This window comes from Paenibacillus mobilis, from assembly GCF_058267595.1.
Genome location: NZ_JBZCMS010000007.1, coordinates 288099 through 344312 on the forward strand (window position 1 = coordinate 288099; position 56214 = coordinate 344312).

The 56214-nt window shown below is 52.5% G+C and carries 43 protein-coding genes and 1 rRNA gene (1 of these 44 cut by a window edge); 34 read left to right on the forward strand and 10 right to left on the reverse strand.

What is annotated here, in order from left to right:
* A protein-coding gene (locus AC3ZPD_RS15215) for an MDR family MFS transporter (protein WP_490985120.1) crosses the window boundary here: on the forward strand, positions 1–1256 show its 3' portion. 349 nt of this gene lie to the left of the window's left edge; only the last 1256 of its 1605 coding nucleotides appear in the window; the start codon falls outside the window, past its left edge; its stop codon occupies positions 1254–1256.
* A gap of 148 nt (positions 1257–1404) precedes the next feature.
* Here AC3ZPD_RS15215 and AC3ZPD_RS15220 read toward each other — a convergent pair whose 3' ends face one another.
* On the reverse strand, positions 1405–2166 hold the full coding sequence (locus tag AC3ZPD_RS15220) for a hypothetical protein (RefSeq protein WP_490985121.1): 762 nt from the start codon (positions 2164–2166) through the stop codon (positions 1405–1407).
* A gap of 155 nt (positions 2167–2321) precedes the next feature.
* On the opposite strand from AC3ZPD_RS15220, the gene AC3ZPD_RS15225 reads away from it, so the two are divergent.
* Entirely contained in the window at positions 2322–3050 is a 729-nt protein-coding gene (locus AC3ZPD_RS15225; RefSeq protein ID WP_490985122.1) for a response regulator transcription factor, read from the forward strand.
* The gene (locus AC3ZPD_RS15230) at positions 3047–4525 is read left to right on the forward strand and encodes a sensor histidine kinase (protein WP_490985123.1); all 1479 of its coding nucleotides are present in this window, start codon (positions 3047–3049) and stop codon (positions 4523–4525) included. Before AC3ZPD_RS15225 ends, AC3ZPD_RS15230 begins: the two co-directional genes overlap by 4 nt.
* 162 nt (positions 4526–4687) lie before the next feature.
* Here the strand turns inward: AC3ZPD_RS15230 and AC3ZPD_RS15235 are convergent, their stop codons facing one another.
* Together AC3ZPD_RS15235 and AC3ZPD_RS15240 are read right to left on the reverse strand one after the other, a co-directional pair.
* Complete coding sequence (locus tag AC3ZPD_RS15235; RefSeq protein WP_490985124.1) at positions 4688–5902, reverse strand: LLM class flavin-dependent oxidoreductase; 1215 nt, start codon at positions 5900–5902, stop codon at positions 4688–4690.
* Between the two features lie 215 nt (positions 5903–6117).
* Entirely contained in the window at positions 6118–7536 is a 1419-nt protein-coding gene (locus AC3ZPD_RS15240) for a VanW family protein (RefSeq protein WP_490985125.1), read from the reverse strand.
* A 245-nt stretch (positions 7537–7781) separates the two neighbouring features.
* Here AC3ZPD_RS15240 and ftsE point away from each other — a divergent pair, with 245 nt between their 5' ends.
* From ftsE to AC3ZPD_RS15265, 5 genes are all read left to right on the forward strand, one after another.
* Positions 7782–8468, forward strand: a complete 687-nt coding sequence (gene ftsE, locus AC3ZPD_RS15245; RefSeq protein ID WP_490985126.1) for a cell division ATP-binding protein FtsE — start codon at positions 7782–7784, stop codon at positions 8466–8468.
* Entirely contained in the window at positions 8458–9378 is a 921-nt protein-coding gene (gene ftsX / locus AC3ZPD_RS15250) for a permease-like cell division protein FtsX (RefSeq protein WP_490985127.1), read from the forward strand. The genes ftsE and ftsX overlap by 11 nt, the downstream gene beginning before the upstream one ends.
* Before the next feature lie 48 nt (positions 9379–9426).
* A complete protein-coding gene (locus AC3ZPD_RS15255; protein ID WP_490985128.1) occupies positions 9427–10695 on the forward strand; it encodes a murein hydrolase activator EnvC family protein in 1269 nt (422 codons plus the stop codon).
* Positions 10696–10884: 189 nt separating this feature from the next.
* Positions 10885–12369 carry a S41 family peptidase gene (locus tag AC3ZPD_RS15260; RefSeq protein ID WP_490985129.1) on the forward strand — a complete coding sequence of 495 codons (1485 nt, stop codon included), beginning with the start codon at positions 10885–10887 and terminating at the stop codon, positions 12367–12369.
* A 93-nt stretch (positions 12370–12462) separates the two neighbouring features.
* On the forward strand, positions 12463–13776 hold the full coding sequence (locus AC3ZPD_RS15265; protein WP_490985130.1) for a PDZ domain-containing protein: 1314 nt from the start codon (positions 12463–12465) through the stop codon (positions 13774–13776).
* A gap of 193 nt (positions 13777–13969) precedes the next feature.
* Here the strand turns inward: AC3ZPD_RS15265 and AC3ZPD_RS15270 are convergent, their stop codons facing one another.
* Positions 13970–15166, reverse strand: coding sequence for a GNAT family N-acetyltransferase (locus AC3ZPD_RS15270; protein WP_490985131.1), 1197 nt, complete (start codon positions 15164–15166; stop codon positions 13970–13972).
* A 211-nt stretch (positions 15167–15377) separates the two neighbouring features.
* On the opposite strand from AC3ZPD_RS15270, the gene AC3ZPD_RS15275 reads away from it, so the two are divergent.
* Complete coding sequence (locus tag AC3ZPD_RS15275) at positions 15378–16007, forward strand: nitroreductase family protein (RefSeq protein WP_490985132.1); 630 nt, start codon at positions 15378–15380, stop codon at positions 16005–16007.
* Positions 16008–16103: 96 nt separating this feature from the next.
* Here the strand turns inward: AC3ZPD_RS15275 and AC3ZPD_RS15280 are convergent, their stop codons facing one another.
* Complete coding sequence (locus tag AC3ZPD_RS15280; protein ID WP_490985133.1) at positions 16104–16916, reverse strand: flagellar motor protein MotB; 813 nt, start codon at positions 16914–16916, stop codon at positions 16104–16106.
* Positions 16913–17716, reverse strand: coding sequence for a flagellar motor protein (locus AC3ZPD_RS15285; protein ID WP_490985134.1), 804 nt, complete (start codon positions 17714–17716; stop codon positions 16913–16915). Before AC3ZPD_RS15285 ends, AC3ZPD_RS15280 begins: the two co-directional genes overlap by 4 nt.
* A gap of 389 nt (positions 17717–18105) precedes the next feature.
* Between AC3ZPD_RS15285 and uvrB the strand changes: the two genes are divergently transcribed.
* From uvrB to AC3ZPD_RS15345, 12 genes are all read left to right on the forward strand, one after another.
* The gene (gene uvrB, locus AC3ZPD_RS15290; protein WP_490985135.1) at positions 18106–20100 is read left to right on the forward strand and encodes an excinuclease ABC subunit UvrB; all 1995 of its coding nucleotides are present in this window, start codon (positions 18106–18108) and stop codon (positions 20098–20100) included.
* A gap of 16 nt (positions 20101–20116) precedes the next feature.
* Complete coding sequence (uvrA, locus tag AC3ZPD_RS15295) at positions 20117–22978, forward strand: excinuclease ABC subunit UvrA (protein WP_490985136.1); 2862 nt, start codon at positions 20117–20119, stop codon at positions 22976–22978.
* A gap of 524 nt (positions 22979–23502) precedes the next feature.
* Positions 23503–24672 (forward strand): S1C family serine protease, encoded by a 1170-nt coding sequence (locus AC3ZPD_RS15300; protein WP_490985137.1) that lies wholly within the window; start codon positions 23503–23505, stop codon positions 24670–24672.
* Positions 24673–24758: 86 nt separating this feature from the next.
* Positions 24759–26804 carry a stalk domain-containing protein gene (locus AC3ZPD_RS15305; protein WP_490985138.1) on the forward strand — a complete coding sequence of 682 codons (2046 nt, stop codon included), beginning with the start codon at positions 24759–24761 and terminating at the stop codon, positions 26802–26804.
* Positions 26805–27061: 257 nt separating this feature from the next.
* Positions 27062–27682, forward strand: coding sequence for a deoxynucleoside kinase (locus tag AC3ZPD_RS15310; RefSeq protein ID WP_490985139.1), 621 nt, complete (start codon positions 27062–27064; stop codon positions 27680–27682).
* Complete coding sequence (locus AC3ZPD_RS15315) at positions 27683–28348, forward strand: deoxynucleoside kinase (RefSeq protein WP_490985140.1); 666 nt, start codon at positions 27683–27685, stop codon at positions 28346–28348.
* A 156-nt stretch (positions 28349–28504) separates the two neighbouring features.
* Positions 28505–30307: a sensor histidine kinase gene (locus AC3ZPD_RS15320; RefSeq protein ID WP_490985175.1), complete on the forward strand. Its 1803-nt coding sequence runs from the start codon at positions 28505–28507 to the stop codon at positions 30305–30307.
* A complete protein-coding gene (locus tag AC3ZPD_RS15325) occupies positions 30304–31362 on the forward strand; it encodes a response regulator transcription factor (protein WP_490985141.1) in 1059 nt (352 codons plus the stop codon). The genes AC3ZPD_RS15320 and AC3ZPD_RS15325 overlap by 4 nt, the downstream gene beginning before the upstream one ends.
* A gap of 162 nt (positions 31363–31524) precedes the next feature.
* Positions 31525–32817: an ABC transporter substrate-binding protein gene (locus AC3ZPD_RS15330; protein WP_490985176.1), complete on the forward strand. Its 1293-nt coding sequence runs from the start codon at positions 31525–31527 to the stop codon at positions 32815–32817.
* A 120-nt stretch (positions 32818–32937) separates the two neighbouring features.
* On the forward strand, positions 32938–33819 hold the full coding sequence (locus tag AC3ZPD_RS15335; protein ID WP_490985142.1) for a carbohydrate ABC transporter permease: 882 nt from the start codon (positions 32938–32940) through the stop codon (positions 33817–33819).
* Positions 33816–34640, forward strand: a complete 825-nt coding sequence (locus AC3ZPD_RS15340) for a carbohydrate ABC transporter permease (RefSeq protein WP_490985143.1) — start codon at positions 33816–33818, stop codon at positions 34638–34640. The genes AC3ZPD_RS15335 and AC3ZPD_RS15340 overlap by 4 nt, the downstream gene beginning before the upstream one ends.
* A 30-nt stretch (positions 34641–34670) precedes the next feature.
* Positions 34671–36698, forward strand: coding sequence for a beta-galactosidase (locus AC3ZPD_RS15345; RefSeq protein ID WP_490985144.1), 2028 nt, complete (start codon positions 34671–34673; stop codon positions 36696–36698).
* Positions 36699–36881: 183 nt separating this feature from the next.
* On the opposite strand, the gene AC3ZPD_RS15350 is transcribed toward AC3ZPD_RS15345, so the two are convergent.
* From AC3ZPD_RS15350 to AC3ZPD_RS15360, 3 genes are all read right to left on the reverse strand, one after another.
* Positions 36882–36995 carry a putative holin-like toxin gene (locus tag AC3ZPD_RS15350; RefSeq protein ID WP_148466899.1) on the reverse strand — a complete coding sequence of 38 codons (114 nt, stop codon included), beginning with the start codon at positions 36993–36995 and terminating at the stop codon, positions 36882–36884.
* Between the two features lie 277 nt (positions 36996–37272).
* Complete coding sequence (locus tag AC3ZPD_RS15355) at positions 37273–37392, reverse strand: putative holin-like toxin (RefSeq protein ID WP_490985145.1); 120 nt, start codon at positions 37390–37392, stop codon at positions 37273–37275.
* A gap of 272 nt (positions 37393–37664) precedes the next feature.
* Entirely contained in the window at positions 37665–37784 is a 120-nt protein-coding gene (locus AC3ZPD_RS15360; RefSeq protein WP_490985146.1) for a putative holin-like toxin, read from the reverse strand.
* 357 nt (positions 37785–38141) lie between these two features.
* Here AC3ZPD_RS15360 and AC3ZPD_RS15365 point away from each other — a divergent pair, with 357 nt between their 5' ends.
* The 12 genes from AC3ZPD_RS15365 to ligA all read left to right on the forward strand — a co-directional run bounded on the left by AC3ZPD_RS15365 (position 38142) and on the right by ligA (position 54323).
* Positions 38142–40649 (forward strand): U32 family peptidase, encoded by a 2508-nt coding sequence (locus AC3ZPD_RS15365; protein WP_490985147.1) that lies wholly within the window; start codon positions 38142–38144, stop codon positions 40647–40649.
* 271 nt (positions 40650–40920) lie between these two features.
* A complete protein-coding gene (locus AC3ZPD_RS15370) occupies positions 40921–42312 on the forward strand; it encodes a helix-turn-helix transcriptional regulator (RefSeq protein WP_490985148.1) in 1392 nt (463 codons plus the stop codon).
* A gap of 441 nt (positions 42313–42753) precedes the next feature.
* A complete protein-coding gene (rfbC, locus tag AC3ZPD_RS15375; RefSeq protein ID WP_490985149.1) occupies positions 42754–43302 on the forward strand; it encodes a dTDP-4-dehydrorhamnose 3,5-epimerase in 549 nt (182 codons plus the stop codon).
* Positions 43303–43332: 30 nt separating this feature from the next.
* A complete protein-coding gene (rfbB, locus tag AC3ZPD_RS15380; protein WP_490985150.1) occupies positions 43333–44355 on the forward strand; it encodes a dTDP-glucose 4,6-dehydratase in 1023 nt (340 codons plus the stop codon).
* The gene (rfbD, locus tag AC3ZPD_RS15385) at positions 44352–45221 is read left to right on the forward strand and encodes a dTDP-4-dehydrorhamnose reductase (protein ID WP_490985151.1); all 870 of its coding nucleotides are present in this window, start codon (positions 44352–44354) and stop codon (positions 45219–45221) included. The genes rfbB and rfbD overlap by 4 nt, the downstream gene beginning before the upstream one ends.
* Positions 45222–45532: 311 nt before the next feature.
* Complete coding sequence (locus tag AC3ZPD_RS15390) at positions 45533–45718, forward strand: hypothetical protein (RefSeq protein ID WP_490985152.1); 186 nt, start codon at positions 45533–45535, stop codon at positions 45716–45718.
* A gap of 232 nt (positions 45719–45950) precedes the next feature.
* Positions 45951–46706 (forward strand): YybI family spore inner coat protein, encoded by a 756-nt coding sequence (locus tag AC3ZPD_RS15395; RefSeq protein ID WP_490985153.1) that lies wholly within the window; start codon positions 45951–45953, stop codon positions 46704–46706.
* 158 nt (positions 46707–46864) lie between these two features.
* Positions 46865–47743: a UTP--glucose-1-phosphate uridylyltransferase GalU gene (galU, locus tag AC3ZPD_RS15400; RefSeq protein ID WP_490985154.1), complete on the forward strand. Its 879-nt coding sequence runs from the start codon at positions 46865–46867 to the stop codon at positions 47741–47743.
* An 89-nt stretch (positions 47744–47832) separates the two neighbouring features.
* Complete coding sequence (locus AC3ZPD_RS15405) at positions 47833–48729, forward strand: phosphatidylinositol-specific phospholipase C/glycerophosphodiester phosphodiesterase family protein (protein ID WP_490985155.1); 897 nt, start codon at positions 47833–47835, stop codon at positions 48727–48729.
* 187 nt (positions 48730–48916) lie between these two features.
* On the forward strand, positions 48917–49624 hold the full coding sequence (gene pcrB / locus AC3ZPD_RS15410) for a heptaprenylglyceryl phosphate synthase (RefSeq protein ID WP_490985177.1): 708 nt from the start codon (positions 48917–48919) through the stop codon (positions 49622–49624).
* 53 nt (positions 49625–49677) lie between these two features.
* Positions 49678–52068 (forward strand): DNA helicase PcrA, encoded by a 2391-nt coding sequence (gene pcrA, locus AC3ZPD_RS15415; protein ID WP_490985156.1) that lies wholly within the window; start codon positions 49678–49680, stop codon positions 52066–52068.
* A gap of 242 nt (positions 52069–52310) precedes the next feature.
* On the forward strand, positions 52311–54323 hold the full coding sequence (gene ligA, locus AC3ZPD_RS15420) for an NAD-dependent DNA ligase LigA (RefSeq protein WP_490985157.1): 2013 nt from the start codon (positions 52311–52313) through the stop codon (positions 54321–54323).
* 120 nt (positions 54324–54443) lie between these two features.
* Here ligA and AC3ZPD_RS15425 read toward each other — a convergent pair whose 3' ends face one another.
* The gene (locus AC3ZPD_RS15425) at positions 54444–55682 is read right to left on the reverse strand and encodes a molybdopterin-dependent oxidoreductase (RefSeq protein WP_490985158.1); all 1239 of its coding nucleotides are present in this window, start codon (positions 55680–55682) and stop codon (positions 54444–54446) included.
* A gap of 452 nt (positions 55683–56134) precedes the next feature.
* On the opposite strand from AC3ZPD_RS15425, the gene AC3ZPD_RS15430 reads away from it, so the two are divergent.
* A 16S ribosomal RNA gene (locus AC3ZPD_RS15430) occupies positions 56135–56214 on the forward strand; the annotation flags it as partial.

Consider the following 56214-nt stretch of genomic DNA (forward strand, 5'->3'; position numbering starts at 1 on the left):
TCGCGTTCACCATCATGTTTGACGCCGTTCCGGCGGAATCGAGAGGCAAGCTGGGCGGCTTGTTTGGCGCGGTATTCGGCTTGTCCAGCATTTTTGGTCCGCTGATTGGGGCTTATTTGACCGAATATGCGGCCTGGGAGTGGGTGTTCTACATCAATCTCCCGTTAGGTTTGATTGCGTTTGTATTTATCGCTTTCTTCTATAAGGAGTCGCATCAGCATCAGCGGCAGCAGATCGACTGGGCCGGCGCGGCCAGCCTGATCGGCGGCGTCGTGTGCCTGATGTTTGCCATGGAGCTTGGCGGCAAAACCTATGCCTGGGATTCGTGGCAGATCCTGCTTCTGTTTGCGGGATTCGTGGCGCTGACAATCTTGTTCCTGGTTGCTGAACGGAGCGCTCGCGAACCTATTATTTCGTTCGGCATGTTCCGGAAGCAGGTGTATTGGTCCAGCAACGTAATCGCGATATTCAGCGGGGCGGCTTTTATCACGGCATCGGTTTATATTCCGATTTTTATCCAGGGTGTGCTTGGCGGTAAAGCGACCAATTCCGGTCTTGTGCTGCTGCCGATGATGCTGGGTTCGGTCGTGACGGCCTCTATGGGCGGTTTTCTGATGACTAAGCTGAAATACCGGACGATTATGCTGCCGACGCTGGCGCTGCTGGTCATCGGGCTGGCGCTGCTGACGACCTTGGGCGAAGGATCCAACATGTGGACCGTTCGCGCCTTTATGGTGCTGGTCGGCCTTGGCATCGGAGCTTCCTTCTCTGTGCTCAGCAATGCGGCGATGTTTTCCGTACCGGCGAGAGAGCGGGGCACCGCGAGCTCTACGCTGAACTTCCTGCGTTCCCTGGGTATGACACTGGGCATCACCGTGTTTGGCATTATTCAAAGCCATTTGTTCAGCCGGAAAATGGAGGCCTTGGCCGGCTCGGCCGCTGACGCGGCGGGCAGCGGAGCAGGGACCGATGCGGCAGGTTCGGCGGCCGGAGCTGCGGGAAGCGCCGGCGGCGGAATGCCGCCGGGGCTCGATCTGAACGACCCGCATGCGCTGCTTTCTCCGGAAACGCGGAGCCAGATTCCGCACCAGCTGCTGGAAAGCATCACAAGCGCTTTGTCTTCCTCGATCGTGCATACCTTCGCCTGGGCAGTTCTCCCGGCAGGGCTCGCCCTGATTGCGGCCTTGTTTATGGGCCGCGACAAGCTGGAGCCGGAACAGGACCAGGACCAGGGAGAATACACGGCGATGCATTAACGGCAATTAGCCGAACAAAAGCTGAAAAGGGCCTCGTCCTCCACGAAAGCGTGGAAGATGAGGCCCTTTATCATTTTCCGGGGTTTACACAAAGCCTGCTCCCTCGGCTGCTAATCTAACCTTTTCTATATCTCTATTATTCTATTGGTTATTTCGATTCCTGCATTTGTTTAAGCTGGGTTTCATACGCTGTATACAGTTTAGACAGGGCCGCTTTAATCGAATCGGCATCTTTGGAATCTACGGCTTTAGCCAAGTCGAATTGTCTTTGAAGGAAGGAATCGGCTGCAGGCGTAACTTCTGTTAATCCGCCGGTCATAGAATTTGAATCTTGAGTTCCAGCAGGTTTGGTAACGGCACCGGCAAATTGGGAAGCATCAATTTTGACGCCTGGAACTGGAGTAGCTGTGCCTGATTGAACGTCCACGCTGCTGAAGTCGAAGTCGCCTTCAACAGGGACAAGCGTAAGACTTTCATCCGGTGCGGCTGTCGTAGACTTGGTAATGCCCGAAAGTTTGGAAGCATCGATTTTGACGCCTGGAACCGGAGTAGCTTTTCCTGGTTGAACATCAATGCTGCTGAGGTCGACACCTGGAACAGGAACTACGGTCAGGTCTTGGCTTGCTGAAGATTTTGCGATCAGGCTTGCTGTATTTTCAGAAATTACCGCATTGTATTCATTCAGGAGTTTCTCCCAGGCTGCGGCTGTCTCTGGCGCGTATTGTTTGGCGACAGCCAAAGGATCCTGCAGCTTTACAGCCAGATGACCAGGTGCGGTGACGGCGGCCTTGACAGGCTTTACGTCAGATACGGAGGCTGCATTCGCAATGGCAGCGGCGCTGCCAAGGGCGGATACCATCAAAGCGGACAAGGCGATTTTTTTGAATACGATTTTCTTTTTGTTGTTCATGTTTGAACACTCCTTTGGTTTGGTTTGGCCTTACACGTTTAAAGATACCGCCCAGCTATGGCGGGAGATTGGTGAAATTGTGGAAAAACAATGGCACGTGCCGCAATTCGGAACGCTGTTGGTATAATGAAGCTGTGGAGAGGAGAGTCAGACCTATGGGACCTTTGGAGGATTATTACATCGCCGTCGTTGACGATGATCAACATATACGAAACCTTGTCGAAGCTTATTTAATCAAAGAAAACTTCCGGACGATCGGGTTGTCTTCAGCGGAGGAAGCGTGGACGCTTTGGCGGACGGATCCTCCTGATCTGTGGGTGCTCGACATCATGCTGCCGGAGATGGACGGCTATGAATTGTGCCGGCGTATCCGCCAGGAAGGCGATGTGCCCATCATTATTATCTCGGCCAAGGACCGCGAAGTGGACAAAATTTTGGGGCTTGAGCTGGGCAGCGACGATTACCTTGTGAAGCCGTTTAGCCCAAGAGAGCTTGTGGCCCGGGTAAAAAGACATTTGCAGCGTTCCTATAAGCAACGTCCGCCCGGACATGGACAGATTCCCGATGCGGGTTCACCGCAAGCCTTTCTCCAGATCGGCCCGCTGCAGCTTTATCCGGATGAGCGGCGCGCTTTTTGGGACAAGAAGGAGGCAGACTTGACCTTTAAAGAGTTCGCCTTGCTGCAGGTGTTCGCCCAGCATCCGAATCGTGCTTTTACCCGGGAAGAGCTGCTCGTTCTGGTCTGGGGCGATGATTATTTCGGCAGCGATCGGGCCGTTGACCACCTGATTAAAAGACTGCGCAAAAAACTGGAACAGCTGCCGATCGAGGCGGTCTGGGGACATGGCTACCGCCTGCGCGCGGAGGAAGGGGACAAACTATGAAGCTGGTTCATCAAATTAACTTAGCGTTTGGCCTTTTGCTTGTCGTTGTGCTGGGAGCAACGGCCGTTATTATTCATTTTGTGCTTCTGGATCACCTGATTAACGCACAGAAGCAGGATATGAAAACAATCGGAGCAAGCGTCGCCGGGACTCTTCAAAATCAGGCGGTTTCGGGTCTAGTTACGAAACCTGGGACCCTTACAGCAGGATCAAAATTGCAGGTAACGGGCGTGCCGCTTGCAGCCGGCGTGCAGGCCATTGTCTCGGATACCGAAGGCAACGTGTTGTCGGGGACGCTTCCCGAAGCTTCAACGGTTACAAAGTCTGGTGAAGTAATGCCTATTGCGACCCTGCAGCCCGCCCCTGTTTCGATTGACAGCCAAAAGCTGCAGGCGCTGCAGACCGGTAAAGACAGCAGTTACATTGTAGATGTCAGCGCGATCCCTCAAGGAACCTTGACGCTGGTTACTCCGGTAAGCAAAGTGAATTCGCTTGAACGAACCTTGTTCGGGCGGCTGCTCATTGTGCTCGGCGTTGGCGTAGGGCTTGTCCTGATGCTCAGCTTGGTGATTACCCGAAAACTGATCCGCCCTCTCATGAAGCTGCGCGAAGAGCTGAAGAAGGTAAAGGAACGCCGTTTCGCAGATGTGCGCAAGGTAAAAGCGGGAGGGGAGATTGGAGCGGTCGCTCAAGTGGTGTATGAGCTGGCGGGCGAGCTGGACCGGTACATCCGGGTGCAAAAGCAATTTTTTCAGAATGCCTCCCATGAGCTGAAGACTCCTTTAATGTCCATTTCGGGGTATACGGAAGGGATTCGGGACGGCGTTTTCGAAGGGGAAAATATGCGCAAAGGCCTCGACATCATCCTCAGCGAAAGCAGCCGCTTGACCCGAATCGTGTCCGAAATGACGCTGCTGGCGAAGCTGGATAGTGAAGAGGATATTTTTCACCCTGCTCCTGTCGGGATCAAAGAACTGCTGGATGAGACCGTTGAACGCGTCAATCCGCTCTTGTCTTCGAAGGGGTTAACGCTGGAGATCATGTACGACGAAAGGGAGGCCGAGCAGCTATTCGTATGGGCCGACCAGGATAAACTGCTGCAAGCGTTTCTGAATGTGACCATGAACGCCACCCGGCATGCGGCCGGAAGGATCGCAATCGATGTGAAGGGCGAGGAAGACAGCGTGGTTGTAACCGTATCCGATGACGGGCAGGGCATTTCCGAAGAGCTGCTTCCGCATTTATTTCACAGATTCGTTAAAGGGAAAAACGGGGAAAACGGGTTGGGGCTTGCCATCTCCCGGGCGATCGTGGAACGCTGCGGCGGCCATATCGAAGCCGGCAATCTGAAAGAAGGGGGGGCGGTTTTTTCATTCCGGCTTCCCCTCTTGGATCCGGCTGTCCAGCCCTGGGGCGGCGTCCCAAACCTTCCTCAACCGGGACGGGCGGAGGACGATTATTCGGCCATAAGCTGACGTAAAATTTTGATCGGGATCGTCAGTCGGGGAGCAATCCGTTTCCATCCTTCTGATTTCCAATACAAAAAGCCACAGTCTCGAAGGTCAAGACTGTGGCTTTTTGATTTAACTGAGGCTTTTTGATTTATATGTTTGTTCAGCCTATAAGAAGCTTCTGATTTACGGCTTTCCGGCCGGAGACACGGGTAGACGCAGTCCGGCCTGCTCCAGCAAAGGAATGACGGCTTCTCCGAAATAGGCCAGCTCAGGCTCGTAGTCGTAAAAAGTGATCTGAATGCCGTCGATGCCCGTAGCATGGAGCTGCTGAAGCTGCTCGGCTACCTCCTCCGGCGAACCGATGATGTGCAGATGCCCGCCGACGGCACGGCCTCTGGCCGTATGCTCCAGCCACGACTGGCTGTCTCCGGCCGTGTGGCGCGCCGTGAAATTGCGGATGGACTCCAGGTCGGCATGGTCCATGATGGACTGGTAATAAGCGAAAGCTTCTTCACGGGTCGGACGTACGATAATCGTCGGGTTTATGATGACTCGCACCTCGCGGCCCCGAGCCGCGGCCGCATCCTTGACCTTGGCGACATGGGCGGGCAGCTTCGGCAGCGCGTCCGCCAGCTTTTCCCCCGCAGGGCTGGAAACAAACACGATGTCCGAATAGCGGGAGGCGTAATCGAAACCGGCCGGCGATCCCGAGGCCGTCGCAAGTACAGGGCGTCCGTAGCGAGGACGCGGGGAGACGTAAGCATTTTCCAGGGAATAAAATTCCCCGCTGTAAGTCAAATTGTCTTCCCCCGCCCATAAAGCGTTGCAGATTTGGGTGAACTCGGCCGATTGGGCATAACGAAGGTCATGATTACCCCGGCTGGTTCCGAACATGGCGGGTTCGTTCTCCGCATACCCGGTGACGATATTGGCGCCGAACCTGCCGTTCGAGATGTGATCGGCCGTCGCCAGAAATTTTGCAAGATGCATCGGATGCCATGGCCCGTAGAGAACATGAATCGTGCCCATGAGCAGAATCCGCTTGGTCACTGACGCGAGAGCAACAGCGGAAATGAAAGGATCAAGGAAATTTTCCCGGTAATGCGTCTCGCCTCCGAAACCGCCTTTGGGAAGCCATTGCGACAAGCCGAAGGCGATGTCGAAGCCGAGGTCCTCCGCCTGCTGCGTCAGCCGCGCATTATACTCAAAGGACCAGTCGGTTCCTCTCGGAAGCGTGGATTGGGACCAGCCGCCGGTTTGCAAAGGTAAAAAAAGACCAAGCATCAGCGGTTGGGCGAAGGCTTGGGACAACGGGCTGTCCTGGAAATGCTGCGGCTCCTTTGGGGTCGGAAGCAATTCTTTAGGCAAAACGTCTGATGGTTGGGATATGCCGCTCATTATGCATCTACTCCTAACTGAGGTTCCATTCTGAAATCTGATGCCGAAAACAAATAGTCCGAATTTCGGAAAACCAATTCCGATATTTAATCCGATATATACGATCATTATAATGTGATTTTTGTCAAAATCAAGCGAGAAATGAAAGAATTCCGGTTTATAAAAGAGGAAATGGCAGAGGCAGCGGTTCCTCCGAAGCTGCCGGAAACCAGAAATCAATGATTGACTCCATCCTCAATAATGTTCGGTTCAGGAGGCGTCTGCCCGGCCCCCGGGTCGGTGGCGGCGGTATGCACGGCTACGAGCGACGGCTGCGCCGGGTAAGTATCCCGAGAGATCCGTTCTTCTTTGCCGGCTTTCCCTGCCGTCCATTTGGTGCGATAGGTCTCCACGATATAGCCGGGAGTTCCCTGCTTGAGCGTTTGGCGGAGTCCGGCGGGCAAAGCGGGGTTGCTGACGTACCGGATGCCCGGATTCAGCACCTTTACGATTTGGGAGCGAATCGTGTAATGGACATTGCTTGGCAGGTTGCCGAACAGCTTGACGGTCATGCTGCCGCTGCCCGATTTCGCGCTGATCAGCAGGTAGCCGGAGGTGTTATTTTTAAACTTAAAGTTGATATAGCCGGTGGAAAAAGTAGCGTCCTGTCCTTTGGGCAGATAACCGACCGGTTTGGAGTGATTGCGCCGCTCCACGATTTCAAGGCCGGCCCGGATGACGGCCCCGTACAAGGTGCCGGAAACCTGGCAAATGCCGCCCCCGACGCCCGGAGTCAGGCGTCCCTGGACAATGACCGGGGCTTCGCAGAAGCCGTATTGGCTTTCAGCCCGCCGTACGACCTCGGCGTAGTCGAAGACCTCGCCCGGCGCAAGCAGCATGCCGTCAATAACTTTGGCCGCGGCATCGACGTTGTGAAGCCTGCCGGATGAACCGGACAGCCTTGTAGTGAACTGAGAGACACGGCGGTCAACGCCCTGCGCTTTCAGGCTGGCGACGGTGACTGGCGGAGACGCCATAGCCAGCGGGAGCTCGACCTGTGCGGTTTCATGATCCGGATTGGCGTCAAATACGCGGGGCACTTTATTTAGCAGGGCTTTCCCCAAAAGGTCCCATTGAATGCGAAGAGCTTGTACCTCCGGAATATATCCGATCTGGTCCCCCGGTTTTATAACCCGCTGGGCATTTTTCATGGCTCCGAACTGCCGTGTTTCCCATTCCTCGTTCAGCGATTTCTTTAAGACCGCTTCGTTAAATTGGATGACGGGGGCCCAATTTTTCCCGAAGGTATAGCGGTATTTGACCCTCTCCCACAAATTGCCCTCCTGCAATCCTTTCAGCGCCTGAAGCAAAGCCTTTGACTGCATGCTGATGCCGGCCCGGGCCCAGGTCGCTTTGATGGAGAGCTTTGGATCCCGGCTGACAAGCATGACGGGCTGACGAAGCAGCGACTGCGTCTCGCGGGCAAGCACGGCGGAAACCTGGTTGACCTCCATGCCCCCGATCGGCAGCCCGCCCGCCGTAACGCCGCGCGGTACCGTAGTTTGTCCGGCATACCAGAACAGGGCCCCCCAAACGGCCGCGGCGGCCAGCAGAAGGGAAGCGGGCATATAAATTAGCAGTTTTCTGTTCTTCATAAACGGTTTGTCCCTCTCTTCTGATAAAGGGTTTGTACACTTATTTTTTATGTATATGCGGAAGAAAGAAGGAAAAGCAGGAAAAATTTTGGTACTCAAAAGGTAACAAATTTGTTACAATAAAAAACAGGCTGATGAATTTGCTCGTGTTTTAAAGGAATTGACGGGATTGTGTCGAAGTATAACCACAGCTGTTGCCATTTTGCGATTTGTATTTATATCAACAAGATTTAGGAAGTGATGCAGTGATTGAAATGCAGGACGTCTGGAAGACTTATCCGAACGGTGCCCATGCCCTTCAGGGGATATCCGTCAAGATCGACCGGAATGAATTTGTTTATATTGTTGGTCCCTCCGGTGCGGGGAAATCGACATTCATGAAGCTTATCTATAGAGAAGAAGTACCCACCAAAGGCCAAATTTCGGTAAGCGGATTTAATATCGGCAAGCTGAAGCCACGCAAAATCCCTTATGTCCGCCGCAACATCGGCGTTATTTTTCAGGATTTCCGGCTTCTGCCCAAGCTGACGGCTTACGAGAATGTGGCCTTTGCGCTTGAAGTCATTGAAGCGCCGAAGAAGATCATCCGCAAACGGGTGCTGGAAGTGCTGGATCTGGTCGGTCTGAAAAACAAAGCGAATCGCCTGCCGGCGCAGCTTTCCGGCGGTGAGCAGCAGCGCGTGGCGATCGCGCGCGCCATCGTGAACAATCCAACCGTCATCATTGCGGACGAGCCTACCGGCAACCTGGATCCCGAAACGTCCTGGGAGATCATGCAGCTCCTGGACGAGATCAATTTCCGCGGCACGACCATCGTGATGGCTACGCACAACAAAGATATCGTAAATACGATGCGCAAGCGGGTTATCGCCATCGAACACGGCAACATCGTGCGCGACCAGCCGAGAGGAGAATACGGATATGACTTTTAGAACCTTCTTGCGGCATTTGCGGGAGGGGATGAAGAACGTATTCCGCAACGGCTGGATGTCCGTAGCCTCCATTACGTCTATCATCGTTTCCTTATTTATACTCGGCGTATTTGTCCTGCTGGTGATCAACGTCAACTCTTTTGCGGACGATGCGGACAGCCAGGTCCAGATCAGCGCCTTTCTGAATACCGGCGTGAAAGACGCGACGAGGGAGCAGCTGCAGACCACTATTGAAAGCATGCCTGAAGTCAGCAAAGTGACTTTCGTGGACAAAGCTCAGGGCCTGAAGGATCTCCGGTCGAAACTGGGCGCAGACGGCGATGATTTGCTGGAAGGTTATACGGAGGACACCAACCCGATTCCCGACACGCTCAAAGTGGAGGTTGTCGAGCCTTCGACGGTTTCTTTTGTAGCGAACAAAATTGAAGATTTGAACAAGCAGTACAGCGAAGGCGATCAGCCGATTTATAAAGTCCGGTATGGTAAAGGAACGGTAGAGAAGCTCTTTAAAGTAACCCGACTGGTCCGGAATATCGGCATTGCGTTTGTGGCCGGCCTGGCGCTTATGGCCATGTTCCTGATCTCCAATACCATCCGGGTCACCATTTTGGCTCGGCGCAGGGAGATCAGCATTATGAAGCTTGTCGGGGCAACGAACTATTTTATTCGATGGCCATTTTTTGTCGAAGGCGCTTTGATCGGGCTCGTCGGCTCGCTCGTTACCGTGGCCCTGCTTTACGTCGGTTATCACACGCTGGAGAATGCAATCGGCTTTGACGTTACTCTGAGTTTCAAGCTGGTTCCCCTGCAGCAGTTTTTCTACCCGTTAGGCGGGTTAATCATTTTGCTCGGCGTTCTGATCGGCGTCTGGGGAAGTACCATGTCGATTCGTAAATTCTTAAAAGTGTAATTGCAGTCGCCGGAAAGTCAAACTGATACAGAAACGGAGAAGTGGATATTGAAAAAGTGGATTTCTGTCGTTGCCGTTATCGTTTTGGCCATAGGGCTTGTACAGCCAACCTCAAGTTTCGCCGCAAAAAAAACCATCGATCAGATCGATCAGGAGCTTAAAACGCTTAAAGAGCAGGCCAAACAGGCGCAGGCGAAGCAGGATCAGGCCGAGAAAGACGGCCAGGTTGCGCAGCACTACGTCAATAAAAATACAAATTACTTAAACGATTTGCTTGCCCAGATCAAAACGGTAAGCGATGAGCTGACAAGCATCTCCAAAGATATCAGCGATTCGGAGGAGCAGCTGCGCAAAACGGCCAAGGAGCTTGATGATACGGAGCAGCGGATTCAGGAGCGCAGCAAGCTGTTGGATAACCGGGTCCGTCTGATGTATACGGACGGCGCCGTTTCTTACCTGGACGTCGTGTTGTCTTCGACGAGCTTTTCCGATTTTCTTGACCGGATCGACTCCCTGACGGCGATTGCCAACCAGGACAAGCAGCTGCTAGAGGAGCATAAGAAGGACAAGGAACTGGTCCTGAAGGAGCAGAAAGAGCTGGAAGCGGGATATGCCAAAACGAAAAAGCTTTACGCCGAAGCGGAATCCCGCAAACAGGTTCTGGCCGATAAAGAAGACGAGAAGCAGCAGCTGATTGCCAAATACAGCGATCAGGTGGAAGAAAGCGACGATATCAGCGATGAGCAGGACAAGCTGCTCGTTGAACTCGTAACCAAGCAGGCTGCTTTGGAGAAGGAGAAAAACAAGCTTCGCGCCGATCAGATTTATACGTACAAGAAACAGCAGGCAGCGAAGGCAGCCGCGGCTAAAGCGGCCGCTTCCAAAACCTCGTCGTCTTCCTCGGAAAGCTCGTACACTACAGGCGACGGTTCGCTGGGCCTTCCGGTTGGACATGCCCGCATCTCCTCGCCGTTTGGTTACCGGATCCATCCGATTACCGGGGTGAAGAAGCTGCATGCCGGCGTGGACTTCGCCGTGCCGATCGGAACGGACGTCCATGCGGCTGAAGGCGGCGTAGTCGTGCTGGCGGAATGGTACAGCGGTTACGGCAATGCCGTCATCATCGACCATGGCAACAATACGTGGACCGTATATGGTCATCTGAGCAAGTTTAAAGTAGAAAAAGGGGATACGGTCAAACGGGGCGACGTGATTGCCGAATCCGGCAATACGGGACAATCGACAGGCCCGCACCTTCATTTCGAAGTTCGCGTCAACGGAGAGCCGACCGATCCGATGCCTTTTGTGGCCTATTAAGGAATGCCGCTTCCTTTCCGTAAATATTTCGGACAAGCGGAACATATAATATAATAGAGTGGATAATTGTGGACGGATGTTTCTCCAAAGGTTTCAGGGAGGGGCATCCGTTTCTGAACAATCGGTGATCATGAACCGGTCCTTCCGGTACAGGATACAGCTGAACAACGAAAAGGCGGTGCATGATTGATGTTCAAGAAGCAGACGGTGATTCTGCTGATGCTAGTAACGCTGCTCGGCAGCAGCGTGCTGACCCTGCTGTTTACCGGCCAGCTGAATTTTACGGCGAGCGGCAGCGCGGCCTCGACCGCAGGCCTGCTAACCAATCTTTCTTCAGGCCAGTCCGGCAGCAGCAAAGCTGATATTGCCAAGGTGGAAACGGCACTGAAGCTGGTTAAACAGAATTACTACCAGGACGTCGACACGGACAAGCTGGTAGACGGGGCGATCCAGGGGATGATGGACGCGCTGGACGATCCTTTTTCCTCATATATGAGCAAAGAGACGGCCCAAGAATTCAATTCGCAGATTCAGGGCTCCTTCTCCGGCATTGGGGCGGAGGTTTCGCTGGATAACGGCAACGTGGTCGTCGTATCCCCGATAAAAGGTTCTCCGGCGGAGAGGGCCGGCATCCGGGCCAAAGATATTTTGCTGTCGGTGAACGGAGAGTCGCTGGAAGGGTTAAGCCTGAACGAAGCGGTGGCTAAAATCCGCGGTCCGAAAGGCAGCAGTGTGGAGATCAAGGTCCAGCGGAGCGGGACGGCCGAGCCGATGGTTTTTAATATTAAACGGGACGATATTGCGCTTGAAACGGTAAACGCCAAGATGACCGACGATAAGATCGGCTTGATCGAAGTGACCGAATTCTCCATGAATACGGCGGACCGGTTTAAGACAGAGCTGACCAAACTGGAAAGCCAAGGCATGAAAGGGCTGATCATCGACGTTCGGAACAACCCGGGCGGCGTTTTGTCGGTTGTGGTCGACATGGCCGAACAGCTGGTGCCGAAAGGGAAAGTGATCGTGCAGGTCGAGAACAAAGCGGGCCAGCGGGAGAAAACCATCTCAACCGGCTCCAGTACAGGGAAATCTTATCCGGTGGTCGTGCTGACCAATAAAGGCAGCGCCAGCGCTTCGGAAATTTTGGCGGGTGCGCTGAAAGAATCGGCCGGGGCCAAGCTGATCGGCGAAACGACTTACGGCAAAGGCACGGTGCAGCAAAGTTACGACAATGAATTCGGCGACGGCAGCCTGATCAAAATTACGATGGCCAAATGGCTGACGCCTAATGCCGAATGGATCCACAAGAAGGGAATCAAGCCGGATATCGCGGTTGACCAGCCGGCGTATTTCTCGGTGGCTCCCATCAATAAAGATGCGGCGTTAAGCTATGACAGCAACGGCGACGACGTAAAAAGCGCGCAAACGATGCTGATGGGCCTCGGCTACAAGCCGGGACGCGACGACGGTTACTTCAGCCAGGAGACGGTAGCGGCGGTCAAGCAGTTCCAGGTCGACCATAAGCTGACCGAAAGCGGCAGCATCGACAAACAGACTGCCGAACAGCTGGAGGCCGCTCTGGTGACGAAAATCGCCGATCCGGCCAACGATGCGCAGCTCAATCGCGCCTATGCGGAAATCCGGAAGGAAATCGGGGCGCCCGCGTCGAAATAAATAGATCAAGCTGGGAAGGCTGGAAGCAGCCTTCTCTTTTTTTAAGCCTGGCCTCTTTGTTTTTATGCAGCAAGCTGAAGGAGAGTGATCGCTTTGGATCTTCTTATGGAATGGTTGTCAAACTTGGCTAAAGCCGGAGCCGAGCTGCTCCTGCAGCCTTTTTATTATATTTCGATTATTATGATCGCGCTGCAGTACCGCAGACAGGTGCTGCTGGAGCGGAAATTGTTCCATGTCCGGTTAAACCGCTGGGGGCTCCAAACGTGGAGGACATTCCTCGGGGGACTGCTTGCCGGCATAGGCGTGTCCATCGTGTCTTTATTTCTGGGCATGAACCTCAGCCTGGAAGGAGTGCTGCTCATCTGGGGCGCTTCGATCCTGCTGATGCTGTTTAAGGTCCGTTATCTTTGTTTGGCTTATGCCGCGGGTCTGCTTGGCGTCATTCAGTTTGTGGTCAACCTGTTTCCCGAAGGGACGGGGACAGGCTTCGGAGCCGAAGTCCTCGGGGCCATCCGCGATTTGAATGTGCCGGCGCTGCTGGCCCTGGCGGGTCTGCTGCATATTGCCGAAGCCCTGTTGGTTCGCTGGCAGGGAGCGTCGTTTGCGGGACCTTTATTTTATGAGGGGAAAAGGGGCCGCCCGGTCGGCGGTTACCAAATGCAAAGCCTTTGGCCGATTCCGCTATTCCTGCTGATTCCCGCCCATACGGCGGGCAGCGTGCTGCCATGGACGCCGATTTTTGGCGGGGAAGGCTGGCAGGAAGGTTTTGCGCTTGCCGGTCTGCCGGTCATGATCGGCTTCTCCGAAATGACGACCAGCCTGCTGCCGAAAGCGAAGGTCAAGCTGACGTCAAGCCGCCTGCTGTTTTATGGCCTCGTGGTGCTTGGGGCGGCGCTGCTCGCCCGCTGGTTCGGCGGGTTTACGCTGGTTGCGGCGCTGCTGGCTTTTGCGCTGCACGAGGGGCTGATCTGGTACAGCCGGTTCGAGGAACAGAACCGGAGCCCGTTTTTTGTCCATCCGCAGCGGGGGCTTAACGTGCTGGCGGTTATACCGGAAAGCCCGGCGGCCGAACTCGGCATTGCCGCGGGCGAAACGATCGTTCGTGTGAACGGGGCGTCCGTGAACACGAAAGAGGAACTGCATGAAGCGCTGCGCATGAACCCGGCGTTTTGCAAGCTTGAGGTGCTGAATCTCGCCGGGGAAGTCAAATTCGTGCAGCGCGCGATTTATGCCGGCGAGCACCACCAGCTTGGCGTGGTGCTCGCGCCGGACGAAGACGCCCCGGCCGTGGTGCGGCCAGGGGCGGTGTCGGTGCTCGGGCTGCTGTCGCCGAAGCGCAGCGCCGAGGCGCGCAGCGACCGGAGCCGCGGAGCCGGGCGCGGGCAGGAGGAGCCGGCCAAGCTGTAGGCCGGCTCGGGTTTGGCCGCTGGGCGGATAAGGCGGCAGCGAAACGCCGCATCCGCGCAGCGGCAAGCCATGGGCTGCAGGGCATAGCCTGCAGCCGGAAGGCGCTGGCGGCTGTGCACGCCAGCGTAAACAAACCGGCCGGGCTCAACTCCCGCCCTTGCGGAGTTGAGCCCGGTTTTGTTTTGCCTGCCGGCTAAATATAATAAAGCCCGGCAGTATACGGAAATGGAAGCGGGAATACGCCTTCCAGCAGCTCTTCAATTTCGGCCGGGAGGACCAAAGCCTCCTGACCGGCAGAGTGTTGGAACAGCAAGGCGTGGAACTGCTCCATCGTCAGCTCCGCCGCCGTTTTGCCGTCGAGCAGCAGCGTGACGGCCGGTTCCTGCGATCCCTCCATGGTTGGGGCCGACGTGGCCGTTTCGGCAACGGTCAGCCGGGCAGCGCCCGGATTTTTTGCCGTAACAAGCGGAAGGAGCTGCTGCCAGAGGACGGAGGGATCCAAAATTTTAACCGTTCCCTCATTAAATCCTGCTTCTGAAGGGAAGCCGCTGCGGTCCAGCTCCTGGATCAGTCCGGTACGGTGGAGGCTGACAGGAAATTCAAGCGACTCCAGTCCGCCGCGGGCCATCGCTTCCAGGCAGATGGCGGCAATAGCCGCTGGTTCTCCGGCAGCTTCAATAACCTTAGGCGCGGAAGCCACATGGTCGCCGTACGGGACGCCGATGATGGCAAATGCGGCGGCTTCGCCATTTTCCCGGGCGGCTATCCAGGTTTGATGGGAAAGCTTGTAGCAGCTGGCCAGCGATTCGGCCTGCATCAGCCTGGACAGGTCATACAGGCTCAGGTCGTAATGGCTTTCTTCCCGGTCGTGGAGAACCGACATGGCGAGCAGGTCTTTAGCTTCCGCAGATCTGACTTGATAGGCCGCCGCGGGGCTTTTTTCCAAATTCAAAATCGGTAAAACCTCAGTAGACGGCTTTAATACATATTTTCTGGTGCCGCCGAATAAACGGCAGCCTGCGCGCAGATACAAGGAACGGTCGCCGGATACGAGCATCAGCGAAGCGCCGGCGTTTCTCATATGGCGGATGGCCCGGTCCAGCAGCTGGCTGGCATAGCCCTTTCCGCGGGCATCGGGATGCGTGCAGACGGAGCCGATGGAGTAGACTGCCAGTTTGGCGTCACTTGTCGTAATAGTAACCGGCACGATGCCCATAAATGCGGCTAACCGTCCCTCCTCATAAACCCCGATGGATTCCGGAGCCTCTGCGGCAAAAATATAAGGGAACGCCGCCCCCATCGATTTCTGCTCCCCGTCCCGAAAAACCAAATCCGAAAGCCCGACGGCTTCCTCAAGCTCGTGGGTGTTCAGCACCCGAATGTCAGCCATAACCTTTCCTCCTGTTCGGACAATAAAAATGAGTGTGATAAAAGAATGCGTCCGGCGGTGATTCGCCGAAGGTTTATCCTTATCCTTTTCTTTTCTACTTTTACTATGAAGAAACCGCTTTACTTTTTCAAGTGTTCAATACTATAATTTAGTAAGATACTTATTTTTAGAAATTGGAAGTTATCATTCATACATAAAGAGGAGAGAGAATATGAGTACCTTCGATGATTTGGTGAAATCCCGCCGTTCCGCCATGAAATTTCAGACCGATGTTGAAATCAGCCAGCAGGAGCTTTCAGAGATGTTCCGGATGACCAGCTTCGCCCCTTCCTGTTATAACCTGCAGCATACGCATTACGTGGCTGTAACCGACCCGGAATTGAAACTTCAACTGAAAGAAGCGGCGTACGGGCAGCATAAAGTAGTGATGTCTTCGGCTGCGATTATTGTGCTCGGCGATATGGAGGCGCATAAGAAAGGCGAAGAAATTTACGGCGGCATGTTGAGTCTGGGCATGCTCAGCAAGATCGACTATGATCTGATGATGCAAATGGTAGAAGATCTTTATAAAGGATCCGGCGATGGTTTTGCCCATGACGAAGCGATCCGTAATGCCTCGCTATCGGCTATGCTGTTTATGCTGACCGCCAAGGACCGGGGCTGGGACACCTGCCCGATGATCGGTTTTGATCCGGTTAAAGTGAAAGAGGTTCTGAATATCCCGGATCATTTGCTGCCGGTGCTGATGATTACGCTGGGGAAAGAGGATACGTCCAAACAGCGTCCGCGCGGTTACCGCAAGCCGGTAAACGAGTTTGTCACCTTCGGCAAATTCAGCTAAGCAAAAATAGAGGCTGTCCGAAGTCGCATGACGACCCGGGACAGCCTTATTTTTATGGAAGCTTTGTATGAACCTTCTTCTTCCGAAAAATTCCTCTCACTGCTGCAGCTGGCGCAGCACCGTAATTTCCACGCGGCGGTTTTTCTGGCGTCCGGCTGCGGTGGAGTTGTCGGCGGCGGGGTGAGTGTCCCCGTAACCTGCGTATTGGAAGTTGTCCGGATTGAGATGCATCGTATCCAGAAAATATCGCAGCACCGACAGGGCGCGCGCACCCGACAGCTCCCAGTTGTCTTTATACTGGGACGAATGAAGGATCGGCTGGTTGTCGGTGTGCCCTTCGATGCTGATTACCGTATCCAGCTTGCTGAACAGGGTACCTAGCCGGGACAGCGTTTTTTCCGAACCAGGCTTCAAGGCGGCTTTGCCGGTATCAAACAGAAACTGGTCGCTTAGCGTTATGGCAATTCCCTGCGGCTTGTCGGCTACAAAAATCTGATTGTCCAGATGGTTCTCCTGCACGTACTGCTGGATCATCTTCATCAGATTGGCCAGCTGCTCCTCCTGCTTGCGGAAGGCGAGCTCCCGGTCCGACAACGTCGTTTCTCCGGCGCCGGGAGCGGCGGATGCGGAAGGCGCCGGGCTTGCGGCCGGATGGTCGCTGGCGTTCGGAATATCCGAACCGGTCAAGCCGGGGTTGCCCTCCAGCACCGATTTGCCGCCGCTGCTGTTGTTAAAGGTCAGCTGCAGAGACTGCGTAACGTTTTTATATTTTTCCGTGTCGAGCCGGCTCATCGCATACATAATGACGAAAAAGATCAACAGCAGCGTAATCAGGTCGGCGTAAGTAATCATCCACCGGTCTTTGCCGTCTCCGCCGCTGCCGCGTTTCCGGTTCCCGCGCTGTCTCATAAGCTCTCCTCGGCCTCCTGATTCCGCCGCCGTTTATAAGGTCTGTCCGCTTCGCGCGGCCCCGCCGCAAACGATTCAAGCTTTTTGCGGAGCAGCAGCGGATGGTCGCCGTTTTGCAGGGAGAGAACGCCCAGCGTGATCATCTCCATGCGCTGCACTTCTTCCTCGCTGCGGGACTTGATTTTGGAGGCAATCGGCAGAAAAATCAGGTTGGCGCTGGCTACGCCGTATAACGTGGCGGTAAAAGCCAAAGCGATCGACGGGCCGAGGTTCGTCGGCTCCTGCAGGCTGCCCAGCACATGGATGAGGCCCATGACCGTGCCGATGATGCCCATGGTCGGCGCATATCCGCCGGCGGCTTCGAAGATTTTGGCGAAACCTTCCCAGCGGCTTTCGTGGGCGTCGATTTCCAGCTCCATAATTTCCTTGACGATCGGCTGGTCCGTTCCGTCCACCACCAGCTGGATGCCTTCGCGCAAATAAGGGTCAGGATGGGCTTCGCCCTGGCGCTCCAGAGCAAGCACGCCGCTGCGCCGGACGGTGGAAGCCATATTGGAAATATCTTCAATCAGCGATTCCGAGTCATGCCGGCTTGAGAAAAAGGCGAACGCCAGCGCTTTGGGAATCGTCTTCAGCTTGGCCGGAGAAAAGCTGACCATAACGGCGGCGGCGGTGCCCCCGAATACGATCAGCGCAGCGGTCATCTGCAGAAGGCCGCCCATATGGCCTCCTTCCCATAAAAACCCCCCCACTACGGCGGCAAGTCCGAACAATATGCCTATAATCGTTATTAAATCCATGCTTAGTGATCACTCCTCATTGTTGGCGGGATAAACCGCTTATCCAAGCAGCGTATTGCCTGGACTTTCCGTTTGCATCCATTCCATGAAACAGTTATAATACATGGGAACACGCATTCTTATAGGATGACAGATATAGATTCGGGTATATAATGGTGAATGCAGAAACGGAGTTGCCTTCTTACACTTTATCGGCGAAGGTTACCCGTTTTTGTTGCATACGCATGTCTTGAGAAAACATTAATCCGCTTGATTTGTTTTTCATGGACAAAGGATGAATGTTTCATTATTTATTTATACCCTTGGCGGATGATATCGAATGATGCAGAAAGTTGACATACAGAAACAATCATAGTTTTCATTTTAGACGATAAGGGTGATGTTGGACAATGAGTGAAATTGTTGTCAGTAACCAGAAATTTGAGCTGATTTCCGATTTTCAGCCGCAGGGCGACCAGCCTGCGGCGATTGAGGAGCTGGTGGAGGGCGTAAGACAGGGCAAGAAACATCAGACGCTGCTCGGCGCAACAGGTACGGGCAAGACGTTTACCATTGCCCACACGATTGCGAAGCTGGGCCGTCCGACGCTTGTGATCGCCCATAACAAAACGCTCGCGGCCCAGCTGGCCAGCGAGTTTAAAGAATTTTTCCCAAACAATTCGGTTGATTATTTCGTCAGCTACTACGATTATTATCAGCCTGAAGCTTATATTCCTTCCTCCGATACTTATATCGAGAAGGACTCCAGCATTAATGAAGAAATCGACAAACTCCGCCACTCGGCGACGAGTTCGCTGTTCGAACGCCGCGACGTCATTATCGTGGCCAGCGTGTCCTGCATCTACGGCCTCGGTTCCCCGATCGAATACGGCAACCTGCTGCTGTCGCTGCGCGTCGGCATGGAGAAGCCGAGAAATCAGATTTTGTCGCGGCTGGTGGACATTCAGTACCAGCGCAACGACATCAACTTTGTACGCGGCACGTTCCGCGTCCGCGGCGACGTGATCGAGATTTTCCCCGCTTCGAAGAGTGAACATGCGATCCGGGTGGAATTTTTCGGCGATGAAATTGAACGGATTACCGAAATCGACGTGCTGACCGGCGAGCTGATCGGTGAACGCGATCATGTTGCGATTTTCCCGGCGTCTCACTTCGTTACCCAGGAAGAAACCATGCGGGTGGCGCTGGTGAACATCGAACGCGAGCTGGAGCAGCGTCTTGAGGAGCTCAAAGGCCAAGGCAAGCTGCTGGAGGCCCAGCGTCTGGAGCAGCGCACGCGTTATGACATCGAGATGATGAAGGAAGTCGGCTTTTGCTCCGGCATCGAGAACTACTCGGGACCGCTGACCTTCCGCGAACGGGGCGCTACGCCGTATACGCTGATGGATTATTTTCCGGACGATATGCTTGTCGTGATCGACGAATCCCACGTGACGCTGCCGCAGATCCGGGCCATGTACAACGGTGACCAGGCGCGCAAAACGGTGCTCGTGGAGCACGGCTTCCGCTTGCCTTCGGCGCTGGACAACCGGCCGCTCAAATTCGAGGAATTTGAAGAGAAAGTGAGCCAGATCATTTATGTTTCCGCGACTCCGGGTCCTTATGAGCTGGAACATACTCCGGAGATGGTGCAGCAGATCATCCGTCCGACGGGGCTGCTGGATCCGATTATCGAGGTGCGGCCGACCAAAGGCCAGATCGACGACCTGATCGTCGAAATCCGCGACCGGATCGAGAAGGATGAACGCGTGCTTGTTACTACGTTAACGAAAAAAATGTCCGAGGACCTGACGGATTATTTGAAGGAAATCGGCATCAAGGTGCGGTACCTGCACTCCGATATCAAAACGCTGGAACGTATGGCCCTGCTTCGGGATCTGCGCCTTGGGGTTTACCATGTGCTGATTGGGATCAACCTGCTTCGCGAAGGCCTCGATTTGCCGGAGGTTTCGCTGGTGGCGATTCTGGATGCGGATAAGGAAGGTTTCCTGCGCTCCGAGCGTTCGATGATTCAGACGATCGGCCGGGCCGCGCGGAACTCGGATGGGCGCGTCATTATGTATGCGGACAAAATTACCGATTCCATGGATAAAGCGATCAAGGAGACGGAACGCCGCCGCAGCATTCAGATGGCTTACAATGAGAAACACGGCATTACGCCGCAGACGATTCGCAAGAAGGTGCGCGACGTCATCGAAGCGACGAAGGTGGCCGAAAGCAAAGAGGATTATCTGCCGGACGGCGCGGGCAAGAAGCTCAGCAAACGCGACCGCGAAGCGGTGATCAAACGTCTGGAAGCCGAAATGAAGGAAGCAGCGAAGAACCTGCAGTTCGAACGGGCCGCACAGCTGCGCGACGCGATGCTGGAACTGAAGGCGGAATAAGGAGGATAAAGGAAACATGGCTTTTGAGAATATCGTTGTGAAGGGCGCAAGAGCCCACAATTTGAAAAATATCGACATCACCATTCCGCGCGACAAGCTGGTTGTCATTACGGGCCTCAGCGGCTCGGGCAAATCGTCCCTCGCTTTTGATACGATTTACGCGGAAGGGCAGCGCCGCTATGTGGAATCTTTGTCCGCTTACGCCCGCCAGTTCCTCGGCCAGATGGAGAAGCCGGATGTGGACTCCATTGAAGGTTTGTCCCCGGCGATTTCGATCGACCAGAAGACGACCAGCCGCAACCCGCGTTCCACCGTAGGGACGGTAACGGAGATTTATGACTATTTGCGCCTGCTTTTTGCGCGCATCGGCAAACCTCATTGCCCGGACCACGGCGTGGAAATCACCTCGCAGACGGTCGAGCAGATGGTGGACCGGATTTTGCAGTACCCGGAGAAAACTCGGCTGCAGATTTTGGCCCCGGTCGTTTCCGGCCGTAAAGGCGAGCACAAAAGTTTGTTCACCGAGATCGGCAAGCAGGGGTTTGTACGCGTACGCGTCAATGGAGAAATCCGGGACCTTTCGGAGAACATCGAACTTGAGAAAAATAAAAAACATACGATCGAGGTCGTTGTCGACCGGATCGTGATTAAAGAAGACGTGGCTTCCCGTCTGGCGGACTCCATCGAAACCGCGCTGAAAATGTCCGGCGGCCAGCTGCTCGTCGATATTATGGGCCAGGAGGAGCTTCGGTTCAGCTCCAACTATGCCTGCCCGATCTGCGGCTTTAGCATTGAGGAACTGGCGCCGCGGATGTTCTCGTTCAACAGCCCGTTCGGGGCTTGTCCGGATTGCGACGGCCTTGGCGTTAAAATGGTCATCGACCCGGACCTGCTCGTTCCGGACGATAGCAAAAGCATTGAGGACGGCGCTTTTGAAGCTTGGGCCGGCGGGTACTCGAACTATTATCCGCAGTTCCTGAAATCGGTCGCCGAGCATTACGATATTCCGATGGACGTTCCCGTTTCGGAGCTGACCAAAGAGCAAATGAAGATTTTGTTGTACGGTACAGGCCAAACGAAAGTCCGCTTCCGGTATACCAATGATTTTGGTCAAAGCAAAGACGCGTACGTGACCTTTGAAGGCATTGTAAACAATCTGGAGCGCCGTTACCGGGAAACCGGCTCGGAAGGCATACGCGAATATATTGAAGGGTTTATGGCGGCCAAACCTTGCGAAACGTGCAAAGGGCACCGCTTGAAACGAGAAGTGCTGGCCGTTACGGTGGGTACGGCGAATATTGCCCATGTGACGGATTTGTCGATCGGGGATGCGATGAACTTCTTTAGCGGTCTGGAATTGAATGAGAAAGACCGAGCGATTTCCAACCTGATCCTGAAGGAAATCAACAGCCGTCTCGGCTTCCTTGTGAACGTCGGCCTGGATTATCTGACGATGAGCCGTGCGGCAGGCACGTTGTCCGGCGGCGAAGCCCAGCGGATCCGCCTGGCGACGCAAATCGGCTCGCAGCTGATGGGCGTGTTGTACATTTTGGACGAGCCCAGCATCGGGCTGCACCAGCGGGATAACGACAAGCTTATTGCCACGCTCGGCCAAATGCGCGATCTCGGCAATACGTTGATCGTCGTCGAACATGACGAGGATACGATGCTGGCCTCCGATTATATTATCGATATCGGGCCAGGGGCAGGCATCCATGGTGGACAAGTGATCTCCCAGGGAACGCCGCAGGAGGTCATGAATGACCCGAAATCGTTGACGGGCCAATATTTGAGCGGCAAGAGGTTTATTCCGGTTCCTTTGGAGCGGCGGAAGACGGATAACCGCTGGATCGAAGTCCGCGGCGTGAAAGAGAACAATTTGAAGAACATCAATGTGAAGTTCCCGATCGGGGTCTTCACGTCCGTGACCGGCGTATCCGGTTCGGGTAAATCCACGCTGGTCAACGAAATCTTGTATAAAACGCTGGCGCGCGACCTGAACAAAGCGAAGGTCCGTCCGGGCCAATACAAAGAAATGCGCGGGCTGGAGAACGTCGAGAAGGTCGTTGATATCGACCAGTCGCCGATCGGCAGAACGCCGCGTTCCAACCCGGCTACTTATACCGGCGTATTTGATGACATCCGGGACCTGTTCTCCCAGACCAACGAAGCGAAAATTCGCGGATACAAGAAAGGCCGCTTCAGTTTCAACATCAAAGGCGGCCGCTGTGAAGCGTGCAACGGCGACGGGATCATCAAAATCGAAATGCACTTCCTGCCGGATATTTACGTGCCTTGCGAAGTCTGCAAAGGTAAACGTTATAACCGGGAAACGCTGGAAGTGAAGTATAAAGGGCAAAGCATTGCGGATGTGCTGGAAATGACCATCGAAAATGCAACGGAATTTTTCCAGAACATTCCGAAAATTCACCGCAAGCTGCAAACCTTGCTGGACGTGGGTCTCGGCTACGTGAAGCTCGGTCAGCCGGCTACGACGTTGTCCGGCGGCGAAGCGCAGCGCGTGAAGCTTGCTTCCGAGCTTTACCGCCGAAGTACGGGCAAAACGATCTACATCTTGGACGAGCCGACAACGGGTCTGCATGTCGATGATATCGACCGTCTGCTGGTTGTGCTGCAGCGCCTCGTGGAATCCGGAGAAACGGTTGTGGTCATTGAACATAATCTGGATGTCATCAAGACATCGGATTACATCATTGACCTGGGACCGGAAGGCGGCAGCGGCGGCGGCACCATCATAGCGACCGGTACGCCGGAGCAAATCGTGAAGGTAGAAGAATCCTACACCGGCCGGTATTTGAAGCCGATCCTGGAGAGAGACACCAAACGGAGCGAGGAGCTGCTGCAGCTGCAGAAGTAATCCTACACCGGTTTAAGTGATCCTGCGCCGGTATAAATGACCTTTCATCAGCATGAACCGCCAAAAGTATTCCTTAACAGGCATTCAGCCAGAATCAAGTCATAAGTTTGGAATCGTTAGCGGAAGGGAGCGGCAGAACCTAAGAAGTCTGCCGCTTCTCTTTCTTTTGTTTTCGTATGCCGGGCATTCCCTTTTTGTAGAAGAAAGGCTTGCTAGAATCATAGACGACGATCGTGGACTGACCATCCGCACAGAAAGAAGCGGAGTTTTGTCGGAAGCCGGAAAGCCTTGTCAGATCAGGTTTTTTTGACTGAAATTTTACAATTCCACCCCGATTCCAATAATTGTTTCGTTCTATAAACTGTGTTACATTTGGTATCTACCACATCGATAGCAATTGCTGAATAAAATGAACTTGCGAGATTTGGACCGTAACGCAAAACGCGACCAGCAAGTTCTTTTTTATAGATAGATAAAAGCATATGAAACGTTAGGTATGCTATTTGAGGGGAAGGATCAAGCCGATGAAAATAACCAGAAAAATCAGTATGGCAGCTCTGCTGCTGGCCTCCATCATGCTAGCCGGAGGATCGCTTGAAGTCATGGCGCAAGCATCAACCACCGGAACTAAAGGAACAACGGCCGGCCCAAAATCCGCTGCCGCCAAGACTGCAGCCAGCACCGGCCTTAAACCAAGCGCCGCCGCAGCTGCCGCAAATCCCGTTCCGGGGATTATTCAGAAATTAACGCCCTCCGTGGTAGGCATTATCGGAGAGGCCGCGGACACCGATGATGATCCGGATTCAGAAGACAGTTATAACGATTCCAGCATGGAGACGGGGAGCTATAACCTGGCCCATGGCACCGGGGTCATTATTAAAGCCGACGGCTGGATCATCACAAATGCCCACGTCGTGAACGGCATCGTGGATCCGACGGTCGTGACTTCATCCGGCAAACAATATGAAATCGATAAATCGTACATAGACGTACCGAGTGATTTGGCGCTTATTCATATTCAGGCAGCAGGCCTTAAACCGGCGGCGTTAGCGCCTGCGGGAAGAGCTGTGCAGGTAGGCGAACAAGTTGTGGCGCTTGGCACGCCGGTTTCCTTCTCCCTGCGCGGATCGGCAACGGAGGGGATTGTCAGCGGCATTAACCGTGCGGTGAACGCTTCCTACCGCCTGATCCAGACGGATGCCGCCATTAACCCGGGCAACAGCGGCGGACCGCTGCTGAATATGAAAGGCGAAGTGATCGGCATCAATTCGATGAAATATGAAGCGGTTGGCGTCGAGAATCTGGGTTTTTCCATTCCGTTTGATACCGTCCGTTATGTGATCAATCAGCTGTTTGCTTACGGCGAGGTTCACCGCCCGTCGCTTGGCGTAACGCTTCAGGAGGGCTGGTCCGCCGAAATCGGGCTGCCTAGCCACGATCCTTTGACGGTGGTCAGCGTCAGCTCCGCATCTGCGCGCAAGGCCGGGATTAAAGCAGGAGATCAAATTTATAAATTAAATAATACCTCCCTTACTTCGATAGTAGATCTGAATGAACAGCTTAAGAAATACAAGCCGGGCCAAACCGTATCTCTATGGATGCAGTCGGGCGGCGACATCGTGAAACGCAGTCTCGTCCTGACGCTGGATGACAGCGGCAGCGATTCTGACTCGGGTTCGATGGACGACGAATAGAAGCAAAAAGGCGGTGCCCTTAGCTTGCATACCGGCGTGTTACGGGCTTCAGGAAAATCCAAGGAACAGGAAGAGGTCGGACGATCATGATCAGAAAAAATAAAACGGCAATCCTGCTTGCAGCAGCGCTGCTTGCCGGAATTTCGCCAACGGCCGCCCAGTCGGCGTTGGCCGCATCGGCGGAAGCGGGAAGCACCGCCATTTCTGCGGCGGCTGCCGGAATATCCGCTGGGGCGGATTCGATGAACGGAAGCGGCTCCGAATCCGCCGTCAATGAGCTGCGTCTTAAAGTCGGCAGCCGCCGCGTAACCATAAACGGGACCTCGGAGACGATTTTGCGTACGCCTTATACAGCTAACGGCACCACCATGGTTCCGCTTGGCGTTTTCACCAGCTCTTTTGGCGCTCAAAGCGGGCTGGGGGATGGGGACGTCGTGAATCTGACCCTCGGCAGCAGAAAGGTTACGCTGACGATCGGCAGCTCCGTGCTCTGGACGAATCAAGGAAAAAGCCAAATGAAGGCCTCGCCGGCCATGGTCGGCGGCGTATTGATGGTTCCCCTCCGCCCTGTGGCGGAAGGTCTTGGCGCGTCCGTATCCGGCTCCAACGGTGAGGTCGTGGTCCGGCTCTCCAAAGCGCTCAGCGGAGACATCGGGGGAATCCCGGGAGAAGGGGAAGAAGCCGGAACGGCCAAAGTGGGCAACAGTTATTATGGCTGGAGCATCGACAACCCGGGCGACTTGGTCAAACAGGCCAGCCAGGATGAAAGCACGGCTGTGTTCAGCGACGGCGGAGGAACTTATTATCTGCAGATTCATGTGCTGGATCATCAGCCCGAACAGGATAATGATTCCTTGCTAGACAATTTGGCGGAGGAAGCCGGGGCCAATCAGGAAACGGTTCTTCATGAGGAATTGGTGGACGGGAGCGCCGCGTCTTACGCCCGGATGATCACCAGCGATGAGGACGGGAATTTGGCCGAAGTACGGGCTTATTATTCGGACCATAAGATTTATTTGCTCTATTTGACTGTGACGGATGCCTATGTTTACCAAGACTTTGACAGCTACGCCCGGCTGCTGAATTCCTTCCTCCCATCTTTTGATGCAGGCAACCCGCGTCTTACCGACCTTTCGCACATGACGGAGGGAGAACAGACACTGTACAGCGACGCTTACGGCATTGCCCTGGATGTGCCATCCGGCTGGACGGCCGCTGCAGGAGGCACCGATTTTAGCGGAACGGACGGCGGACGCGTTCATTTTAACGTTTCCTCCAATCCGGCGGGACAAACGCTAGAGGACTGGACGGAGCAAATGAAGCAGCGTTTGGCCAAGCTTTACGTACCGTCGGCTCTGCGGATGGATGGAGTAACCGAAACGGAAGTATCCGGCGAGAAAGCCGCTGTGCTGAAAGCCGAGGTAAACTCGGGGGATGGCTGGAAATCCCTTGACCAGTTGTTTTTGGTGGAGGGCGGTTACCGTTTCCTGATGGAATATCAAAGCCCGGTTAAGACCCGGACGGGAACTGCCGAGAATGCCGAGGGGATTGAGGACGCTGAGGGCACAACACCGGGATCCGCTGCTTCGGAGGATGTTGTTTTTGAGGCGATTGTAAAAAGCCTGGATATTCCTTTTGAAGACATAGAAGGTTATTTTGGCAAACTGGATGACCGTACCCAGGAAAACGATCTGGCTAAAACCATAGTGAAATCCTCCTCAGCCAATGATTTTACGATCCAGATTCCGCGTTATTGGACGCCAGATTATGACCAGTTCGACCAATCCAATGTCCAGTACAGCTTCCCGGGCGGCAGCTTCAAGCTGGCTATGACGCAAACGGATGACCCGGAGCTTTTCCTGGGCGATTTGGCCAGCGCTTATGCGGCGGCGGCTTCCAGCGGCAGCGGCGTGACGGTGAACACCGACAAAGCCGTGCTTTCCGGCGCTCCGGCAACCCTTTTTACGATCCATAGCACGCAGGACGGTATTCCGGTTACTAAACGGGTTGTGGCTTTCAGCCACAAAGGCGTATTCTATCAAATGACCTTTGCGCTGAACGACGCCAATGCAACGGACGAACAGAAAGCGGCGATGAGCAAGGTAGAGAAGTCTTTTGCTTTTACCGAATGAGGAACAGCTGCGGAATAAGGAACAGTTATGGATGGGGGAAGACAAACAGAACCTGCCAATCGCAGCAGTAAAACGTTACCCGGCCGATGAGCGAACGTCAGCCGGGTTTCCTTTTTCCACGCAAAGGTTTAAGCCCACTTTTTAATCAACGATTTTAATCAACGATCCCTGTGCCTTTGTGATACAATGTTCTAGTCTTTTTTATTAACGAACGATTTAAGCGCCACTAGCAAGCGATGCAGGAGGACCCCGAAGAGATGAAACCATGCCCGTTTATTGCGGTAGAAGGAGCGATCGGTGCCGGTAAAACCACGCTGGCCACGATGCTTTCTGACCGCTTCGATATTCCGCTTCTCAAAGAGATCGTGGAAGAAAATCCGTTCCTGGACAAGTTCTATCAGAACATCGAGGAATGGAGTTTTCAACTTGAAATGTTTTTCTTGTGCAACCGGTACAAGCAGTTGGAAGACACCGGACTGCAGTACGTCTCCCGGCACCAGCCGGTCATTTCCGATTATCATATCTATAAAAATCTGATTTTCGCCCAGCGTACGCTGAAGGGCGTCAAGCTGGACAAATACCGGCAGATTTATCATCTGCTTACCGAGGATTTGCCGAAGCCGAACATCGTCATTTATATTCGGGCCAGCCTGGATACGCTGCAAAAGAGAATACAGATGCGCGGCCGGGAGTTTGAAACGGCGATTGATCCTGCCTATTTGCAGCAGCTGATCGAAGATTACGAAACGGCATTTGCCGAGCTGGCCGAGCGGGAGCCTGAGACCCGAATCATTACGGTTAACGGGGACGAAATGGATTTTGTGGAACACCCCGAGCATTTTGAACATATCGCTGCCCAAGTAAAGGAGCTTTTATAAATGAACAAGCTGTACAACATTCCGGATGACGCGCTGATCACGGTTGCGGGAACGGTAGGCGTGGGCAAATCCACGCTGACGCAGGCACTGGCGGACCGTCTCGGCTTCAAAACCTCCATGGAAAAGGTTGATCACAACCCCTATTTGGAAAAGTTTTATCATGACTTCGAGCGGTGGAGCTTCCACCTGCAAATCTATTTCCTGGCGGAGCGCTTTAAGGAGCAGAAAGCGATCTTCGAAGCGGGCGGCGGTTATGTGCAGGACCGCTCGATTTACGAGGATACGGGGATTTTTGCGAAAATGCATGCCGACCAAGGCACGATGTCCAAAACGGACTACGAAACGTATACCAGCCTGTTCGAGGCAATGGTGATGACGCCGTATTTTCCGCATCCGGACGTACTGATCTATCTCGAAGGAGAGCTTCCGTCCATCCTGACGCGCATCAAGCTTCGCGGACGCGAGATGGAGATCCAGACGGACGTCTCCTATTGGGAGCATATGCATGAAAGATACGCCAACTGGATTAACGAGTTTACCGCGTGTCCGGTTCTGCGCTTGAACATCGATGATTACGATGCCACCGATCCGGCTTCTTTGGATGAAGTAATCGCCAAGGTCAGCGCGATGATCCAGCGGTCGAGAGCGGAGCGGGGGAAAGTCTGAATCTGTGCTTAGCAGTAAGCCTTTAAAAAATGGCCGGCAGCGGACCGGAGAATGAGAAGCGGGAGCCCTCCCGCTTTTTTTAATGCCTATTTACACCAATATTGCTGCCAACGTAATATAGTTACACCAAAACTCTATAAAGTGAGGAATGAGGTGATGGCTCTGCTGGCCGTACAAAAAACCGTCCAAGCTATTTTGCAGCCGTTTCGGACAAGCCTGAGATACAGGCTGATGCTGCTGATGGTGGCGATTGCGGTCATTCCGCTTTCGCTCGTCACCGTGTTTGCCGCCAGAACAACGCGTGAGACATTAAGTTCGGAGGTCATTCGTTCCAATGAAGCCAGAATGGAATGGGCGGCCAAATATTTTGATGAAAAATTCGATCAATTGCAAGCGGTTTCATATTCGCTGCTGCTGGATCAAAACCTGTTTCCCGATAAGGAGGATTCCGGAACGGAATCGGACAAGGCTTATGTGACGGACGGCTATGTGAAGGACAAGCTGAGGGCCCTTTACGGGGCGAATAACAAAAACATCGCGCAAATCACCTTGTATCTCCATTCCCGCAGCCGTTTGTTTATTGTAGACAAGGACGCGGTCCGGACAACGTCAGAGCTACGTCAGGCCGGTATCGATTGGGGAGAAATGGGCGATCGTTTTGAAAGCGTCAACAAGATTAGCAACGGCTCACACCATACGTTTACCCTCACCCGCAGCATGAATCGTTTTGAGAACCGGGCTGTGCTGGGCGGTGTGTCGCTCGATGTCAGGTGGAGCATGATGTCCAGCGTGCTTGATATGGTTCATTCCGAAGCGGGAAGCGAGGTGTTCATCCTCGACAATACCGGAAATATTTTGTTTAATCCCTACAATCCGCAGTCCACATCAAATCCGCTGTTCCTCTCCAAAATCCTTTTTAATCCTTCGTTCCCCGGCTACACCCAATTGAAAGACGGGATCCTGTTTTATCAGCCGGCGGTGTCCGGCCGCCTTTGGATCGTCAAATTTATACCGATCAGCTACGTGACGAGCGGCGCGGCTTCCACGCTGCAGTTCAGTTTTTACACGGCTGTTCTGTTCAGCGGCATTGCGATCTTCCTTTCCATATTAACGGCTTATTTTACGACACGGCCTATTATAAGGCTGACCCGGTCGATGAAAGCGATGGAGGTACAAAATTTCGATGTGGGGCTCAGCAAAATCCGCAATGATGAGATCGGTACATTGGAGCGGCGTTTTAACTCCATGCTGATTCGAATCAAAGAGCTGATCCAGATCGAATACAAAAGCAAGATCGAGAAACGGACGGCTCAGTTGAAGGCGATGCAGGCGCAGATTAATCCTCACTTTTTGTACAACGCGCTGCAATCCATCGGGGGAATCGCCCTTTCCCGCAACGTTCCTGAAATTTATGAGCATGTCCGGGCGATCAGCGAGCTGTTCAGATATACGGTGCGAATGAAGGCCGATCTGGTCGCCGTGTCCGATGAACTGGAGCATGTCGGGAATTACTTGCATATTCAGAAGCTGAGGTTCAGGGACATGCTGCAGGTTCATTTTGATATCGAAAAAGACTGTTTAGCCTGCCCGATCCCGAAATTCTCTCTGCAGCCGATCGTGGAAAACTGCTTTATTCACGGACTTGAAGGACAATCGGGCATATGGTCGATTACGCTCCGTGCCAGAAAAGTGCTGGATGAAATTGAAATCAGCATTGAGGATAACGGGGTTGGCATCGGACCGGGACGCCTTTCCGAAATCCGTCAAAAGCTGAAATTTGAACCGGACGACGAACTGCAAAGCGGAGGCGGGCTTGGCATGAGCAACGTGCATGCCCGGATCAAACTCAATTTTGGAGATGAGTATGGACTTTTTGTTTCAAGCGAACAAGGGACCGGGACTATGGTCCAAATGATCATTCCGGCACACCACTTTGAAGGCGGGGAGGAAAAACCATGAAAGTTGTCATCATCGACGATGAATTTTGGACCCGAAGCAGCATTAGAAACCTGGCAGACTGGGACCGTTTTGGCATAGATCAGATAGAAGAAGCGGAGGACGGTTTGGCAGGACTGGGTATCATCCAGGCAGTCCAGCCGGAAATCGTCATTACGGACATGAAAATGCGCTGCCTCGACGGCGCGGAGCTGCTGCGGACGCTGACGGAGCAGTATCCGTTTATCCGGAAAATCGTAGTAAGCGGCTACGACGACTTTGCTTATACGAAACAGGCGATCGCCTCCAGGGTGGATGAATATATTCTGAAGCCTATCCGTGCCGAAGATCTAAACAAAGCGTTGGAGAAAGCCGTGCGGGAGCTGAAAAGTAATCAAGGCCTGTACACCGCCGGGCTGCTCCGCAAAGAGCTGCTGCTTGGCGTGGGCGAATACAAACGTCAAATCGTGCAGGGGTTTATGGAGCTTCATACCGACGTGGTTCAGGAACGGTTCAAGAAGCTTGCGCTCTTTTTGCAGGAGCAGGCACCGTTGGAGCCGGGGATCGGCAACTCCTTGTACAAGCAGTTTATGCAGCTGCTGAATGAACAGGCAGCCAAAATGGAAGCTGAAATCAGCGTCTTCCTGCCGGGGCGAGCCGACAGCTTTTTCGTGACGGATCAAACCGAGGTGGGCCAGTGGGTTGAAATGCTGGCGGAGTCCTATACGGCCGTGCTGGAGCAGTTGATTCAGCAAAGAAAAAACAAAAACAGGCTGGATGTCGAAGCCGTCCGTCAGTTTATTGAGCGATCGTTTGCCGAGCCGATCACCTTGGAGTCTGTTGCGCAGCAGTTTTTCGTCAGCAAGGAGCACCTGTCCAGAACGTTTAAGCAGGAAACCGGCTCCACGGTCATGGACTACATTATCAAGAAACGGATAGAGGAGGCGGTACGGCTGCTGCAGGATCCTAACCTTTCAATCAAAAGTGTGGCGGAAGCCGTAGGTTATTCGGATCTGACCTATTTCTACCGGCTATTCAAAAAGGTAACGGGAAGTACTCCCGCCAACCTGAGACTGTAAAAACCTATCAGAACCGGATATCAATATTGTCCAATCCAAAGCGCCAATCCAGTCCAATGTGGAATCACTTACAGATCCTGTATATTAACGAATGTAAGCGTTGTCATTAAAAGGGAGGTTCAGCCTATGAAAAAAGCTTTGGTATGGGTGACGATTCTGATCATGTTCACTACAATGGTTGCTTGTTCCTCGGGCGGAAACCATGCGGGAGGAGCGGCAAACACTTCCGGAAGCACGGATGGCAAAAATACGGAAACCTCGGATAACAAGGGTGCCCCTAAAAAAGTAGAGCTGAAAATCTACCTGGGCGGCCTGGATCGTTTTCGCGAGCAGTTCGACAGCTACTTTCAGCAATTTGCCGAAAAGGAAAAAGCGGAGAAAAACATCGAGGTTACGTTCAACTCCGAATATCCCGGCGCCGACAATGCGCCGCAAATTTTGAAGACCCGTTTGGCCACCGGGGATATGCCCGATATTTTCAGTCTGCACGCGGGTAACGATTTGCCCTCCTTCTACAAAGCCGGTTACGTGGAAGATTTGACGAACCAGCCTTTTGCAGACAAGCTGCTGGACGGCATCCGTTCGCTTGTATCGATCGATAATAAAGTGCTGGCCGTGCCGATGGAAAGCCTGGAATGGGGATTTTTGTATAACAAAAAAATATTCAATGATCTTGGTTTGCAGCCTCCTTCCACGCTGACGGAGATGAAGGCGGTGGTGCAGAAGCTGAATGACAATAAAATTACGCCGTTTATGCTGAGCTATAAAGAAAGCTGGATTCCGCAGCTGTTCCTTCCGCTCACGGTGGGAGGACTGACCAACTCCAGCCATCCTGATTTTCTGGATAAAATGAACAGCGATCAGGGCAGCTTTGCGGATATTGGCGATATGTTCGGCATTATCGATCTGGTCCATGCAAACGGTACGGATCATGCTTTTGATATAGGCAATGATGACGGTGCGGCCGATTTTGCCAACGGCAAGGCGGCCATGTGGATTCAGGGCCCTTGGGATGCGGACAGCATTTTGAAGGCAAATCCGGATATGGATTTCGGGGTAGCTCCGCTGCCGATCAACGACGACCCTAAGGCGACATTGATCAACGTTTCCGTATCCACCGCACTGGCGCTGGCTTCGGGCAGCAAAAATAAAGAGGTAGCGGCGGATCTGTTGAACTATATTTTGGACGATCAGGCTTCCAATGATTTTTATCAAAGCTTGAAGTTTAATCCGGTTTCCAAAACCCATACCTTTAAGCCTTACCCTTGGGTGGAGGATGCTACGCCTTACGTGGATAAAGGACAGTCCTACCAGGACCCGTCCATTCCGCAAGCGGTCAAAGACGAATCGGGAAAAGCGCTGCAGTCTTATTACAACAAACAAATGAGCAAGGAAGAGGTCATCAAGGATTTGGATAAAACATGGAAGGACGCCAATGCCGCCGCGAGAAAATAAAGCCGGCAAAGCGATCCCGCTCTGCCCTGCCGGGTGCCGTCAAAGCCAGACGGCCGGCGGGGCACGGGCATTCCGTTCCACCATTTGCTGGTTACCGCTTAATGAAAGGGAGTGGAAAACATGAAGCGGCAAACAAGAATGACGGTTTCGCTGATCTCATTTGTGCTGCCTGCCTTTGTCCTCTATGTTATTTTTCTCGTTATTCCGATGCTTCAGGGCTCGTATTACAGCTTCACGAACTGGGATGGCCTTAACAAGACCTATGGTTTTGTAGGCCTGAAAAATTTCATCGAAGCGATACGCGAAGATACCCATTTCCGCTCGGCCATTTTGTTTACCGCCAAATACGTAATTTTTGCCGTTATTCTGCAAAATGTTTTGGCTTTGCTGCTTGCGCTGCTGATTGAATCCCAGCGCAAAGCGAAAGGATTTTTCCGGACGGTGTTTTTTATGCCGAACATGCTGAGCATCATTATCAGCACCTTTATGTGGGTGTTTGTGTTTTCCAAAGTGCTTCCGGCGCTGTCCGACTATGCGGCGTTGAAGTTTTTGGACGTATCCTGGCTCGGCAATCCGAACCTTTCGTTCTGGAGCATTATGCTGGTATCCGTTTGGGGCGGCGTAGGAACGCTGATGCTGATCTACATGTCGGCCATCCAGGGGATTCCCCAGCATTTGAAGGAAGCGGCGATCATCGACGGTGCCAAACCGTACCACATGCTTCGTTACATCACGTTGCCGCTTATCGCGCATGCGCTGACGATTTGTATTTTTCTGACCCTGAACAGCTCGTTTAAGGTATACGACCTGGTTTATGCCTTGACAGGCGGCGGGCCGGGCCGGGCGACGCAGGTCATCACCATGAACATTCTGGAAGAAGCCTATCAGGGCAACTACAGATACGGTTATGCCAGCGCGAAGGCGATCATCCTGTTCCTCATCATCCTTGTAATCACGCTCATTCAGGTTACGGTGATGAAAAGGCGGGAGGTGGAAGCGTGAGCAGACGCCTGTATTCCGTGTTGACGCTGGTCGTGCTGGGGCTGCTGGCCCTCTATTTCTTGTTTCCGATCTACATGGCGCTGGTCAACTCGTTTAAAACGGAACAAGAAATGTATCGTTCGGTGCTCGGTTTTCCCAAAACCTTTCACTTCAGCAATTATACCGAAGCCTTCAAAAAGGCCAATATGCTGCGCAGCGGCTGGAATACGGTGGTGGTCACGGTAACGGGCATCGTAGGCATCGTGCTGTTCAGCTCGCTCGCCGGCTACAAGCTTTCCCGGACCCCGGGAGCCTTAAGCAATATGATTTTTATGTTGTTTGTGGCTTCTATGCTGATTCCGTTTCAGACGATTATGGTGACCTTGACCAAAATGGCCAAAAACCTGGGACTTCAGGGTACTCCGTTTGGCCTTGGCGTCGTCTGCGCCGGGCTTGGCATCAACATGGCAGTTTTTCTGTATCATGGTTTTGTCAAAGGAATTCCGCGGGAGCTGGATGAATCGGCACAAATGGACGGATGCGGTGAGTGGAGAGCGTTTTTTAAAATCATTTTCCCGCTGCTGCTGCCCATTACCTTCACTATAGCCGTGCTGAACTTGCTTTGGCTCTGGAACGACTTCCTGCTGCCGATTCTGCTGTTAACCGATTTCCGCCAGTACACGCTGGTTTTAACCATCAACATGTTTTTCGGCAAATACAGCCGGGAGTGGGCGCTGATTTTGGCTTCCTTGATTTTGTCGTCCATTCCGATCGTGGTGCTCTTTGCCGTCTTCCAGCGCTGGATTATCCAGGGGATTACGGAAGGAGCCGTGAAGGGTTGATCCCGGTTCCGGGGATATAGGGGGAAACCAATGAACAAAGTCCACAAGTTATTATTTGGGACAGCGTATTATGCGGAATATTTGCCTTATGACAGGCTGGATGAGGATATCCGGATGATGAAGGCCGCAGGCATCAACACGGTCAGAATCGCCGAGTCGACCTGGAGCACGCATGAGCCGCAAAACGGCGTGTTCGATTTTTCAACGGTGGACCGGGTTCTGAAGGCGATGCACGCCGCAGAAATCGGCGTCATTGTGGGTACGCCAACTTATGCGATTCCCACGTGGCTGGCCAAGGAACACCCCGTCGTCCTTGCGGAAACGCCGCAGGGTCCGGGGCGCTATGGGGCCCGGCAGATCATGGACATTACGCATCCCGCCTATCTCTTTTACGCCGAACGGATAATACGCAGGCTGATCGGTCATGTAAAAGATCATCCTGCCGTCATCGGCTACCAGGTGGACAACGAAACGAAACATTACCAGACCTCCGGTCCAAATGTGCAGCTTTTGTTTTTGAAGGACATGAAAGAAAGGTTTAAAACGACCGACAGGCTCAACTCGTCTTTGGGGCTGGATTACTGGAGCAACCGGATCAACAGCTGGGAGGACTTCCCTTCGCCGGTCGGGACGATCAACGGCAGCCTGGGAGCGGAGTTTTCGCGTTTTCAGCGGAAGCTCGTCGCTGATTTTCTCGCTTGGCAGGTCTCGATCGTGAACGAATATAAACGCCGGGAACAATTTGTGACCCATAACTTCGATTTTGAATGGCGGGGTTATTCATTTGGCGTGCAGCCGGATGTGGACCATTTTGCGGCTTCGGAGTGCCTGGATATCGCAGGCGTCGATATTTATCATCCTTCGCAGGATGAACTCACGGGCGCGGAAATTTCGTTCGGGGGCGACATGGCCCGTTCGATGAAAGGCACAAATTATCTGGTGCTGGAAACGCAGGCGCAGGCTTTTCCGCATTGGCTGCCCTATTCGGGACAGCTGAGGCTTCAAGCGTTCAGCCATCTGGCCTCCGGGGCCGATATGGTGGAATATTGGCATTGGCACTCTATCCATAATTCGTTTGAAACGTACTGGAAGGGGCTGCTCAGCCATGATTTCGCGTCCAACCCGGTATATGAGGAAGCCGCGGGGATTGGCCGGGATTTCTCGAGACTATCGCCGCATCTGCTCCATTTAAGCAAAACCAACCGGGTCGCGTTGCTGGTCAGCAATGAAGCTCTGACGGCCATGGACTGGTTTCCGCTGCCCGGGCGCAGCAAAAGCTATAACGACATCGTCCGCTTGATGTATGATGCGTTGTACCGGATGAATATCGGCTGTGATATCATCCATACTTCCCGCCAAACGCCGGACAACCGTCTGGAAGCTTATGCGCTTGTTTTAGCTCCGGCGCTTTATGCGGCTCCGGACGAGCTGCTTACCAAGCTGAATGATTATGTGCGAAAAGGCGGACACGCCGTTTATACGTTCAAAAGCGGATTTGCCGACGAACACGTAAAGGTCCGGACGGCCGTTCAGCCGGGCATTATCGGAGAAGCCTGCGGCATTTCGTATAGCATGTTTGCAGAACCCAAATTCGTTACTCTTCGAGGCGATCCGTTTGGAGTCGGCATGGAGCATAATCGCGTGGAAAATTGGATGGAGCTGCTTACGCCAACAACGGCGGAGGTGCTAGCCTCCTATGAACACCCTCATTGGGGCCGGTATGCGGCCATCACGACCAACCGCTTTGGACAGGGGACGGCCACCTATATCGGCTGCCTGACCAGTGCGGCTGTCATGGGCAAAGTGCTGGAAAGGACGGCTAAGGCGGCGGGAGTGTGGGGAGTCGATCAGCAGCTTGCTTTTCCTTTGATCGTCAAGTCCGGTGTCAATACGTTGGGCCGCACGATACGCTACTATTTTAATTATTCGGACCAGCCGCAGTCGTTTACTTATCCTTATTCGGATGGACGGGAACTGATAGGCGGGCATGATTTAAGACAGGGTGAACACGTGGAGATTGACCGCTGGGGATTTGCTATTATTGAAGAAACTACCTGAACGTTGAGCGTGCGACATGCAAGCTCTTTTGGTTGAGGTATAATTTTAAGTGTGCTAAGATAACAATAAATAAAGGAGCCGTGCGGTAACACGACTCCCCGTACACTTGCCGCTTTAAAGAGCGGTCGGCTGTAGGATTTCGAAAAGCGACTGAAATAGACCGCTTCCTTTGTCCAGGGCGGTCTATTTCTTTGTGTTTTGATTAATGGCAACGACAATAGCAACTACCAGCGTCAGCAGCGCAATGATAAGCGCGCCGAAACTGATCATGATCGTCAGAGCATCCTTAATCGCCACAGGCATCACCTCCCTTCCGGGAGACTAGCCGACCGTCCTTATAAGCCAGTTTCATGTACATGTTTAATTATAGCAATTCTAGTAATCGTTTGGGAATCGGAAAAACTGCCAACCGGCAAGTTCATTTTGTTGAGGTATATTTTTAAGTGTGCTAAGATAACAATAAATAAGGAGCCGTGCTGGAACACGGCTCCCCGTACACTTACCGCTTTAAAGAGCGGTCGGCTGTAGGTTTAAGAGCGATTTGAAATAGACCGCGTCCTTACCTGAGGGCGGTCTATTTCTTTGTGTTTTGATTAATGGCAACGACAATAGCAACTACCAGCGTCAGCAGCGCTATAATAAGCGCGCCGAAACTGATCATGATCGTCAGAGCATCCTTAATCTCCACAGGCATCACCTCCCTTCCGGGAGACTAGCCGACCGTCCTTATAAGCCAGTTTTGTGTACAGGCCTAATTATAGCAGGAATAGTAAAATTTTAGGAGCGGAACGGTTGTATTTTGGGCTAATTCCCTTGGTTGAGGTATATTTTCAAGTATGCTAAGATAACAATAAATGAGGAGCCGTGCGGGAACACGACTCCCCGTACACTTGCCGCTTTAAAGAGCGGTCGGCTGTAGAAAAAGTTACGGTTTGAAATAGACCGCATCCTTTAGCTGAGGGCGGTCTATTTCTTTGTGTTTTGATTAATGGCAACGACGATGGCTACCACCAGCATCAGCAGTGCAATGATAAGCGCGCCGAAACTGATCATGATCGTCAGAGCATCCTTAATCGCCACAGGCATCACCTCCCTTCCGGGAGACTAGCCGACCGTCCTTATAAGCCAGTTCATGTACACTTCGATTATAGCAAAAATCTGGAAGACTAACGAGCTTACAGACCGAAGGATTAAGTCTTTTATTCTGCCGTTAGACTATTGCCGTGCAGACGCGAAAGGGAGCAGAAAAAAAGTTTTTTTCGCAGAGTCTGAGTATTGATGGAAAAGCTAGAGTACCGCAGCAATGTCTGATAAAATAGATAAGTCCGTGAAGTTAAAATTTTAAGGATTTACCGACAATGTATTGTAGCCTTCCGTTTTAAGGGAAAGTGAACATAAATAAAGATTTCACCGGCGATGCCGGTTTGGGAGGATAACCATTTTATGAACAAGATTACAAGGCAAGACGTGGAGCTGCTGGCGCCGGCGGGGGACTGGGACTGTATGCGTGCGGCGGTGGCGAACGGGGCGGACGCGATCTTTTTTGGCGTCGAGAAGTTTAATGCCCGCGCCCGCGCGAATAATTTCCGGATGGACGAGCTGCCGGAGATTATGGCGTTTTTGCACAGCTACGGGGTTAAAGGCTTTTTGACGTTTAATATTTTGGTGTTTGAAGACGAGCTTGCGGATGCTAAAGAGCTGATCGATGCTTGTATCGATGCGGGCGTGGATGCGGTGATCGTGCAGGATCTTGGTCTGGTAAAAATGATTCGCGAAATCTCGCCGGACTTCCCGATCCATGGTTCAACCCAAATGACGATCACTTCACCGGAAGCGGTGGAGTTCACCAAACCTTGGGGCATGGAACGTGTCGTGCTCGGGCGCGAAAACAATCTGAAACAAATCAAACAAATCGGCGACCAGGCCAAACTGCCAATGGAAGTATTTGTGCATGGCGCTTTGTGCGTGTCTTATTCCGGCCAGTGCCTGACCTCGGAAATGTGGGGCGGACGCTCCGCCAACCGCGGCGAATGCGCACAGGCGTGCCGCCTGCCTTACGACCTGATGGTCGACGGCGAGCAGAAGCCGATGGGCGATGTGGCTTACCTGCTGTCGCCAAAGGATTTGGCGGCGATCGATATTATGCCGGAGCTGATTGAAGCAGGCGTCATGTCTTTTAAAATCGAGGGCCGTCTGAAAAGCCCTGAATATGTGGCCAACGTGGTCAGCAAATACAGTAAGGCGATTGACCAGTATTTTGCGGGCCAAGGCGAACGGCCGTCGAAAGAGGAAATCCGCGAGCTGCAGCAAAGCTTCTCGCGCGGATTCACGCACGGCTTCCTGGAAGGGACCAACAACAAGAAGCTTGTTGAGGGGACATTCCCTAAGAGCCGCGGCGTTTATCTGGGACGTGTCGAGCAGGTGCTGCGAGACGGCGTCGTTTGTAAAATCGAGGCGCCGCTGAAGCGCGGCGACGGGATTGTTTTTGACGCTGGCGACCCGACGAAGAAGGAGGAGGGCGGCCGCGTTTACGATCTTCGCCGCAAAGGCGTGAAGATCGAAGGGGAAGCCGGCGAAGGCTGGTTTGTCGATATTGTGGCTGGCAGGAGTGACGTGGATCTTCGCCGCGTGCATGTGGGCGACCGGATCTGGAAGACCAGCGATCCGGCGCTGGACAAGCGGCTGCGCCAAACGTTCGAGACCGAGAAGCCGTACCGGGTATTCCCGGTACATGTGCGCGCGGTCGGTAATCCAGGGCAGCCGCTGATCACCTTCTGGACGGATGTCCAGAAGGGCACCACGGTGCGGGTCGATTCGGAGCTGGAGCTGGACATCGCGAAGAAGCGGCCCATGGACTACGAACTGCTGGAGGAGCAGTTCGGCCGCCTGGGCGGCACCGTCTTCCAGCTGGAGAAGCTGGAAGTGGACCTGCACGGCGACGTGATCGTGCCGATGCGTGAGCTCAACAGCATCCGCCGCCGCGCCGTAGAGCAGCTTGCGGGCGAACGCCCGAAACCTCCCGTTTATACGAAACGGGAGATCGAAATCTTCGGCGACGCGGCTGTGGCCGCTGCGCCGGTACCGCTGGGCGGTGCGAAGCTTACCGCCCTCTGCCGCAGCCTGGACCAGGTGCTTGCTGCCGTGAAGACCGGCGTAGATTTCATCTACGCGGACTTCGAGTTCATCAAGCAGTTCCCGGCTGCGGTCGAAGCCGTTCATGCCGCGGGCAAACAAATCGCGCTCGCTACGCCGCGCATTCATATGCCTGGCGAGAACGGCTACCACAACAACATCCTGCGTCTTAAGCCCGACGCCGTTCTGGTGCGCAACACCGGCGCGCTTTACTTCTATCTCCGCCACCGGCTGGAGAATCCGCTCGCGCACCAGCCGAAGCTGATCGGCGATTTCTCCTTGAACATCGCCAACCACAAAGCCGTGGAGCTGTTCCTGGAAGCGGGCTGCGACGTCGTGACTCCATCGTATGACCTGAACATCCAGCAGATGGTCGATCTGCTGGGCAAAAGCCGTACCGCTCAGATGGAAGTGGTTATCCACCAGCATCTGCCGATGTTCCATACCGAACATTGCGTGTACTGCACCTTCCTCAGTGAAGGCACGGACTATACGAACTGTGGCCGTCCGTGTGAAGAACACCGCGCGTCCCTGCAGGACCGCATTGGCATGAGCCATCCGGTACGCGTAGACGAAGGCTGCCGCAACACGGTTTATAATGCTATCGAGCAATCCGGCGCCGAATACCTGACGAACTTCCTGCAGTTGGGCGTATCGGGTTTCCGGGTCGAGTTCCTGGAAGAAACGCCTGAGCAGGTGCAAGAGGTCATCGACCTGTACACCCGTGCTTTACGTGGGGAAATCAGCGGCACCCAAGTATGGAAAACGCTGAAAGCCACCAACCAGCTCGGCGTAACCCGCGGTCAGCTGGTGAAATAATTATTTCCGGGGAAATTCGGCAAGCCATGACGGATTGAACTAAAAATAAGACTAGAAAAAAGAGTCTTCTGTTCCTTTTTCGGAATAGAAGACTCTTTTTGTTGAAATGAAGCTGAATTGGCCGATATGACTTATATAAGTCATTATTTTTGCTAGAAAATCATTAAATTACTTAATTGCGTAAAAATAGCAATTGACCATTGTAATATATTGGAATATGATAATAGTTAGAAATGTAATTTTTTTCTATTTTGAGGAGGTGGTTCAATAAGTGGCAGCTACAATTCAAACTGAGATGGAGCTTTATATGAAACGGGAGGGCTTAACAGTTACCCGTTTTGCAGAGAGAGTGGGTATCAACGCCGGAACCGTTAGCAATATCTTAAACGGACACCGCTCCATATCCATTGCTCATCTGGATCGAATGACGGAAGTGATGGGACTCCAGGAAGGAACTTATTATGAAATGTTTTTGGAGGAATATCTGGCAGCATCCAGTTTGGATTGGCGCAGAATAGGTCCTTTTTTTGAACGATGTGCCGAACTGGACAAGCTTGATTTGATGCAGCAGGCTGCCCGAAGTGTGATGGAGAATTTATCTTACGCGGCCCCTATGTTTGAAATGGCGGAACAATGGTTCCGCGAGGAGAAGAGGTCCGCTGCGGCCATTCTTTATCAAACTGTGGCGGACAGCGAGAAGTATCAGCATTCGGAGAGGCTGGCGTTATGTCATTATCGGTTGTTTCATAGTGCATTAGGGGACGATCAGGAGTTAAACGCGCTGGCTGCTTCCCGATTTGAGCTTTACGTGGACCGGTTAAATGAAATTGATCAACTCGATGCTATAAAGGAATTGATTGATATATATGCCTCTTTGCATCGTTATGATAGGGTAGATCAATTGTCTGTTATATTGGGAGGGCGGGCTGAAACCCAATATAAACTAAAACAAAAGGCAATTTCTGATAATCAACCTTTTCGTGAACCCTCTATGGCTTTGGTTGGTTATATTCTATACTCCTACCTTATGCGTGGAATGGTTTGCGAGGTAAAGGGCGAGTTGGAGCAGGCTTTGAAATACGCTTTACTATACGATAAGCCGGATTGGGCTGTGGAAACTGATGTTAGATCCATGAAGGCCTTGGAAATCTTTCATTTTTGGTCTGTTGCTAATCAATACTTATACCAAATGAGGGGAGGGAACAAGACATATATAGATAAATATATAAACCATGTAAATACCGTAGAGGGAGAAATTATCCCAAGTTTATTTCAAATTGTTATGATGGCTAACAAGCACGGTTGGGAAATTGATTATTTGCTAAAACGATTCGAACTAATAATTCAGGATGCCGTTAATAATGGTCCTAAAGTAGATTATAACGAACAGGTAATAAACAATGATTTTTCCTTTTTTTTGGCCGACTTGGCTGTTTATGAATTTAATCAAAAGAGGTATTTGGCTGGCATTAAATGGTTGATCATGGGTTTCAAATATTCATTAAGAATAAATAATGAAGCAGCGATTATTAGATGCTCCACTTTATTCGAAAATTACCGTCAATTTGCAAACAAGGATCAGTTGGAGCAATACAAAAATTATATGTTAGAGGTGTATAAACAAAATGAAAAAAAATTGGCGTCTTTTGGTCGGGTTGTTTAGCGTTGTTGTAGTGGTTCTTGTCTCCTCGGCTTTGCTTCCAAGTCTGAACTTGGCAGGTGGACCAGACGGCTCATTTGTGTTTGCTCCTTTAAATGGTAAAGGCGGTAATTGGTCAACGGCGTTTACATATCTACTGAACAATTAATAAATGCCAAGTATTAAAAGGATCATGGTCAAGATATCGTTTAATACTCAATGAAAAAACAAGTTACAGGCTGGCGCAGTGTTCTATCAGTGTCAGCCTGTTTTTTATGTTCTTTACTTGTTGCAAAACGAGTGAATTATCCCTCCATCTTCTGTATTCCAAACAAGAAAACCGCTGCTCCCTATAAGCATTTCATCCAAAACTTGCATATATATGTTCGATAGCACAAATTAAATCATATCAAAAGTTTTAAGCTGTCTGCTCGTTGAAACTTTAAGTAAAGGAGAGTAGGAAAGGTGAAGATAACTCCTTTGAAGCTGGAGGGGGCCCGTCTGCTGGAGCCGATAGTTCACGGAGACCAACGTGGTTTTTTTATGGAAAGTTACAACGAACAGGTTATGCAAAATAATAGCCTTAACTTTCAGTTTGTCCAGGATAATCAGTCCTTATCAGCTCAGCCGGGTGTGCTGCGAGGTCTGCACTATCAGTTGAATCCTAAGGCGCAGACTAAACTGGTGCGGGTCCTGTCTGGGGCTATCTATGATGTTATTGTGGATGTACGCCGCAGTTCACCGACATTTGGACTGTGGCAGGGTTTTATCTTGAGTGAATTTAATCACCGTCAGCTGCTGGTGCCGAAGGGATTTGCACACGGCTTCTGCACGCTTGTTCCCAATACCCAAGTCATGTATAAAGTGGACGAATATTATTCCCCCGAAAATGATCGCGGCATATTATGGAATGACCCTGCGCTTGGCATTGATTGGCCAATCTCCAATCCGGTTTTGTCGGAGAAGGACCAGCGGCATCCGCTGCTGCAGGACGCGGAACTGAATTTTGACTAATCGATGAATGTGAATGAGGGGGACCTATTCATGAAACTGCTTGTCACCGGCGGCGCCGGATTTATAGGCAGCAATTTTGTGCTTTATATGTTGAAGGAGCATCCAACCTATGAAATCATAAATGTGGATGCTTTAACTTATGCGGGCAATTTGGAGAATTTAAAATCCATTGAAAGCCACCCGAACTATACCTTCGTTAAGGCGGACATTCAGGATGCAGCGGCGATGGATGCACTCTTCCAGCAGGGAATCGATATAGTGGTTAACTTTGCAGCTGAATCGCATGTGGATCGGAGTATTTTGGATCCCGGGATATTTGTGACAACCAATGTTATGGGTACCCAAGTGCTGCTTGATGCAGCGAAAAAGTACGGCATTACAAAGTTTGTTCAAGTATCAACAGACGAAGTATATGGAACGCTTGGCGCAACGGGTCTTTTTACGGAAGAAACACCTCTGGCTCCGAACAGTCCTTATTCGGCTTCCAAAGCCGGCGGGGATTTGCTGGTGCGGGCTTATCATGAAACGTTCGGGCTACCGGTGAATATCACCCGCTGCTCCAATAACTATGGTCCGTATCAATTTCCGGAGAAGTTAATCCCATTAATGATTTCCCAGGCGCTAAATGATCAGCAGCTCCCGGTCTATGGGGATGGTCTTCATATTCGTGATTGGCTCTATGTGGAGGATCACTGCAGCGCGATTGATCTGGTCATCCATGAGGGGGTAAACGGCGAGGTATATAATGTTGGCGGCCATAACGAACGGACGAATATTCAAATTGTAAAAACAATCCTGGCAGAGCTCGGCAAACCGGAATCACTGATAACATTCGTTAAGGACCGTCCTGGTCACGACCGCAGGTACGGCATTGACGCTGCCAAGCTTACGAACGAGCTCGGCTGGTCACCCAAACATAATTTTGAGAGCGGCATTAAAGAGACGATTCGATGGTATTTGGAAAATCGGGAATGGTGGACCCGGATCCAATCGGGTGCTTATCAAACATATTATGAAAAACAATATGGCACCCGACTCGGTGATCAGCCATGAAAGTGCTGGTAACGGGCGCTGGGGGACAACTTGGCAGGGATGTCGTTTTAACCTTCTCGGCCGCCGGCAACTCCGTTCTTGGATGCGATCGTGTGGAGTTGGACATCACCAGCCAGGAGCAGTGTGAGGAAGTTATAAGCCGGTTTAAGCCGGACGCAGTTATTCACTGTGCAGCGTATACGGCTGTGGATGCAGCCGAAAACGATATAGATACGGCTTATCTGGTGAATGCGGTAGGGACACGAAATGTAACGATGGCGGCTGAGAAAAACGGATCCAAATTGATTTACATCAGCACGGACTATGTTTTTGACGGTCATGCCAAGCAGCCTTATCAAGAGTATGACAATACGGATCCTCAGTCGGTTTACGGTAAAGCCAAACGGGCTGGAGAAATTATGGTACAAAGCTTGTCTTCCCGGTATTTTATCGTGCGTACCTCCTGGGTTTATGGCTTGTACGGCCCTAATTTCGTCAAGACGATGCTACGTCTGGCCCAGGAAAAACCGCTCCTTCAGGTCGTCAATGATCAAACAGGTTCGCCGACCTATACGGTGGATCTCGCAAACTTTCTGCTTGAGCTGTCCCAAACGGAGAAATATGGTATTTATCACGCGTCTAACAGCGGTTCCTGCAACTGGTACGAGTTTACGAAAGCCATTCTAGAAGACGGGGCCGAGCTGGCGGGATTAACTTTTACAGCCAGACTTGAGCCTTGCACCACCGAGCAGTTTCCGCGTCCCGCCCCGCGCCCGAGTAATTCGGTGCTGGAGCATCTTTCGATCCGTACAAACGGATTTCAGGATCTCCGCCATTGGCGTGAAGGACTAAGGGATTTTTTGCGGCTAATGAGATCCAAGAATTAATTCGGCATAGAACGGAATGGCTTTTACTTCTTTTCAAAATAGGCAACAAAAGGCTTCTCAGAAGGGGCTTTAAAAGAATGAATATACACTTGAGAATAATGTCTCCTATAAAGAGACATTATTCTTTTTCAGACGCACTAAATGCTCTCGCATGTCAACTTTATAAGTTAATTTAACGGGATTTTTACGAAAATTTAATGTACATTTGACACGGACACCACTTCCAAAAGGTGGCGGGTTATGTTATGATGTAAGCGTAACCAATAGGGGTTGCAAAATCACTGTAAGTCATCCAAGGAGGATGAAAAGCCATGCTGGCAGCCATTAAAGAAATCAAAAATTTTGTAACGGGAGTACGCGGGGAACTGAAAGAAGCCGGGGATGAGGAATACCGGAAAATCGAGTTCGGCACGGAACGTCTTTTGCATACGCCGCAGCCGCCTCACGGCCTGACTTCCATGGAGGAATCCCGGATCAAACAGGTCATCTATCATTAAAATTCCGATTCCACAGGGGCGTCGACCCTGCAGAGAAAACATCATCTATACCACTACCACGATTTGAATTCCCTTTTCGGGCCAACTAACATATAAGTATTTACAGACCGCCAGATTTGGAACGAAGGTTCCGCATCGGAGCGGTCTTTTATTATTTTGCGGCCGCCCCCGGAACCGGCCGGGCTTATGCCTCATATGCTGGTTTATAACCAGAAAAGAGAAGGTGCGTAAAATGATTTTCAAGGCGGATGACCTGCATCCCTACGCGAATACATTCGGAAATTTACGTTCGGTATCGGCGGCGGGCGAGGTGCTGGATCAGGCGGTCGGCGAAGTGACGGGGAACGGCAGGCTGGATAAAATTCTGCTGACCGGGAGACGGACCGAAGACAGTCCCTTTGTGCAAAATATTACGCTCACCGTGAAGGAAGGCGGCACTGGCCGGGAACAGATCATTAAACTGCCGGAACCTTCAGGCTACAATCCGAGAATGGTGCTGGCTGATTTTACCGGTGCCGGTTATAAGGATATTTTGGTGCAGATCGATTCAGGCGGTTCAGGAGCATTTACGTATGATGACGTCTACCATTACCAAAACGGGAAGTTCCGGCATATTTTCAACTCGGAGCATTTCAGCGGGCAGTGGAAGTATACGGTTGATTTTCTGCCGCGATACAAACTTCGAGTAACCGCTCAGGAGACCGGCGACACTTATACGATCGATATAAGCAATAGAGGAAAAGAATATCTGGACCAAATCTACAAGCCGGACGGCTCTTTGATCAAACCCGTTCAGGGATTTGTGGATCCGGTCAGCGGGCTATATCCCGTGGATACCGACAGGGACGGCAAATATTCGTTAATGGCTTTCCAGGGCGTCAGCGGCCTTTATCATGCGGATCGTTACGGCTATATAGTCAGTATTCTGACCTGGAACGGCCACGGCTGGTCGCTGCAGGATCAGTGGTTTGCGATGAACGGCATGTAAGCAGAGCCCTCGAATCTCTTGAATCACCCGTATCAACCGTATCTCCTATTCTCCTGAATCTCCCTTTTCTGCAAACTCGGCACCCGCCAGATGCTATGATATAATTGATATAATCATGTTCATTTAACCCGATTACGGATAAGGGAGAAACCAACTCTATGAAAATAAGAAAAGCCATCATTCCGGCCGCGGGCCTCGGAACCCGTTTTCTGCCGGCCACCAAGGCGATGCCGAAGGAAATGCTGCCGATCGTCGACAAGCCGACCATCCAATACATCATTGAAGAAGCGGTGGCTTCGGGCATCGAAGATATCATTATCGTTACGGGGAAAGGCAAACGTTCCATCGAAGACCATTTTGATAATTCGTTTGAGCTGGAGCATCACTTATCGGAGAAAAGAAAATGGGATCTGCTGGAGGAAGTCCGCAAGCCGTCCAACATGGCCGACATCCATTACATCCGGCAAAAAGAGCCGCGCGGCCTTGGACATGCCGTTTGGTGCGCGCGCAAATTTATCGGGGACGAGCCGTTTGCCGTTCTGCTTGGCGACGACATTGTAGAAACGGAAGGAACGCCGTGCCTGAAGCAGATGATGAACGTGTTTGAACGTTACGGCCGTTCGGTCGTCGGCGTCAAGCCGGTGCCGCATGAGCAGGTGTCCCGCTACGGTATCGTGGATGCCGATCTGCTGGAGGAGCGCGTTTACCGAGCGAAACGTCTGGTAGAAAAACCTGCGCCCGAGCAGGCGCCTTCGAATCTCGCGATTATGGGGCGGTATATCCTCACCCCGGGCATCTTTGACGAGCTGGAGGCCCAGCAGGAGGGTGTCGGCGGGGAAATCCAGCTGACGGATGCCATCGGCCGTCTCGGTGAAAAAGAAAGCATCATGGCCTACCATTTCGACGGGGAGCGCCACGATGTAGGCGAAAAGCTGGGTTTTATCGAAACCACGATTCATTATGCGCTGCAGCAGGAAGATATGCGGGAGAAGCTGCTGGAGTATATGCAAAATATCGTAAACAAGACGTATGCCTAACGAAAGATTAATAAAATCAATTCAAATCAAACCGAAAACGAAGAACCTACAACGCCGTTCGGGCAAAGTTAGGCTGGAGGCCATGGATCATGAAACGATTGTTATGTCTTCTCGGCGTGGCTGCAGCCGTGTTTCTGCTTCTGCTTTCGGGAAGCAGCCTTGTATTTTCCACCGAGGGACTTGCGCTTGATGACGGCGGCTTTACGCAGTACAAGGCGGTATCCCATGCGATGGGTTCCATCAACGGGCTGACCTACACCAATAGTTATGAAGCGTTTATTGCGAGTTACGCTGAAGGCAACCGGGTGTTTGAGATGGACATGCTGTTCACCTCGGATAAAGACGAGCGGCTGATCGGCCGCCATGAATGGGGCGCCAGCTTTTCCAAAATGATGGGACAGCAGGGAGAGCTGCCAGCGGATCGGCTGGATGCCCGTTTTACTTATGAGGAATTCCGGCAGGCCAAAATCCAGGGCAGGTATGATGCCTTAAGCTGGGCGGATGCGGTGCAGCTGCTCCATGAGTATCCCGATATTTACATTGTGACCGATACCAAGGAGATTGAGCCGGAGCGGATCCGCCAGATGTTCAGCACGATTGTGAAGGAAGCGAACGAGGTGGATCCCAGCGTGCTGAACCGGATCGTGCCGCAGATTTATAACGAGCCGATGCTCGCCGAGGTGAAAGCCGAATACGATTTTCCTCAAATTATTTATACCTTATATGTGTCCAAAGATACCGATGCCCAGGTCGTGGACTTTGTACGGAATAACGACATTGCGGCGGTGACGATGTCCAATACCCGGGCCAACCGCAAGCTGATCTCCGATTTAAGAGATTTGGGGGTTCCGTCCTACGTCCACACCATCGATAAAATGAGCGACGTTTTGAAGTTTCAGGCGATGGGAGCTTATGGCTTTTATTCCGACGATTTATCGGAGAAAGAGCTGCGGAAGCCCGCTTGGAAGGTTTTGCTGGGATTTTGAATTTCTGTGAAAAAATGCTCTGCCGCATCTCCGGGCCAGCCTGGGACGGCAGGGCGTTTTTGTTCCCCTTTTTCATCCGAAATACGAACATTGACACTCTCCGGTGCGTAGCATAGACTAGGAAGTAGTTTCTGATTTGGACGATTTTTAGCTTATTATACGCTGGAGGAATTCGACGTTGAAATCGATGATTGGCACGTGGCGGCACGTGTTTAAGCTGGACCCCGACCGGAGCCTGACGGATGAGCAGCTGGAGGCGGTATGCCTGTCCGGGACGGATGCCATTATGCTCGGCGGCTCCAGCGGACTAACCTATGGGAATACCGTGGATTTAATGTCCCGGGTCAGACAGTTCGAGCTTCCTTGCGTGCTTGAGGTTTCCGATTTGGAAGCCGTCGTGCCGGGTTTTGATTTATATTTGATTCCGATGGTGCTGAATGCTCCGGATGCGGACTGGCTGATCGGCCGGCACAGCGAGGCGGTTGACCGCTATGGTTATTTGATACCCTGGGACATGGTCGTGCCCGAGGGTTATATCATTTTAAATCCCGATTCGACAGCCGGAAAAATAACCGGAGCGGACGCCGGCCTGCCGGCTTCGCGTGCCGCGGCCTACGGACAAGCCGGGGAACGGCTGATGTCGCTGCCCGTGATTTATGTCGAATACAGCGGCAAGTTCGGAGATATGGAGCTGGTGGCCGAAGTGCGGCGTTCGCTGGACCATTCCCGCTTGTTTTACGGCGGTGGGATCGTGGATGCGGCGACGGCGGCTCAGGCGGCCGCGGTCAGCGATACGGTGGTGGTCGGCAACATCGTTTATAGCGATTTGGACAAAGCGCTGGAGACGGTGCGGGCGGTTAAGGCAAAAGACGTTTATAAGCAAAGCACGTTTTAATGATGTACGTTCGATGATCTAGGATTTATGCAATTAGGAAAGGGGACATTCACATGTCTGTTGATATAGAACAAGCGATACAGAAGCTGAATCCGGAGCAGAAGAAAGCCGTAGTGGCGACCGAAGGTCCGCTGCTTATCATGGCCGGCGCGGGCAGCGGCAAGACGCGCGTGCTGACGCACCGCATCGCTTATTTGATCGGAACCCGCAAGGCGCCGCCTTGGGCGATCCTCGCGATTACTTTCACCAATAAAGCCGCCCGGGAGATGCAGGAGCGGGTTTCCAGCCTGGTCGGTCCTGAAGGGCGCGACATCTGGGTATCCACCTTCCACTCCATGTGCGTGCGTATCCTGCGCAAGGATATCGACCGGATCGGTTTCACGTCGAACTTCTCTATTTTGGATTCGACCGATCAGCTGTCCGTGATCCGCAATTGTATGAAGGAACTGAATCTCGACACGAAAAAGTTTGAGCCGAAGGCTATTCAAGCCATGATCAGCGCGGCGAAAAACGAACTAATCACTCCTGAGCAGTATGAGCAGAAGATCGGCGATTATTTGCAGGACATTGCGGCCAAAGTGTACAAGATGTACCAAAGACGGCTTAGAAGCAATAACTCGCTTGATTTTGACGACCTGATCATGAAGACGATCGAGCTGTTTAAAGAAGTACCGGAAGTGCTTGACTTCTATCAGAAGAAATTCAAATACATCCATGTCGACGAATATCAGGATACGAACCGGGCCCAATACATGCTTTGTAAAATGCTGGCCGACAGCCACCACCGCATCTGCGTGGTGGGCGACAGCGACCAGTCCATCTACCGCTGGCGCGGCGCGGATATTTCGAATATCCTCAATTTTGAGGAGGACTATCCGGAAGCAACTACGATCATGCTGGAGCAGAACTACCGCTCCACCTCCAATATTTTGAATGCGGCCAACGAGGTGATCAGTCAAAATGGCGGACGCCGGCCGAAGAAGCTGTGGACCGACAAAGGCGAAGGCCCGAAAATCAAAGTTTACCGCGGCGATTCGGAGCATGACGAGGGGTATTTCGTGACCTCCGAAATCCATAAAAACATTAAAAACGCAAAATCCTACCGCGATCATGCGATCCTTTACCGGACCAACGCCCAGTCGCGGGTAATAGAAGAAATCCTGATCAAATCGGATATTCCGTACCAGATCGTCGGCGGCATCAAGTTCTATGACCGCAAAGAGATCAAGGACCTGCTGGCCTACCTGCGCCTGCTGTCCAACCCGGATGACGACATCAGCTTGACCCGAATCATTAACGTGCCCAAACGGGGCATCGGGGATACGACCGTAGCGAAGCTGGCCGCAGCGGCGGCGGAACGGAACACCTCCATCTTTAAGGTACTCGAATATGTGGACGATCTCGGCTTTGCGGGCCGGACCCGCAACATGCTGGTCGAGTTTTACGACATGATCGTGTCGCTCTACCGGATGGTCGAATTCCTGTCCGTCACCGAGCTGACCGAAAAAATGCTGGAACTGACGGAGTACCGGATGGAGCTGCAGCGGGAGAACACGCTCGAATCCAAGTCCCGTCTGGAAAATATTGACGAGTTCCTGTCCGTAACCCAGGAATTCGAGAAAAACAACGAAGACACATCGTTGGTTGCTTTCCTGACCGATTTGGCGCTGATCGCCGATATCGACAGCATGAACGATGAGGAGCAGGAAGCCGACTCCTCCGATGCCGTTGTGCTGATGACCATGCACAGCGCCAAAGGCCTGGAATTCCCCGTCGTGTTTATCATCGGGATGGAGGAAGGCGTTTTCCCGCACAGCCGGGCTTTCCTCGACAACGAGGAGCTGGAAGAGGAACGCCGCCTCGCTTATGTGGGCATTACGCGGGCGGAGGAGCAGCTCTTCCTGACCTGCGCGCAGATGCGCACCTTGTTTGGCCGCACGACGGCCAACCCGCCTTCCCGGTTCCTGGAGGAAATTCCGGAGGAACTGAAGGAAGGGACCGACATCGCCCGCGACCGGTACCGGCGCGGGGCGAATAATGGCGGCGCCTTCAGCGGACGCGGCTTCGGCGGCGCAGCCGGCGGCAGCAACTTCGGTGCCGCCAGAAACAGCGCTGGCGCTCCAGGCGCTGGCCGCGGCTACGGCGCGGCGCCCGGCACAGGCGCTACCGCGCGCCCGCTTGGCGGCGGCTCGGCCCCGGCGGCCGGCCGGCCGGGCGTAACCGTGACGACCGGTGCCTCAGCCGCGCCGGCCGCACGCGCCGCAGGTGCCCCTGGCGAATTCAAAGCCGGCGATAAAGTATCGCACGGCAAATGGGGCACCGGCACGATCGTAGCCGTCAAAGGCACCGGCAACGACATGGAGCTGCAAATCGCCTTCCCGGCTCCCGTGGGCGTGAAACGCCTGCTCGCCGGGTTTGCCCCGATCACCAAGGTGGAAGGCTGATCGGACTGTTTTTACCAGCTTGCGCTTTAACGTTTGTAATTGCGTTTTTCCCCGTTATCGTCTCCTGCTCTCGGGTTAGATCCCGGGACATTGGCGAAACTAACAAATAAAGAGTTTGAACGGTGAGGTTCTGCTCTACTTATAGCTGCAACAACGATAAGGAGATGTGCTGGTTCAGCAGTCTCCTTATCTAATATTTTTTTCATTAAATTTTGATTACATATATGGAGGGTTGTCCCCGCATGGATCCAATGCAGAGGATGGAAGAGCTCGTAGAGGAGCTTGGCAAATACAACTATCATTACTACACGCTTGATGAGCCGCTGGTCAGCGACAAGGAATACGACGCGCTTTACGATGAACTGGTCCGGCTGGAGGCGGAGAGCGGCATCGTCCTGCCGGATTCGCCCACGCAGCGGGTAGGAGGCGAGCTGCTAAGCGGATTTACGCCGCACCGGCATCTTGTGCCGCTTTGGAGTCTGGATAAAGCCCAGAACGAAGAGCAGCTCCTGAACTGGAACAACCGTGTCGTTAAGCTGACAAGCGACTATAATGCCAAAAATCCCGACACGCCTCTTCCGCCGCTTTCCTATGCGGTTGAGCTGAAGTTTGACGGCCTTACTTTGAATTTGACCTATACGGACGGCAAGCTGGTGCAGGCTTCCACGCGCGGCAACGGAGTTGTGGGGGAAGGCATTCTGGCCCAGGTGAGGACGATCAAGTCCGTGCCGCTGACCATTCCTTTCCGTGACGGAACGATTGAAGTTCAGGGCGAGGGCATCATGAACCTGTCCGTGCTGGAGGCGTACAACAAACAGGCTGCCGAGCCGCTGAAAAATGCCCGCAACGCCGCAGCAGGCGCCCTCCGGAATCTCGATCCGAAGACGACTGCCAAACGGAAGCTGAGCGCTTATTTTTATAACGTAGGTTACGCCGAAAAGATCACCTTCCGAGATCACCGCGAAATGATGGATTTCCTGCGCGCCAATAAGTTCAAAGTGAATCCGTTTATTTCCTATTTCGATGACTTTAGCGAAGTTGCCGCCCAGCTTCAACAAATTCAAGAGCAGCGTAATACGCTGGACTATTTGATCGACGGAGCGGTCGTTAAGATTACCGATATGCGGACCCGCGAGGTACTAGGTTATACGGACAAATTCCCGCGCTGGGCCGTGGCCTACAAATTTGAGGCGGAAGAAACGACAACCGTGCTGGAATCCGTAACCTGGAACGTAGGACGCACCGGAAAAATCACGCCCCTCGCCCGCGTAGAACCCGTGGAACTGGCGGGGGTAACCGTTCAAAACTGTACCCTGAACAACGTAGGGGACATCGAACGCAAAAACCTGAAATTTGCGCTTGGCACACGAGTATTTATCCGGCGTTCCAACGACGTCATCCCGGAGATTCTCGGTAAAGTAACGGAAGATAACGACGGGGAAGAAATCGTTTATCCGGAAAATTGCCCGGCCTGCGGTTATCCGCTCCAGCAGCGCGGCGCACATCTGTTCTGCGACAACCGTTTCGGCTGCCGTCCGCAGATCGTAGGGCGAATCACGCATTTCGCTTCCCGCGATGCGATGGATATCGAGACCTTCAGCGATAAAACGGCCGGCCAGCTGTATGACGAGCTTGAGCTTAGGGAGCCTGCCGATTTGTACAGTCTGGAATATGACAGTTTATTGAAGCTGGAGCGTTTTGGGGAAAAGAAAGCCCGCAATCTGCTGGACGCCATCGAAATCAGCAAAAGCCGCGACCTCGCTTCTTTCCTGTTTGCATTAGGCATTCCGAATACGGGCAAGTCGACGACCAAGCTGCTGGCCGATCATTTTGGCTCTCTCGACGCCGTGATGGCGGCGGATGTGGAGGAGCTGACCGCACTGCCTGATATCGGCGGGATTGTGGCCGAGTCGATCGTAAGCTTTTTCGCCGATCCGTTTAACCAGGCCTCCATTCGCAAAATGCTGGATCTGGGCGTGCAAGCCAAGGCGCCTGAACAGGCTGAACCGGCCCGCACTGATTCCTACTTCAGCGGCAAAACCGTCGTTCTGACCGGAACGCTCCATAAAATGACGCGCGACGAAGCCGCCGAACGGCTTGAGGCTTTGGGGGCCAAAGTGACTGGCAGCGTCTCCAAGAAAACGGACATCGTCATCGCCGGCGAAAAAGCCGGCAGCAAACTCGCCAAAGCCCAAGAATTGGGCATAGAGGTCATTGAAGATGAAGACGAGTTGATCCGTCTGCTAGAGTCTTGATCGGGGAGCGGCCGCTTCACTATGGAACTTGAAAGAGTCGTTAAAATCTTGAAATAAGAAAAATCGCTGAGCAGAAGATCTGCCCGGCGATTTTTTTTCAGATGCAAAAGTGTCCCGGACTTACGTATTCGAAACCCAGCCGTCTTTGTCATAACCCCGTTCTTCCCAATATCCGATATGCTCTTCGGCGATCAGTTCGATCCGGTTCAGCCATTTGACGGATTTATAACCATACATTTTTGGGGCAATCAGCCGAACGGGCCCGCCAAGATCGCTTGGAATCGGCTGGCCGTCATGCAGCACGGCTACCATCATATCGTCGAAGTTCGCCTGCTGTAGACTCAGACAATCCGTGTAAACGCCGTCCCCCGAGTAAAATTTAACGAATTTGGCTTCTCCCCGTACGCCCGCCATTTTCAGCAGTTCCTTGAGCGGAAGGCCCTCCCACGTATTTTGGTAGACCGACCAGCCGGTGACGCAGTGGAAGTCGCTAACCTGAACCGTCCGGTGAAGATTGTTAAACTCCTCCCAATTCCAGTGGAACGGCTTGTTAACCAGCCCGTCAATGGTGAAAGACCAGTTGTTGTTATCGAAAGCAGGAATCTCGGTAACGGTGTACACCCGGAATTCCCCTTTGGCGCCGCCGCCAACGGGAGGAAGCGATTTTGGAGCCGGAGAAGGAGGGGGAACCATCCGATTGGCATCATTGGCCAACAGGTCCTCCATCGATTCGGTTTTCCATAAATCTTTTCCTATCCATTTCAGAAAGGGAGGACCAAAGATAACCGCTATAATGCCGGCTACGGACCATTTTAGAAAAACGCGGCGCGAATATAAAGGCCTTTCATCCTCCAAACCCAGTTTGACGGTTTTTTCCTCGATCTTAACCGCTCTGCGTTCGGGTTGTTCTTTGAGCCATTTTAAACGGGTTACAGAGTGATAGATAATATAAGGAAGGCCTACCCAGGTAAGGATATCGTGGACCACCAGTGCAGGATTCGTCCAGGAAGGACCAAAAAGCTTAAGCAGCCACAAGATGATGCCGGATAATAACCAGCCAACCAGCAAGGCCAGTACAAAAATGACATTTGCTTTTTGCTTCGGTCTGCCGCGCAGCTGTTTCCAGTGCTTGCCCGCAAGAAAAAGGTAATAAACCACCGGCGCGATAAGCAGCAGGCCGACATAGATGTGCACATATTTGATCCAGACGCGTCCCCCGCCGAGAGCTTCCCGCCAATAGCCGCTGACAAGGATCAGGCCTGTTATGGCCAGGACCAAAACAATCCAAGCGTTCCAGGTATGGATAGACCGAAGTTTCTTACCGTAGCCTTTTCTGAGTTTAGCAAGCCAGCTAGCCAAATACGTGACCTCCATTTCGCTATTAAAAATTTAATATGTAATTTTAAATACATCCTTCACTTATTATACGATGGAAATGAGCGAAATTTCCAACTTATGTATAGAAGCTTAAAAAATATTAGGTCTTTCTTTGCTAAAACCTATTGGTAAAAAAGGCCTGCAAAATAAATGTCGAATTAAGTTGCCAAGCGTGTAGATCCGTGATATATTATTACTTGTCGCTTCGAAAGATTATCAAACATTGCTAAACAATGTCGGAAAAAGAAGTTGACATGCATTCGCTAAGTTGATATAATATTTAAATGTTCGACAATGAAATATGAAAAACAAGTTCCTTGAAAACTGAACAAATGAATCACGTTAATGTTTTAAGATAGTCAGATTCAAAATGAGCTAAACAAACACTTTGAATGGAAAACCTACCGCCTTCGGGTGGCAGGAACCTTCCATCTTTTATGGAGAGTTTGATCCTGGCTCAGGACGAACGCTGGCGGCGTGCCTAATACATGCAAGTCGAGCGGAGTTAATCGGG

What these genes read in the sequence shown, in the direction of transcription:
- AC3ZPD_RS15220 (WP_490985121.1), bottom strand. Translation starts at nt 2,166, where the DNA reads ATGAACAACAAAAAGAAAATCGTATTCAAAAAAATCGCCTTGTCCGCT.
- AC3ZPD_RS15225 (WP_490985122.1), top strand. Translation starts at nt 2,322, where the DNA reads ATGGGACCTTTGGAGGATTATTACATCGCCGTCGTTGACGATGATCAA.
- AC3ZPD_RS15230 (WP_490985123.1), top strand. Translation starts at nt 3,047, where the DNA reads ATGAAGCTGGTTCATCAAATTAACTTAGCGTTTGGCCTTTTGCTTGTC.
- AC3ZPD_RS15235 (WP_490985124.1), bottom strand. Translation starts at nt 5,902, where the DNA reads ATGAGCGGCATATCCCAACCATCAGACGTTTTGCCTAAAGAATTGCTT.
- AC3ZPD_RS15240 (WP_490985125.1), bottom strand. Translation starts at nt 7,536, where the DNA reads ATGAAGAACAGAAAACTGCTAATTTATATGCCCGCTTCCCTTCTGCTG.
- ftsX (WP_490985127.1), top strand. Translation starts at nt 8,458, where the DNA reads ATGACTTTTAGAACCTTCTTGCGGCATTTGCGGGAGGGGATGAAGAAC.
- AC3ZPD_RS15260 (WP_490985129.1), top strand. Translation starts at nt 10,885, where the DNA reads ATGTTCAAGAAGCAGACGGTGATTCTGCTGATGCTAGTAACGCTGCTC.
- AC3ZPD_RS15270 (WP_490985131.1), bottom strand. Translation starts at nt 15,166, where the DNA reads ATGGCTGACATTCGGGTGCTGAACACCCACGAGCTTGAGGAAGCCGTC.
- AC3ZPD_RS15275 (WP_490985132.1), top strand. Translation starts at nt 15,378, where the DNA reads ATGAGTACCTTCGATGATTTGGTGAAATCCCGCCGTTCCGCCATGAAA.
- AC3ZPD_RS15280 (WP_490985133.1), bottom strand. Translation starts at nt 16,916, where the DNA reads ATGAGACAGCGCGGGAACCGGAAACGCGGCAGCGGCGGAGACGGCAAA.
- AC3ZPD_RS15285 (WP_490985134.1), bottom strand. Translation starts at nt 17,716, where the DNA reads ATGGATTTAATAACGATTATAGGCATATTGTTCGGACTTGCCGCCGTA.
- uvrB (WP_490985135.1), top strand. Translation starts at nt 18,106, where the DNA reads ATGAGTGAAATTGTTGTCAGTAACCAGAAATTTGAGCTGATTTCCGAT.
- uvrA (WP_490985136.1), top strand. Translation starts at nt 20,117, where the DNA reads ATGGCTTTTGAGAATATCGTTGTGAAGGGCGCAAGAGCCCACAATTTG.
- AC3ZPD_RS15300 (WP_490985137.1), top strand. Translation starts at nt 23,503, where the DNA reads ATGAAAATAACCAGAAAAATCAGTATGGCAGCTCTGCTGCTGGCCTCC.
- AC3ZPD_RS15305 (WP_490985138.1), top strand. Translation starts at nt 24,759, where the DNA reads ATGATCAGAAAAAATAAAACGGCAATCCTGCTTGCAGCAGCGCTGCTT.
- AC3ZPD_RS15310 (WP_490985139.1), top strand. Translation starts at nt 27,062, where the DNA reads ATGAAACCATGCCCGTTTATTGCGGTAGAAGGAGCGATCGGTGCCGGT.
- AC3ZPD_RS15315 (WP_490985140.1), top strand. Translation starts at nt 27,683, where the DNA reads ATGAACAAGCTGTACAACATTCCGGATGACGCGCTGATCACGGTTGCG.
- AC3ZPD_RS15320 (WP_490985175.1), top strand. Translation starts at nt 28,505, where the DNA reads ATGGCTCTGCTGGCCGTACAAAAAACCGTCCAAGCTATTTTGCAGCCG.
- AC3ZPD_RS15325 (WP_490985141.1), top strand. Translation starts at nt 30,304, where the DNA reads ATGAAAGTTGTCATCATCGACGATGAATTTTGGACCCGAAGCAGCATT.
- AC3ZPD_RS15330 (WP_490985176.1), top strand. Translation starts at nt 31,525, where the DNA reads ATGTTCACTACAATGGTTGCTTGTTCCTCGGGCGGAAACCATGCGGGA.
- AC3ZPD_RS15335 (WP_490985142.1), top strand. Translation starts at nt 32,938, where the DNA reads ATGAAGCGGCAAACAAGAATGACGGTTTCGCTGATCTCATTTGTGCTG.
- AC3ZPD_RS15345 (WP_490985144.1), top strand. Translation starts at nt 34,671, where the DNA reads ATGAACAAAGTCCACAAGTTATTATTTGGGACAGCGTATTATGCGGAA.
- AC3ZPD_RS15355 (WP_490985145.1), bottom strand. Translation starts at nt 37,392, where the DNA reads ATGCCTGTGGAGATTAAGGATGCTCTGACGATCATGATCAGTTTCGGC.
- AC3ZPD_RS15360 (WP_490985146.1), bottom strand. Translation starts at nt 37,784, where the DNA reads ATGCCTGTGGCGATTAAGGATGCTCTGACGATCATGATCAGTTTCGGC.
- AC3ZPD_RS15365 (WP_490985147.1), top strand. Translation starts at nt 38,142, where the DNA reads ATGAACAAGATTACAAGGCAAGACGTGGAGCTGCTGGCGCCGGCGGGG.
- rfbB (WP_490985150.1), top strand. Translation starts at nt 43,333, where the DNA reads ATGAAACTGCTTGTCACCGGCGGCGCCGGATTTATAGGCAGCAATTTT.
- rfbD (WP_490985151.1), top strand. Translation starts at nt 44,352, where the DNA reads ATGAAAGTGCTGGTAACGGGCGCTGGGGGACAACTTGGCAGGGATGTC.
- AC3ZPD_RS15390 (WP_490985152.1), top strand. Translation starts at nt 45,533, where the DNA reads ATGCTGGCAGCCATTAAAGAAATCAAAAATTTTGTAACGGGAGTACGC.
- AC3ZPD_RS15395 (WP_490985153.1), top strand. Translation starts at nt 45,951, where the DNA reads ATGATTTTCAAGGCGGATGACCTGCATCCCTACGCGAATACATTCGGA.
- galU (WP_490985154.1), top strand. Translation starts at nt 46,865, where the DNA reads ATGAAAATAAGAAAAGCCATCATTCCGGCCGCGGGCCTCGGAACCCGT.
- AC3ZPD_RS15405 (WP_490985155.1), top strand. Translation starts at nt 47,833, where the DNA reads ATGAAACGATTGTTATGTCTTCTCGGCGTGGCTGCAGCCGTGTTTCTG.
- pcrB (WP_490985177.1), top strand. Translation starts at nt 48,917, where the DNA reads ATGATTGGCACGTGGCGGCACGTGTTTAAGCTGGACCCCGACCGGAGC.
- pcrA (WP_490985156.1), top strand. Translation starts at nt 49,678, where the DNA reads ATGTCTGTTGATATAGAACAAGCGATACAGAAGCTGAATCCGGAGCAG.
- ligA (WP_490985157.1), top strand. Translation starts at nt 52,311, where the DNA reads ATGGATCCAATGCAGAGGATGGAAGAGCTCGTAGAGGAGCTTGGCAAA.